At 63.6% G+C, this 57671-nt stretch carries 44 protein-coding genes, 1 pseudogene and 1 riboswitch (2 of these 46 only partly in view); of the genes and pseudogenes, 24 read left to right on the plus strand and 21 right to left on the minus strand.

The window, feature by feature from the left end; genetic code table 11:
* The 5 genes and pseudogenes from JV201_RS11530 to JV201_RS11550 all read left to right on the plus strand — a co-directional run.
* Positions 1–521 (plus strand): annotated as a pseudogene (locus JV201_RS11530) (IS481 family transposase); it begins 606 nt to the left of the window's first position.
* Positions 522–1434: 913 nt separating this feature from the next.
* The gene (locus tag JV201_RS11535) at positions 1435–1944 is read left to right on the plus strand and encodes a sigma-70 family RNA polymerase sigma factor (protein WP_219406930.1); all 510 of its coding nucleotides are present in this window, start codon (positions 1435–1437) and stop codon (positions 1942–1944) included.
* Between the two features lie 8 nt (positions 1945–1952).
* Entirely contained in the window at positions 1953–2912 is a 960-nt protein-coding gene (locus tag JV201_RS11540; protein WP_003220092.1) for a FecR domain-containing protein, read from the plus strand.
* A 91-nt stretch (positions 2913–3003) separates the two neighbouring features.
* Entirely contained in the window at positions 3004–4797 is a 1794-nt protein-coding gene (locus tag JV201_RS11545; RefSeq protein ID WP_102368724.1) for an ABC transporter ATP-binding protein, read from the plus strand.
* Positions 4791–6530: an ABC transporter ATP-binding protein gene (locus JV201_RS11550; protein WP_219406931.1), complete on the plus strand. Its 1740-nt coding sequence runs from the start codon at positions 4791–4793 to the stop codon at positions 6528–6530. The genes JV201_RS11545 and JV201_RS11550 overlap by 7 nt, the downstream gene beginning before the upstream one ends.
* Positions 6531–6564: 34 nt before the next feature.
* On the opposite strand, the gene JV201_RS11555 is transcribed toward JV201_RS11550, so the two are convergent.
* Positions 6565–8304, minus strand: coding sequence for a dipeptidase (locus JV201_RS11555; RefSeq protein WP_219406932.1), 1740 nt, complete (start codon positions 8302–8304; stop codon positions 6565–6567).
* Positions 8305–8633: 329 nt separating this feature from the next.
* Here JV201_RS11555 and JV201_RS11560 point away from each other — a divergent pair, with 329 nt between their 5' ends.
* Positions 8634–9590, plus strand: a complete 957-nt coding sequence (locus JV201_RS11560) for a Dyp-type peroxidase (protein WP_003220100.1) — start codon at positions 8634–8636, stop codon at positions 9588–9590.
* Here JV201_RS11560 and JV201_RS11565 read toward each other — a convergent pair.
* Positions 9587–10459 (minus strand): undecaprenyl-diphosphate phosphatase, encoded by an 873-nt coding sequence (locus tag JV201_RS11565; RefSeq protein ID WP_219406933.1) that lies wholly within the window; start codon positions 10457–10459, stop codon positions 9587–9589. The genes JV201_RS11560 and JV201_RS11565 overlap by 4 nt on opposite strands.
* Positions 10460–10648: 189 nt before the next feature.
* Between JV201_RS11565 and JV201_RS11570 the strand changes: the two genes are divergently transcribed.
* Positions 10649–11155 (plus strand): GNAT family N-acetyltransferase, encoded by a 507-nt coding sequence (locus JV201_RS11570; RefSeq protein WP_032898758.1) that lies wholly within the window; start codon positions 10649–10651, stop codon positions 11153–11155.
* Between the two features lie 4 nt (positions 11156–11159).
* On the opposite strand, the gene JV201_RS11575 is transcribed toward JV201_RS11570, so the two are convergent.
* The gene (locus JV201_RS11575) at positions 11160–12116 is read right to left on the minus strand and encodes a GlxA family transcriptional regulator (protein ID WP_003220105.1); all 957 of its coding nucleotides are present in this window, start codon (positions 12114–12116) and stop codon (positions 11160–11162) included.
* Positions 12117–12283: 167 nt separating this feature from the next.
* Here JV201_RS11575 and JV201_RS11580 point away from each other — a divergent pair, with 167 nt between their 5' ends.
* Together JV201_RS11580 and JV201_RS11585 are read left to right on the plus strand one after the other, a co-directional pair.
* A complete protein-coding gene (locus JV201_RS11580) occupies positions 12284–12961 on the plus strand; it encodes a type 1 glutamine amidotransferase domain-containing protein (RefSeq protein WP_008431436.1) in 678 nt (225 codons plus the stop codon).
* Positions 12962–13059: 98 nt separating this feature from the next.
* On the plus strand, positions 13060–14184 hold the full coding sequence (locus JV201_RS11585) for an alkene reductase (RefSeq protein ID WP_102368728.1): 1125 nt from the start codon (positions 13060–13062) through the stop codon (positions 14182–14184).
* 7 nt (positions 14185–14191) lie between these two features.
* Here the strand turns inward: JV201_RS11585 and JV201_RS11590 are convergent, their stop codons facing one another.
* Together JV201_RS11590 and JV201_RS11595 are read right to left on the minus strand one after the other, a co-directional pair.
* A complete protein-coding gene (locus JV201_RS11590) occupies positions 14192–14797 on the minus strand; it encodes a glutathione S-transferase (RefSeq protein ID WP_008431431.1) in 606 nt (201 codons plus the stop codon).
* 64 nt (positions 14798–14861) lie between these two features.
* Positions 14862–15860 (minus strand): NAD(P)H-quinone oxidoreductase, encoded by a 999-nt coding sequence (locus JV201_RS11595; RefSeq protein WP_102606093.1) that lies wholly within the window; start codon positions 15858–15860, stop codon positions 14862–14864.
* Positions 15861–16036: 176 nt separating this feature from the next.
* Between JV201_RS11595 and JV201_RS11600 the strand changes: the two genes are divergently transcribed.
* The gene (locus JV201_RS11600) at positions 16037–16912 is read left to right on the plus strand and encodes a LysR family transcriptional regulator (protein WP_008431428.1); all 876 of its coding nucleotides are present in this window, start codon (positions 16037–16039) and stop codon (positions 16910–16912) included.
* Positions 16913–16981: 69 nt separating this feature from the next.
* Here JV201_RS11600 and JV201_RS11605 read toward each other — a convergent pair whose 3' ends face one another.
* On the minus strand, positions 16982–17800 hold the full coding sequence (locus JV201_RS11605) for an alpha/beta fold hydrolase (RefSeq protein ID WP_003220116.1): 819 nt from the start codon (positions 17798–17800) through the stop codon (positions 16982–16984).
* A gap of 142 nt (positions 17801–17942) precedes the next feature.
* Between JV201_RS11605 and JV201_RS11610 the strand changes: the two genes are divergently transcribed.
* Positions 17943–19010 carry an NAD(P)-dependent alcohol dehydrogenase gene (locus tag JV201_RS11610; protein ID WP_003220118.1) on the plus strand — a complete coding sequence of 356 codons (1068 nt, stop codon included), beginning with the start codon at positions 17943–17945 and terminating at the stop codon, positions 19008–19010.
* Between the two features lie 159 nt (positions 19011–19169).
* On the opposite strand, the gene mntP is transcribed toward JV201_RS11610, so the two are convergent.
* From mntP to JV201_RS11655, 9 genes are all read right to left on the minus strand, one after another.
* A complete protein-coding gene (mntP, locus tag JV201_RS11615; RefSeq protein ID WP_003220119.1) occupies positions 19170–19733 on the minus strand; it encodes a manganese efflux pump MntP in 564 nt (187 codons plus the stop codon).
* A gap of 10 nt (positions 19734–19743) precedes the next feature.
* A riboswitch (yybP-ykoY riboswitch) is annotated at positions 19744–19910 on the minus strand.
* 41 nt (positions 19911–19951) lie between these two features.
* Positions 19952–20902 carry an oligopeptide/dipeptide ABC transporter ATP-binding protein gene (locus JV201_RS11620; protein WP_003220120.1) on the minus strand — a complete coding sequence of 317 codons (951 nt, stop codon included), beginning with the start codon at positions 20900–20902 and terminating at the stop codon, positions 19952–19954.
* On the minus strand, positions 20899–21894 hold the full coding sequence (locus JV201_RS11625; protein ID WP_032898749.1) for an ABC transporter ATP-binding protein: 996 nt from the start codon (positions 21892–21894) through the stop codon (positions 20899–20901). The genes JV201_RS11620 and JV201_RS11625 overlap by 4 nt, the downstream gene beginning before the upstream one ends.
* Positions 21891–22772, minus strand: a complete 882-nt coding sequence (ddpC, locus tag JV201_RS11630) for a D,D-dipeptide ABC transporter permease (RefSeq protein WP_032868129.1) — start codon at positions 22770–22772, stop codon at positions 21891–21893. Before ddpC ends, JV201_RS11625 begins: the two co-directional genes overlap by 4 nt.
* Positions 22773–22791: 19 nt before the next feature.
* Positions 22792–23808, minus strand: coding sequence for an ABC transporter permease (locus JV201_RS11635; RefSeq protein WP_219406934.1), 1017 nt, complete (start codon positions 23806–23808; stop codon positions 22792–22794).
* Between the two features lie 166 nt (positions 23809–23974).
* Positions 23975–25525 (minus strand): ABC transporter substrate-binding protein, encoded by a 1551-nt coding sequence (locus JV201_RS11640; protein ID WP_008431417.1) that lies wholly within the window; start codon positions 25523–25525, stop codon positions 23975–23977.
* A gap of 118 nt (positions 25526–25643) precedes the next feature.
* Positions 25644–26186: a D-alanyl-D-alanine dipeptidase gene (ddpX, locus tag JV201_RS11645; RefSeq protein ID WP_087694901.1), complete on the minus strand. Its 543-nt coding sequence runs from the start codon at positions 26184–26186 to the stop codon at positions 25644–25646.
* Between the two features lie 21 nt (positions 26187–26207).
* Positions 26208–27062: a MurR/RpiR family transcriptional regulator gene (locus JV201_RS11650; protein WP_032898755.1), complete on the minus strand. Its 855-nt coding sequence runs from the start codon at positions 27060–27062 to the stop codon at positions 26208–26210.
* Between the two features lie 136 nt (positions 27063–27198).
* The gene (locus JV201_RS11655; protein WP_003220133.1) at positions 27199–27510 is read right to left on the minus strand and encodes a hypothetical protein; all 312 of its coding nucleotides are present in this window, start codon (positions 27508–27510) and stop codon (positions 27199–27201) included.
* 162 nt (positions 27511–27672) lie between these two features.
* On the opposite strand from JV201_RS11655, the gene JV201_RS11660 reads away from it, so the two are divergent.
* Genes JV201_RS11660 through JV201_RS11670 form a run of 3 tightly spaced genes read left to right on the plus strand, consistent with a single transcriptional unit; the run spans position 27673 to position 29854 of the window.
* Positions 27673–28347 carry a secretin and TonB N-terminal domain-containing protein gene (locus tag JV201_RS11660; RefSeq protein ID WP_087694899.1) on the plus strand — a complete coding sequence of 225 codons (675 nt, stop codon included), beginning with the start codon at positions 27673–27675 and terminating at the stop codon, positions 28345–28347.
* Positions 28344–28889 (plus strand): RNA polymerase sigma factor, encoded by a 546-nt coding sequence (locus JV201_RS11665; RefSeq protein ID WP_008431413.1) that lies wholly within the window; start codon positions 28344–28346, stop codon positions 28887–28889. Before JV201_RS11660 ends, JV201_RS11665 begins: the two co-directional genes overlap by 4 nt.
* A gap of 38 nt (positions 28890–28927) precedes the next feature.
* Positions 28928–29854: a DUF4880 domain-containing protein gene (locus tag JV201_RS11670; protein WP_219406935.1), complete on the plus strand. Its 927-nt coding sequence runs from the start codon at positions 28928–28930 to the stop codon at positions 29852–29854.
* Between the two features lie 411 nt (positions 29855–30265).
* On the opposite strand, the gene JV201_RS11675 is transcribed toward JV201_RS11670, so the two are convergent.
* Together JV201_RS11675 and gspH are read right to left on the minus strand one after the other, a co-directional pair.
* A complete protein-coding gene (locus JV201_RS11675; protein ID WP_219406936.1) occupies positions 30266–30862 on the minus strand; it encodes a type II secretion system protein GspJ in 597 nt (198 codons plus the stop codon).
* The gene (gene gspH, locus JV201_RS11680) at positions 30855–31307 is read right to left on the minus strand and encodes a type II secretion system minor pseudopilin GspH (protein WP_219406937.1); all 453 of its coding nucleotides are present in this window, start codon (positions 31305–31307) and stop codon (positions 30855–30857) included. Before gspH ends, JV201_RS11675 begins: the two co-directional genes overlap by 8 nt.
* Positions 31308–31392: 85 nt before the next feature.
* Here gspH and JV201_RS11685 point away from each other — a divergent pair, with 85 nt between their 5' ends.
* Entirely contained in the window at positions 31393–31824 is a 432-nt protein-coding gene (locus JV201_RS11685) for a type II secretion system protein N (RefSeq protein WP_219406938.1), read from the plus strand.
* On the opposite strand, the gene gspI is transcribed toward JV201_RS11685, so the two are convergent.
* Positions 31811–32209, minus strand: a complete 399-nt coding sequence (gene gspI / locus JV201_RS11690) for a type II secretion system minor pseudopilin GspI (RefSeq protein ID WP_003218663.1) — start codon at positions 32207–32209, stop codon at positions 31811–31813. The two genes, JV201_RS11685 and gspI, sit on opposite strands and share 14 nt — an antisense overlap.
* Before the next feature lie 148 nt (positions 32210–32357).
* Here gspI and gspG point away from each other — a divergent pair, with 148 nt between their 5' ends.
* From gspG to JV201_RS11735, 9 genes are all read left to right on the plus strand, one after another.
* Entirely contained in the window at positions 32358–32795 is a 438-nt protein-coding gene (gene gspG, locus JV201_RS11695; protein ID WP_003218660.1) for a type II secretion system major pseudopilin GspG, read from the plus strand.
* A gap of 8 nt (positions 32796–32803) precedes the next feature.
* A complete protein-coding gene (gene gspK, locus JV201_RS11700) occupies positions 32804–33751 on the plus strand; it encodes a type II secretion system minor pseudopilin GspK (protein WP_219406939.1) in 948 nt (315 codons plus the stop codon).
* A complete protein-coding gene (gene gspL, locus JV201_RS11705; RefSeq protein ID WP_177068212.1) occupies positions 33748–34860 on the plus strand; it encodes a type II secretion system protein GspL in 1113 nt (370 codons plus the stop codon). Before gspK ends, gspL begins: the two co-directional genes overlap by 4 nt.
* Entirely contained in the window at positions 34853–35377 is a 525-nt protein-coding gene (gspM, locus tag JV201_RS11710) for a type II secretion system protein GspM (protein WP_003218654.1), read from the plus strand. The genes gspL and gspM overlap by 8 nt, the downstream gene beginning before the upstream one ends.
* The gene (gene gspD / locus JV201_RS11715; protein ID WP_219406940.1) at positions 35374–37683 is read left to right on the plus strand and encodes a type II secretion system secretin GspD; all 2310 of its coding nucleotides are present in this window, start codon (positions 35374–35376) and stop codon (positions 37681–37683) included. Before gspM ends, gspD begins: the two co-directional genes overlap by 4 nt.
* An 834-nt stretch (positions 37684–38517) precedes the next feature.
* The gene (gene gspE, locus JV201_RS11720) at positions 38518–39936 is read left to right on the plus strand and encodes a type II secretion system ATPase GspE (RefSeq protein ID WP_219406941.1); all 1419 of its coding nucleotides are present in this window, start codon (positions 38518–38520) and stop codon (positions 39934–39936) included.
* The gene (gene gspF / locus JV201_RS11725) at positions 39936–41147 is read left to right on the plus strand and encodes a type II secretion system inner membrane protein GspF (RefSeq protein ID WP_219406942.1); all 1212 of its coding nucleotides are present in this window, start codon (positions 39936–39938) and stop codon (positions 41145–41147) included. The genes gspE and gspF overlap by 1 nt, the downstream gene beginning before the upstream one ends.
* Positions 41148–41630: 483 nt before the next feature.
* Positions 41631–42794: a substrate-binding domain-containing protein gene (locus JV201_RS11730; protein ID WP_003210472.1), complete on the plus strand. Its 1164-nt coding sequence runs from the start codon at positions 41631–41633 to the stop codon at positions 42792–42794.
* A gap of 200 nt (positions 42795–42994) precedes the next feature.
* Positions 42995–55558: a filamentous hemagglutinin family protein gene (locus JV201_RS11735; RefSeq protein ID WP_219406943.1), complete on the plus strand. Its 12564-nt coding sequence runs from the start codon at positions 42995–42997 to the stop codon at positions 55556–55558.
* Between the two features lie 292 nt (positions 55559–55850).
* Here JV201_RS11735 and JV201_RS11740 read toward each other — a convergent pair whose 3' ends face one another.
* The 3 genes in view from JV201_RS11740 to JV201_RS11750 are tightly spaced (at most 11 nt apart) and all read right to left on the minus strand, a layout consistent with a single transcriptional unit that may run on beyond the window.
* A complete protein-coding gene (locus JV201_RS11740; RefSeq protein WP_219406944.1) occupies positions 55851–56771 on the minus strand; it encodes an ABC transporter substrate-binding protein in 921 nt (306 codons plus the stop codon).
* Positions 56768–57100: a ferredoxin gene (locus JV201_RS11745; protein WP_219406945.1), complete on the minus strand. Its 333-nt coding sequence runs from the start codon at positions 57098–57100 to the stop codon at positions 56768–56770. The genes JV201_RS11740 and JV201_RS11745 overlap by 4 nt, the downstream gene beginning before the upstream one ends.
* 11 nt (positions 57101–57111) lie before the next feature.
* Positions 57112–57671 carry the 3' end of a TonB-dependent siderophore receptor gene (locus JV201_RS11750; protein ID WP_219406946.1) on the minus strand. It continues 1375 nt past the right edge of the window, so the window shows 560 of its 1935 coding nt (coding positions 1376–1935); its start codon lies beyond the right edge, outside the window; its stop codon occupies positions 57112–57114.

A 57671-nucleotide genomic window follows, 5' to 3' on the forward strand; every position in this document is an offset into this window, starting at 1 on the left:
CCCCATGGGGCTCTCCGCGTAATCCGGGGGAGATCACGGAACTGAGTATCTGGCTCGTTCGCCTAGGTATCAGAGTAAGTTTCAGTCGGCCTTTCCACCCTCAAACCAATGGGAAAATCGAACGATTTCATCGGTCACTCAAGGCTGAAGTGCTCAACGGCCGCCATTTTCGGACGCTTGCAGAAGCGCAAACAAATCTTGATCAATGGCGAGAGGTTTATAACCATCAACGCCCTCATCAAGCCCTGGATTACAAGGTTCCAATGGACCGATACCGAGAAAGCCCCTGGGCTTATCCGGAGACGCTTTTGGCGTTTGAGTACGGGCCGGACGATTTAAAGGCCAAGGTTTATCACAGCCGATTTAAGTTTCAGAAGCGCTATTTCAGGATCGCCAAAGGCCTGGCCGGACATCACATCGCACTACGTCCCAACACTGAAAGTGACGGGCTATTTGACGTCTATTTCTGCCATCATTTTTTGCGAACGATCGACGTGAAACAGCCTGATTACGGTTCATAATGTGTCAACCATGTCCCCGCACATGTGTCCACCATGTGTCCGGTCCGTACAAAAAGCGGCAAAGTAACCAAAGCGCTCTGCCCCGCCTGTCGGCGCCTCGCCTAGGCTCGGCGTTCCCTCACTCCGGCATTGCTCCGCGGGCCGCCGCGACGGACCATCCATGGCCCGGCGCGGCTAAACCGGCGTCCTGCCGGTTTACCCGCTGCGCAATACCTGCGTTCGGCCTCGGGCTTATTGGGGCAGTCAGAGCAAGATCAAAAGCAAGAGCACGGCGGCCTACCGGCCGACCTGAGTGTTAAAAGCCAGATCAAAAACCAGAGCGAAAGCAGAGCCGCTTTTCTGTAGGAGCTGGCTTGCCGGCGATGCAGACACCTCGGTRCATCAGRYACACCSAGKYGATGCCATCGCMGGCAAGCCAGCTCCYACATTTGAACCGTGCCCGCTKTAGCTTTTGATTTGGCTTTTAAACACTCAAGCCGGCCGGTAGGCCGCTGTGCTCTTGATCTGCTTTTGATTTTGATCTTAGGCGCCCCGTTAAACCACGCTGGCCGAACGCAGGCTTTGGAGCGTGGGTAACCCGGCAGGACGCCGGGTTAGCCGTCCTGGGCCAAGGATGGCCCATGACGGCGGCCCACGGTCCAAAGCCGGAGTGAGGGCACACCGAGCCTAAGCGAGGTGCCGAGTGGTGGGGCAAGAGCGTTTTGCTTACTTTTGCGCTGTTCAAAAGTGAGCCGCTGTAAGAGCGGAACCAATAGCAGCCGTKACCGCAGCAACGGATATGTACCCATAACCCCGCCATCCCCCCCGCTAGCCCCCCGCATTGCACCCGCAGCCCAGAGCCGATAGTCTTGCAAATCATTACCAGCCCAATCGCCCCAGCACCCCCGGGCCCATTGGGTAAAAGGAGAGGTTTGTGAACATCGGACAGTTCGCCTTTCAACGCCAGGTTGAAAATCTATACGTCGACCACAACGCCTGGCTACGTACCCTGTTGCGCCGCAAGCTGGGCAACGCATTAGACGCCGCCGACCTGGCCCACGACGTCTACCTGCAACTCATGCGCAAGGGCCAACTCCCGCCCACCGGCGAATCCCGGCGGCACCTGACCCAAATCGCCAACGGCCTGGTCATCGACCTCTACCGCCGCCGCCAGATCGAATCCGCCTACCTGCAAGCCCTGGCCCTGTTGCCCGAACCCTGTGCCCCCGATGAAGAAACCCGCGCCCTGGCCATCGAGGCCCTGATCCAAATCGACGCCTCCCTGCACAGCCTGCCACCCAAGGCGCGCCAGGCCCTGTTGCTGTGCAAGCTCGATGGCCTGAGCTACCGCGAGATCGCCGCCGAGCTCCAGGTCTCCGTCTCCTCGGTGGAAAAGTACATCGCCGCGGGCCTGCTGGCCTGCTACCAGACCCTGTACGGCTGACCCTCGCAATGTCGACCGAGCAGCCAATCTCCCCGGATATCATCGAGCGCGCCGCCGCCTGGATGGCCCGCCTGTGGGCCGATGACGCCAGCGCCGAAGACCACGCCAACTGCCTGCACTGGCGCGCCGAACACCCCCATCACGAACTGGCCTGGACGCGCCTGCTGGGCTTCGAGCAAAAACTCCACAGCATCCCCGCGCCGGTGGCCAGGCACAGCCTGGCCGAACCCGACGCTCCCGACTCCCCCGACCGCCGGAGCACCCTGCGCCTGCTGGGCCTGTTGGTCGCAGCCGGTGGCCTCACCTACGGCGTGCGCCACACCGACGCCTGGCAACTGGCGAGTGCCGGCCATAGCACCCGCACCGGCGAAGTTCGCGAAGTGGTATTGCCCGACGGTACCCGCCTGGTATTGGGCCCGGCTTCAGCAATTGACGTGCAGTTCGATGACGACCAGCGCCTGGTGCTGCTGCGGGCCGGCGAGGTCTTCATCACGACCGCGCCGTCAGCCCGGCCGTTTCGGGTGCAGAGTCGCCAGGGCGTGTTTCATGCCCTGGGCACGCGTTTCAGCCTGCGCCAATGCGACGACGGCAACTGCCAGTTGGCCGTGCTTGAGGGCGCCGTGCAGGTGCAGCCCGACCATGGCGCAGGTGCGCGGGTGGAGGCAGGTCAAGGCGCCACGGTTTCCAGGGACACCGTGCAGCCGACTGCGGCGGTGACTGACCGCAGCATCGCCTGGGTCAGGGGCGTGTTGGTGGCCGATGGCACCCGGCTCGACGAACTGATCGCCGAGCTGGGACGCTACCGCCGCGGTGTACTGCGCTGTGCGCCTGAGGTGGCGATGCTGCGGGTCAGCGGTGTATTGCACCTGGACAATACCGACCTGGCGCTGGACAACCTGGCCGCCGCGTTGCCGATCCAGGTGGTGCGGCGCACCCGCTATTGGGTGACGGTCCGCGCCCCTGCCTGAAAATTCCTTGAGGTTTCGATTGAGGGTTTTGGCCGCTCGTTCGGAAGATAAGGTAAGGGCGAGCAAAGGCTCATTCAGTCAGGGAGACTTCATGAGTAACAAGGATGTGGCTGCGGCCAAACCCAGGGGGCGCGGCGCGGTCTCGCAAGTGTTGCGGCCGGTGCGCGGGCGACTGATCGCTGCGGCACTGCTGGCCGGTGTGGGCAGTATGCTGACGCTGGTGCCGCTGGGGGGCATTGTGCATATCGCCAGGGTCGCCCTCGGCGCGCCGTCGATGGCCCAGGCATCGGGCGAGGTCTGGTTGACCATCAGCCTCAGCCTGGCGAGCCTGTTCGCGGGCCTGCTGTTGATGACAGTTGCGGAGACGGTCGCGCACCTGGCCGACAACCACATCACTCGCCACTTGCGCCTGGCCATCGCCCAGCGCCTGAGCCAGGTGCCGCTGGGCTGGTTCACCGAGCGGGCGTCGGGCGAGGTCAAGCAGGCGATGCAGGATGACATCGGCACCCTGCACAGCCTGACTGCGCATTTCTACACCACCGTGGGCCGTTGTGCCGGGGCCGTGCTGCTGTCGGCGGCTTATCTGTTCATGGTGGACTGGCGCATGGCGCTGGTCTCGCTGTTGCCGTTTCCGGGGTTTTTGCTGTTTTTTACCCGGGCGATGAAAGCCAGCGGCAGCCACATGCAGTCCTTTGTCGAGCGCATGACCCGGGTCAATAACGCGGTGGTCGAGTTCGTCAACGGCATTCCGGTGGTCAAGGCCTTCGGTGCCACCGGCAAGGCCCACGCCAGTTACCGCAAGGCGGTAGATGAGTTCAGCGAAGCCTTCGTTGAGTTCACCCGGCCACTGGTGGGGACGATGGCCAATGCCAACGCGATGATCGCCCCGGTGACGGTGCTCGCCATGGTGCTGACGTTTGGCCTGGTGTTTGTCAGCCTGGGCTGGATCAGCGCGGTGGAGGTGCTGCCGTTCGCCATTGTCGCACCGGGCATTTGCGCGCCACTGCTGCTGCTGAGTTACATCGTGCATGATCTGGACAACGCCACCGGCGCGGCCCAGCGCGTGCAGGCACTGCTGGCGACGCCGGTGCTGGCCCAGGTGGAGCCGGGGTGCGAACGCTTGCCCAAGGACGCCGAAGTACGCGTCGAAAACCTCGGGTACGCCTATGACCCGCAGCACCCGGTACTGTCGAACATCAGCTTTACCCTCAAGCCTGGCACCGTAACCGCCATCGTCGGGGCCTCGGGTTCGGGCAAGTCGACCCTGGCGCGCCTGCTGCTGCGGTTTTTTGACCCGACCGAGGGGCGTATCACCCTGGGCGGCGTCGACCTGCGGCAGATCGAGACCTCGCAGCTCTACAACCTGATCGGCTTTGTGCTGCAAGAGGTGCGCCTGGTCCACGCCAGCGTTGCCGAAAACATCGCCCTGGGCCGGCCCAGCGCCAGCCGCAAGGAAATCGAGGCGGCGGCACGGGCCGCGAATATTCATGAGTGCATCATCGGCTTGCCACGGGGCTATGCCTCGGTGATTGGCGAGGACGCGCAGTTGTCCGGTGGCGAGCAGCAGCGTATCAGCATCGCCCGCGCAGTGTTGCTGGCGCCGCCGGTGCTGGTGCTGGATGAACCCACGGCCGCCGCCGATGCTGCAAACGAGGTGGCAATCCAGGAGGCGCTGTCGCGCTTCGCCCAAGGGCGCACGCTGTTGGTGATTGCCCATCGCCTCGATACCGTGATGCACGCCGACCACATCATCGTGCTGGAAAACGGCCGTATTGTTGAACAGGGCACCCATCCTCGACTGATCGCGCAAGAGGGCCGTTATGCGCGCCTGTGGGCGTCGGGCGGTTACAAACAGACCCGCGAACAGGCGCTGCCGACATGCTGAAAACCTTTATCGAACTGTTGGGCGATGACGGGCCGGTCTTCCGTCGCTATGTCGGGAAAGTGATGTTCTACGGTGCGCTGTGCGGGCTGACCCTCGCCGCCCTGGTGCCGGTACTCACCGACATGCTCAACGGTGATCTGGCCGAAGCGGCGTTGTGGCTGGTGGTGTTCCTGGCGGCGGTGGCGACGTGTTGGGCCACGCGACGCGAGGTTGAAAAGGCTGGCGTCGCGGTGGGTGTGGCGGTGCTGCAAGGCGGGCGCCAGCGCATCGGCGACCATGTGGCCGAACTGCCTGTCGGCTGGTTCACGCCTGATAACACGGCGCGGCTCAACCAGGTGGTGACCCAGGGCATGATGGCCGTGGCTCAGCTGCCGGCCCATGTATTTACTCCGGTGCTCAGCGGCGTGGTGACGCCATTGGTGCTGGTACTGGCGTTGTTTGTGCTGCACTGGAAAATGGGCCTGATCGCCTTGCTGGCGTTGCCGATTCTCGGCGGCGCGTTCTGGCTCAGCGCCCGCCTTGGGCGGCGCGCCGACCGGGCGTTCCAGCGCAGCTCGGCCGACACCAGCCAGCGCATGCTGGAGTTCGCCCAGTCGCAGTCGGTGTTGCGTGCGTTCAGTGGCGGCGGCAGCTCGGTGTTCCTGCAACGGGCGATCGAGCAGCAGCACGTGACCGGGGCGCGCCTGATCCTGCTGTCCGCCACCTCGATTCTGCTGAACATGTGGCTGGTGCAGGTGGTGTTCGCGGCCTTGTTGATCGCCGCCGCGCTCTGGCTTGACGCTTACCTGGGAAATGCCTTGCACGTGGGCTCGGTGATTGCGGTGATGGTGTCGCTGTTGCTGGTCAGCCGCTTCATTGACCCGTTGCTGGAGGTGGCCGGCTATGGCGAAACGTTGCGCGGTGCCGGGGTGCAGCTTGAGGCGGTGCGCGAGATATTGGCCGCGTCGCCCCTGAAGGTGCCGAGCGCGCCGCAACCTCCACGGGATGCCTCGGTGGAACTGTTCGATGTGAGCTTTCGCCACGCGGCCGGTTCAAGGGACGTGCTGCGCGGGGTGAACCTGCGTATCGAGCCCGGCAGCATGACCGCGCTGGTGGGGGCTTCCGGTTCGGGCAAGACCACGCTATTGCGATTGGTCGCGCGGTTTTTCGAGGTCAGCCAGGGCCAGGTGTGTATCGGTGGCGTGGACGTACGACAGATGTCCGGCGAGCAGCTCAACGCGCAGATCAGCCAGATCTTCCAGGACACGTACCTGTTCCAGGGCAGCGTCGCCGACAACATTCGCCTCGGCAAACCCGACGCCAGCGACGCACAAGTGTTGGAGGCCGCGCGGCAGGCCGGTGTGCAGGCGATTATCGAGCGCCTGCCCATGGGCCTGTCGACCACGGTGGGTGAGGGCGGGGCACGCCTGTCCGGTGGCGAGCGTCAGCGTGTCGCGATCGCCCGGGCGTTGATCAAGGGCGCGCCGATCCTGCTGGTGGACGAAGCCACGGCAGCACTGGACGCCGAGAACCAGGCGGTCATCGCCGAAACCCTGGCACGCTTGCGCGGCACATGCACGCTGATCGTGATCGCGCATCAGTTGTCGACGGTGGTGATGGCCGACCAGATCGTGGTGCTCGATGAAGGCCGGATCGTGGAGCAGGGCACGCCTGAGCAATTGACCGCAAGGCAAGGGCGCTATGCCCGGTTCCTCGCGCAGCGGCGAGCATCGAAAGGCTGGCGTATCGCTTAGTGGACCCGCCAGGACGGCGGGTCCGAAGGGCAGGTCAGAGCTTCGGCAGTTGCCCGATGCGGCCCATCATTTCGGTGACGATCTGCAGGTCCAGCAGGAACTGGTCGACGGTCTTGAACTCGTTGTCGGTATGGCCGGTGTACTTGACCTCCGGCCGTGCCAGGCCGAATTGCACGCCGTTGGGCAGCTCATGCACCGAGGTAGCGCCGGCAGACGTGCCGTACTTGTGCTCCATGCCCAGGTTCTCGCTGGCCACCGCCAACAGCGCCTTGACCCACTCGCCCTCAGGGTTGCGGTACATCGGCTCGGCGATCGAGTAATCGAAGGTCACAGCCACGTGGTTTTTCTTGGTCCAGGCGCTGAGCTTGTCAGCGATTTCGGCCTTGAGCGCTTCCGGTGACTTGCCCTTTGGCACCCGCAGGTTGACCGCCAGCTTGAAGGTAGTGTCATCTTCGCCCACATAGGTCAGCGAGGTGGTCAGCGGGCCCATGAACGCATCGGAGAAGCCCACGCCCAGCTTGGCGCCCAGGTAATCCAGGCCCCAGTTGTTGGCGGCGTAGTGCGCGGCGTCGGTGAACTGGTTGTGCTTGAGCGCGACCTTGCCGTCGAGGCTGTTGAGGAAGTCGAGGGCCCTGGCTACCGGGTTCACCCCGGATTCCGGTTCGGAGGAGTGGGCGGACACGCCAGTGACGGTCAACTGAACGTCCTTGCCGACGACCTTGGCCGCCACTTCAAAGTCGCCGCCATTGCGCTTGGCGTACTCGCTGCCGGCCTTTTGCAGGCTGGCGGCCAGTTCGGCAGGCTTGTCGCTGAGCAATGTCACCACCGACGCCGACGGAATCTGGTTGGTGGCCTTGCCGCCGGTCATCGAGATGATTTCTGCGCCTTGGCCTTCAGCCTTGCGCTTGGGGAACTTGGCCATGACCGTGCCGTAGCCTTTCTCGGCGATCACCACCGGGTAGCCGCCGTCCAGCGCCAGGTTGTAGTTGGGCGTTGGGTTGTGCTCGAAGTAGTACGGGATCGCGTCGCCGGAGGTTTCCTCGGTGGTGTCCACCAGCAGCTTGAAATTGCGCGCCAGCGGCAGCTTCTCTTCCTTGATCACCTTCATCGCGTACATCGCCACCACGATGCCGTTCTTGTCATCCTCGGTGCCGCGACCATACATCCGGTCGCCGATCAGCGTGACCTTGAATGGGTCGAGCTTGGTGCCGTCCTTGAGCACCCAGTTTTCCGGGGTTACCGGTACCACGTCCGCGTGAGCGTGGATGCCGACCACTTCATCGCCGCTGCCTTCCAGGGAAATCTCGTAGACGCGGTTGTCGATGTTGCGGAAGTTCAGGTTGAACGACTCGGCCAGGCTCTTGATCTTGGCGGCGATCTTGATGAACTCGGGATTGTCGTGCTGGGCCACGCCGGCGACCTGGAAGGTCGGGATCTCCACCAGCTCACGCAGGGTTTCAGTGGCGGCGGCGCCGTACTTAACCCGCGCATACAGGCCCAGCAGGCGATGGATTTCATTCTGCTGGTCGGCGGTCAGGTCCTTGTTGTCGAGAAAGGCACTGATGGCCGGGCCGAGGTTGTCGCTCTTGGCCACGTCATTCTTGGCCAGGCTGGCGAGGAACTGCCGGAAATCCTTGACCGAGGCATCGCTGAAGGTCTTCAGGATGACGGCGTTCTGTTGTGGGGTGAGGTTGGCTTGAGCTTGGGTGGTGAACACCGAAAGGCTGGCGGCCATCAGGGTGGCTACGGCCAGTTGCTTGAGGGAAAAATCCATTGCTGGGGGCATTCCTTTGCAGGGAGTGAGTGAGAAATGTCTGATCGAAAGGTCAGAAACAATTTCACACACTACCATCGGGAGGGCGCAGGAGGGGAGCCCCCGTTGTGGGATTTGTCCGGAGGAAATGCACAAGTGGCGCATAAACGAAAATCCAGTGTGGGAGCTGTCGAGCTTTAGCGAGGCTGCGATAGCGGTGGGTCAGGCAGCATCAATGTTGACACTGCTGCCGCCTTCGCAGCCTCGCTAAAGCTCGACAGCTCCCACAGGGTTAGGTGGTCTGCTAATCTGCGCTCGTTGAATCTCGACCGCCACCCGTGGACCTCTCAATGACATCGCCCTCCGATCAAAACCTTGAACCCCAATCCGTCTGCAGCCCGATCACCAGCAGCGCCATTTTCATGGTCGCGACCCTGGCGCCTGGCAGTGACTCGGCTGAGGCGGTGCGCAGCTGGTGCGCCGATATCGCCGGCCTGGTGCGCTCGGTCGGCAAGCGGGTGCCAGCCGGCAACCTGACGTGTGTCGCAGGGTTTGGCTCCAAGGCGTGGGACGCGTTGTTCGGGGGGCCGCGGCCAGCAGCGTTGCACCCGTTCAAGGAAGTGGGCGTGGCCGGGCGCCTGGCGCCGGCCACGCCGGGGGATATCCTGCTGCACATTCGTGCCGAGCAGATGGACCTGTGTTTCGAATTGGCCACCCAGTTGATGGCGGCGCTGGGGGATGCGGTGACGGTGGTGGACGAGGTCCAGGGTTTCCGCTATTTCGACATGCGCAGCATCATCGGTTTTGTCGACGGCACCGAGAACCCGGTCGGGCGCAAGGCGGTGGGTTTCACCATCGTCGGTGATGAGGATCCGGCGTTCAGCGGCGGCAGCTATGTAATGGTGCAGAAGTACCTGCACAACATGCAGGCCTGGAATGAATTGTCGGTGGAGGCGCAGGAGCGGGTAATCGGGCGCACCAAGTTGTCGGACATCGAGCTCGACGATGCGACCAAGCCGAGCAATTCCCACAGTGCATTGACCACCATCACCAAGGACGGCGAAGAAGTGAAGATCCTGCGGGACAACATGCCCTTTGGCCGGCCGGGCGCGGGGGAATTCGGGACGTACTTTATCGGCTACGCGCGCTCGCCAGAGCCTTTGGAGTTGATGCTGGAGAACATGTTTGTCGGCCGACCGGTCGGCAACTATGACCGCCTGCTGGACTTCAGCACGGCGGTCACCGGCGGCCTGTTCTTCATACCGTCAGCGGATTTGCTCGAAGAACTGGCCGACCGCGCGCCTTAGGCCAACAACCCGGTGCTCACCGCCACAATCAGGAATATCCCGAGCACCGCGCGGTAGATCACGAACGGCCAGGTGGAGAATCGCTCCAGGAACTTCATCAGGCCCCAGATCGCGAAGAACGCCGACACACTGGCGACCACCAGCCCGAAGATCAGGTGCGGCCAGGCGTGGGCGGGCAGGTCGGCGTGGAACAATACCCACAGCTCTTTCAGCCCCGCGAGGGCGATCGCCGGCAAGCCCAGCAGGAACGAAAACCGCGCCGCTTCTTCACGCTTGAAGTTGAGGAACAGTGCGGCGGTCAGGGTCGAGCCCGAGCGGGAAACCCCTGGAATCAGCGCGCCGATCTGCGCAATGCCGACAATCAGCGCATCCCGCAGGCGCATTTCGCCCACCGTGCGCTTATGCCTCGCGCTGAGTTCAGCCGCCGCTAGCAGCACCGCCATCACCAGGCAGGAAATCCCGATCACCATCAGCCCGCGCAGCGGCGAGTTGCAGGAGTTGAGGGTCGACGACAAGGCTATCCCGGCAATCCCGATCGGAATCGTCGCCAGCACAATGGCCACCGCCAGCTTGAACCACTGGTTGTTGTAGTCACCCTGGCGCATCGCAGTGATGCTGCCGACCGTGACCTGGCGTACATCCTTCCAGAAGTAACTGACCACTGCTGCCAGTGCGGCCAACTGCATGGCTGCGGAAAACGCCGAGCCGGGATCCGGCCAGCCGAGCAGGGCGGGCACGATGCGCATGTGGGCGGTGGAAGACACGGGCAACAATTCGGTGATGCCCTGAATGATGCCCAGGATGCCTATTTGCAGGTAATCCAGGGACGCAAAGCCGACATCGAGGCCGCTGGTGCAGACGTTTGTCAAAGTACTTATCCTGAAAGCAAGGGGAGGGAAGTGACGCGGAGTTTAGTCTAACTTTGTAACGATTTTGTCGTTGACACGAGAAAAGCGCGATCGGTTCAGCAAGCAGAAAGCTTGGCCGGTGTATTGGCATTGCAGGTGGCTTTGTTGACAATGGCAGCCTGTTTTTTTGCCGAGATGCCCATGCCTGCAATCCCCGATACCACCGTCGAACTGATCGAGACCGGCCCGGAACACGCCACGTTGATCGCCAACCTTTACCAGTTCTACGCCTACGAGTCCTCGGACTGGGAACAGGAAGATGTCGAGGTGGACGGTCGCTTCTACATCCATGAGGAGCACCTGGCCCGCTACTGGGAAGACCCGCAGTGGAGTGCCAACCTGCTGCTGGTCGACGGCTTCATCGCCGGCTTCCTGCTGATCGAAGGCAGCGAACTGCCGGGGATCGATGCGCTGGAACTGGCGGACCTGTTCATCCTCAAACGCTACCGCCGCAAGGGCATTGGCCGCGCCATCGCCACTCAGGTGTTGAGCAGCGGCGAGGCGAACTGGCTGGTGCGTTTCTATGATCAGGATGAAGTGAGCCAGGCGTTCTGGCGCACGGTGTTGGATAACCTGCCGCGTCCGGTGCAGGCCATCGAGCTGGACGATGAGCCAAACCTGCTGAGCTTCCTGGTGACGCGCGCAGCGTTGCACTGAACCATCAACTGAAAGCGGCGCCAGCCCCTGCACTGAACAATGCCGCCTGCATCGCCTGTGGCGGCTGGCCGAACGCCCGCAGGAACGCCTGGCGCATGCGCTCGCGATCACCGAACCCGGTCTCGCGGGCGACCACTTCCACCGGATGCCGACTGGTTTCCATCATTGCCCGGGCGGCTTCCACCCGCAGGGATTCGATGGCCTTGGCCGGGGTTTGCCCGGTCTCCTCGCGAAACACCCGGCTGAACTGGCGTGGGCTGAGCCGCGCCACGGCCGCCAGGGCCTCGACCGAAAGGTCGTGGGTCAGGTTCTCCCGGGCGTAGGCCAGGGCCAACTGCACACGGTCGGACTTGGGGTCGAGTTCCAGCAACGCCGATAGCTGCGACTGTTCGCTGCCACGGCGCTGGGCAATCACCAGCTTGCGCGCGATGCGGCGGGCGAGGTCGCTGCCCAGGTCGTTCTCCACCATCGCCAGCGCCAGGTCCACCCCGGCGCTCATGCCGGCACCGGTCCAGATCTGGCCGTCGACCACGAACAGCTTGTCTTCCTCCAGGCGAATCTGCGGGTAGCGCTTGGCAAAGGCCGGTGCGTGCAGCCAGTGGGTGGTGGCGCGCTTGCCTTCGAGCAATCCCGCCTCGGCCAGCACGAAGATGCCCATGCACAACGAAGCAATCCGCCGCGACTGTTTGGACGCCGCCTGGACCAGCCTCGGCAGGCTGGCGTCAGGCAGTTGGAACTCCAGGTAACCGCTGACGATCAATGTGTCATAGCCCTCGGGCCGGATCGGCGTGCTGTTCACCGAGAAGCCCTGGGACGTCATGATCGGGCCGCCACTTTCCGACACCAGGTGAAATTCATACGCCTGCTCGCCACGCAGCAGATTCGCGCACTCGAACACCGAGCCCAGGCTGAGGCTCAAGGATTGAAAGTTCGGGTACACCATCAGCGCAATGCTGTGCATCTCATCTCTCCAGGGGGCGCGGAGCGGTGATTGTCGGCGTGTGCCAGGGAAACGGCAACCGACTTGGCGCAATGTCCGGAATCCTTGCGGACATGACATTGTGCGGTTTTGGCCCGGCTCCTAAGCTTGATTCCATTCCAACCCACATCACCCCGAGGCACTGGCACATGAAAGTATTGATGGTTTTGACTTCTCACGACCAGCTTGGCAACACCGGCCGCAAGACCGGGTTCTGGCTCGAAGAATTTGCTGCTCCCTACTACGCGTTCAAGGACGCCGGGGCCGACGTGACCCTGGCTTCGCCGGCCGGTGGGCAGCCGCCCCTGGACCCGGTCAGCGACCTGCCGGATTCGCAAACCGACCAGACCCGCCGCTTCGCCAGCGACCCGGCGGCGCAACAGGCCCTGGCCACCACCGTGAAGCTGGAGTCGGTCAACGCCGGCGACTTCGACACCGTGTTCTACCCAGGCGGCCACGGCCCGCTGTGGGACCTGGCAGAGTCGAAAACCTCCATCGCCCTGATCGAAGCCTTCGAGCGTGCGGGCAAGCCGATTGGCTTTGTGTGCCACGCCCCGGGCGCCTTGCGGCACGTCAAGGCAGTCAACGGCGAGCCGCTGGTCAAGGGCCGACGCGTCACCGGCTTCTCCAACTCCGAAGAAGCGGCGGTTGGCCTGACCGACGTGGTGCCTTTCCTGATCGAGGATGATTTCAAGGCGCTGGGCGGCACGTATGAGAAGGGTGCCGATTGGCAGTCCTTTGTGATTGAAGATGGCCTGCTGGTCACCGGGCAGAATCCTGCCAGTTCCAGTGACGTTGCCAAAGCGCTGTTGAAGCTGACCGCGTAACCCGCCAAATCCCCCCCAAAAGTACGTTGTTGGCGGCTCCCCTGACCGGGAGCCGGCAGCTTCTGCTTGTCTGAAATTTGAATCCGGAACTTTCCCCCATGAGCAACAGCGCTTTAGGTACCCCGATCACACTGGGGCACCACACCCTGAAAAACCGCATCGTCCTGCCGCCGCTTACCCGCCAGCGAAGTGCCCAGCCCGGTGATATCGCCACGGACTTGATGGCGCTTTATTACCGCCAGCGTGCTACCGCCGGCTTCATGGTCAGCGAGGGCACGCAGATCGAGCCTCGCGGCCAGGGTTACGCCTGGACCCCGGGCATCTACACACCGGAGCAGATTGACGGCTGGCGTACCGTGACCGATGCCGTGCATGCCGAAGGCGGCGTGATCTTCGCCCAGCTTTGGCATGTGGGCCGCGTGTCCCATCACGAACTGCAGCCCGACGGCGCAGCACCCGTTGCGCCGTCGGCGATCCAGCCGCAGCAAGCCAAGGCATTCGTTGCAACCGGGCCCGGCACCGGTAAGTTGGTGCAGCCACCCGAGCCGCGCGCCCTGGCTACCGCCGAGGTCAAGGAGTTGGTGGGGCTTTACGCCCAGGCTGCAAAAAATGCATTGGCCGCAGGCTTCGATGGCGTGGAAATTCATTCGGCCAACGGCTACCTGGTCAACCAGTTCATCTCGGCGCATTCCAACCAGCGCGACGATGAATACGGTGGCTCACTGCACAATCGCCTGCGGTTCCTGCGGGAAATCGTCGAGGCGGTGGCCGAAGTAGTCGGCCCGCAGCGCCTGGGTGTGCGCTTTGCGCCGTTGTTCAGCGGCACTGACCAGGACCGGGTCTACATCGGCCTCGTCGAGGAAGACCCGCATCACACCTACATCGAGGCGATCAAGGTGCTTGAGGCGGCCGGCATCGCCTACGTGTCGATTGCCGAAGCCGACTGGGACAATGCCCCCGAGTTGCCCGAGTCGTTCCGCCAGGCGGTGCGTGACACCTTCAGCGGCCGGATCATCTACGCAGGCCGCTACACCGCAGAGCGCGGCGTGCGGTTGGTAGAGGCGGGGCTGGCAGACCTGATCGCGTTTGGCCGGCCGTACATTGCCAATCCCGACTTGCCCCAACGCCTGCTCAACGGTTGGCCGCTGAACCCGTTGAACGCGGACGGCCTGTATGGCGGCACCGAGGTGGGCTTCACCGATTACCCGGTGTATGCCGGGTAGGCACGGGCTACTCGATCGGGTATTTGCCGAATGCCGGGTGCTGCTCGGCGAGGGCCGCGTGGCGTTGCAAGTGGGGAAACGCATCGGCCTTCACGACGTCGGCTATCTTCAGCTGGGTGAAGGACCAGGCGACCGCCACCGTCAGGCTCGCCTGGGTCAGCGGCAAGTCGCTGTCGCGCTCGGCCACCCGCGCCTCCAATAATGCATAGGCCGCCAGCAGTTGCCCGGTCACGCGGTCGATCCATGGCTGATGCAGTTTTTCGGCGGGCCGCAGGTGATGTTCGTAGACGATCTGCACGGTCTTTTCGCACGCTGCCAGCGCCAGGCCGATCACTTGCAGATCCCGGGCAAGCGCTGGGGCTGACGGGGGCAGCAATCGGCTGCCGGCCGGCGCCAGGGCTTCCAGGTACTCGAGGATCAGGCCGGAATCCATCAGCACCGTGCCGTCGTCGAGCACCAGCGTCGGGGCCTTGACCACCGGGTTGATCCCGGAAAACTCATCGAAGGTGCTGAACACCGACAATGCCTGGTGTTCGAACGCGACGCCGTACAGTTCCAGGGAAATGGCCACGCGGCGCACGTAGGGCGAGTCCAGCATGCCGACCAGTTTCATGAAGCCTCCATTAACCGCAGTGTTTTGTTCTGATGACGTTATAAACCGTTTTTCCGCATGTTTATCAATCCACCCGCAACACAATCTTGCCGATATGGTCGCCACCTTCCATGCGCGCATGGGCCTTCGCGGCGTCGGTGTAGGCATACACCTCATCGATCATCGGCAGGCAACGCCCGGCCGACAGCACCGGCCACACGTGTTCGCGCAGTTGTGCGGCAATCGCGGCTTTTTCTTCCCTGGTGCGTGAGCGCAACAACGAGCCGGTAACGATCGCGCGTTTGCCGAGGATCGCCAGCAGGTCGATGTCTTTGGCGCGTGCGCCGCCGAGGAAGCCCAGCATCACCAGGCGACCTTCCATGGCCAGGGCGCTGATGTTGTCGTTCAGGTAGGAGCCACCCATGATGTCGAGGACCACATTGACACCCTTGCCCGCGGTCTTGTCAGCGATGACCTCGGCGAAATTCTGTTCCCGGTAGTTGATCGACTCGGCTCCCAGCTCGCGGATGGCGGCGCATTTTTCCACGCTGCCGGCGGTGGCGAACGCTTCGATACCGAACTCGCGGCAGAGCATCAGCGCGGTGGTGCCGATGCCGCTGGTGCCGCCATGGATCAACACGCGCTGGCCTTTATGCGCACCGCCGATGCCGAACAGGTTGGCCCATACGGTGAAGAAGGTTTCCGGGATCGCTGCCGCCTGAATCCAGTCCAGGCCATCGGGAACCGGCAAGGTCTGGCTGGCGGGCACTGCGCAGTACTGCGCATAACCGCCGCCATTGGTCAGGGCGCACACCTTGTCGCCCAGCGCGTACTCGCTGACGCCTTCGCCCAGCGCGACCACCACACCGGCCACTTCCAGCCCGGGAATCGGGCTCATGCCGGGTTTCATCGGATACGTGCCGGCGCGTTGCAGGGCGTCCGGGCGATTGACGCCGGCGGCGTGCACGCGGATCAGCACTTCGCCGGGGCCGGCGACAGGTACCGGCTCCTGGCGTGGCTGCAGGACTTCGGGGCCGCCGGGGCTGGTGATTTCGATCAGGGTCATTTCGTGGGGCAGATTCATTTGAGCGCACCTGTAGCAATGAACGTGTGGGTTGGGACCGCGCCCGTCACCGAGCGGTTCAGCCTGCTGGCGATCCTGGGTATTTTCTCTGGTGCCCAGCATAGCTGTGATGAGTGATGCAATAATGCTGCGATTACACGTCACGATGATGCAAAAATGCATCGAAGGGGAAAGCCATGAATTGGGACGATGCGCGGGTGTTCCTCGCGGTGTGCCGCGAGTCCACATTACGCGGAGCCGCGCGGGTGCTGGGGGTGGATCAGGCCACCGTGGGGCGACGGGTCAATGCCCTGGAAAAGTCCCTGAACGCAACATTGTTCCTGCGCACCTCCGAAGGCTATGCGCTGACCGCCGTGGGTGAAGCCGCGTTGCAATCGGTGGAGAACATGGAGCGCTCGGCCCTTGACCTGGAGCGTCAGGTCCTGGGCCTGGACGACCGCCTGACCGGCACCGTACGGGTGACCACCACCGATTCCCTGGCCATCGACTTCCTGATCCCGGCCATTGCCCGGCTGCACGATGCGCACCCTGACGTGCGCGTGCAGATGGACGCTTCGACCCAGTTGCTTAACCTGGCCAAACGCGAAGCCGATATCGCGGTGCGCAATACCCGCCCGGACAACCCCGACCTGATCGCCCGGCGCATCGCCCGCTGGCCGGTGGGGCTGTTTGCCTCGCAAGCGTATATCGATCGGCACGGCGCACCCGAGCCGGGCAGCCTGTTCGAAGGACACGACCTGGTGGTGTACCAGCCGCACCTGCAAAGCCAGAAGGACCTGACCCTGGTCAGCGAGCCGCTGGGACGCGGACGTATTGTTGCGGCCTTGAGTTCAAGCCTGTTGGTTCGCCGCTCCATCGCCGCAGGGATCGGTATCGGTGAGGTTCCGATAGTTTCCGGCGAACGCGACGGCCTGGTGCGGCTGTGGCCGGACCGTACGCGGCCGTTGCCCTACGATGTGTGGCTGGTGACCCATGCCGACCTGCGGCACACCGCCCGGGTGCGGGTGGTGATCGACGAGATCGTCGCGGGGTTTGCCGGCACCGGGGAATAGTACGACTGCCTGAAAAGGCCGGGTGTCAGCCCGGCCAGAAATAAGTCGTCGCAGGAGAACGCAATCGGCTCAGCGTTGCAGGAAGGCCAGCAGATCTTCGTTCAAGGCTTGCTGGTGGGTCACCGCAAAACCATGGGGGGCATCCTTGTACACCTTCAACTGCGCGCCTTTGATCATCTGCGCGGCGACCTTGCCGGTAGTTTCGAACGGCACTATCTGGTCACCATCACCGTGGATAACCAGGGTCGGCACGTCGATCCTGGCCATGTCCGGGCGGAAGTCGGTTTCCGAGAACGCGGTGACGCAATCCACCGTCGCCTTGAGCGAGGCGAGCAGGGCGATGTTCAGTGTTTGAGTCAATACACCGCTGGAGACCTGTTGGCCCTTGTTGATGCCATAGAACGGCGTATTGAAGTCTGCCAGGAACTGCGCGCGATCCTTCAGCAACGCGGCCTTGAACCCGTCAAACGCTGCCATCTCGACACCTTGCGGGTAATCCGGCTTTTGCCCGAACAGCGGCGTCACCGCCCCCAGCAACACCAGCCCGGCCACGCGCGCGCTGCCATGGCGGGCGATATAGCGGCTGACATCGCCGCCGCCCATGGAGAAGCCCACCAGGGTCACGTCCTGCAGATCCAGATGGTTGATCAACTGGGCGATATCGTCGGCAAAGGTGTCGTAGTCGTTACCGGTCCAGGGCTGGTCCGAGCGGCCAAAACCACGGCGGTCGAACGCGATGGTGCGGTAGCCGCGGCTGCTCAGGTACTCCATCTGGTATTCCCACATATCGGCATCCAGCGGCCAGCCGTGGCTGAACAGCACCGGTTTGCCGGTGCCCCAGTCCTTGTAGTAGAGCTCGGTACCGTCTTGTGTGCGTAAGGTGCTCATGGCAAAACTCCTTGGGTGAGAGGGCAGCCAATACTATAGGCGCAGAATCTGACGAGGGACTTGTATGCCTGTGCTCGGTTGAACGGTTCAGCGTCTATGCTGGTCAACTGCTTTCTACCGTCTGAACAAACAGGTGAACGAAATGGCCAAGACTTACAGCTACGCCGCTCGTGACTCCAAGGATTCGCTCAAACCCTTCACGTTCGAACGTCGCGCCCCCGGGGCCGATGATGTGCAGATCGACATCCTCTATTGCGGCGTCTGCCACTCGGACCTGCACACCGTACGCAACGAATGGAAAAACACCCTGTACCCGTCGGTACCGGGCCATGAAATCGTTGGCCGAGTGACCGCCGTGGGCGCCAATGTCAGCAAGTTCAAGGTGGGCGATTTGGCCGGTGTCGGCTGCATGGTCGACAGCTGCCAGCACTGCGAATCCTGCGCCGAGGGCGAGGAGCAGTATTGCGAAAACGGCTTCACCGGCACCTACAACGGTCCGGCTTTTGGCGGCGAAAACACCTTCGGCGGCTACTCGGACAATATCGTGGTCAAGGAGAAGTTCGTCCTGCGCATCTCTCACGACGAGAGCAACCTGGCGGCGGTCGCGCCGCTGCTGTGTGCAGGCATCACCACCTACTCACCGCTGCACCACTGGAACGTCGGGCCGGGCAAGCGCGTCGGCGTTGTCGGCCTCGGTGGCCTGGGCCATATGGCGGTGAAAATCGCTCATGCCATGGGCGCCTACGTGGTGCTGTTCACCACCTCGCCGAACAAGCGCGAAGACGGCCTGCGCCTGGGGGCCGATGAAGTGGTGGTGTCGAAGAACGCGGACGAAATGGCCAAGGTTGCCAACTCCCTGGACTTCATCCTCAACACCGTGGCCGCGTCCCACAATCTCGACGCCTTCCTCAACCTGCTCAAGCGCGACGGCACCATGACCCTGGTGGGCGCCCCGGATAGCCCGCACCCGTCACCGACCGTGTTCAACCTGATCTTCAAGCGTCGCAGCCTGGCCGGGTCGTTGATCGGTGGCATCCAGGAAACTCAGGACATGCTGGATTTCTGCGCCAGGCACGGGATTGTCTCGGACATCGAGATGATCGACATCCAGGGCATCAATGACGCCTACGAGCGCATGCTCAAGGGCGATGTGAAGTATCGGTTCGTGATCGACATCGAGAGCCTGAAGAAAGAAAAACACGCGGCCTGATTGATCGCTGCAGATCCCTGTAGGAGCGGGCTTGTGTGGGAGCGGGCTTGCTCGCGAAGGCGGTGTGTCAGTCGCTCAATAGGCTGGCTGAACCACCGCTTTCGCGAGCAAGCCCGCTCCCACCCAAGCCCGCTCCCACATTTTGATCTTCGCCGGTTTCTAGGCCGACAGGTGCTCATACAAAATCGTCGCACCCACCAGCATCAACACCACGCCGCCAACCATCTCGGCGCGCTTGCCGACCACAGTCCCCAACACCCGGCCAAGCATCATGCCGATGGTTACCATGGTCATCGTCGCCAAGCCGATCGCCGCAGCGGCCACCAGGATATTCACGTCGACAAACGCCAGGCCTACGCCCACCGCCAGGGCATCAATGCTGGTAGCAAACGCGGTCACGGCAAGAATCATGAACGAGTGCTGGCTCGGTTTCTCTTCCTCTGGATCATCGGCCTTCAAGCCGTTGTAGATCATGTGCAGGCCCAGGGCTACCAGCAGGGTAAAGGCGATCCAGTGGTCCCACTGTTCCACCCAGCGAGTGGCGGCCTGGCCGATGGCCCAGCCGATAATCGGCGTGATCGCTTCGATCACACCAAAGATCAGCCCGGCCCGCAGGGCTTCGGTCAAGCGTGGTTTGTGCAGGCTGGAACCTTTGCCAATGGCCGCCGCAAAGGCGTCCGTGGACATGGCAAGGGCGAGAAGAATCAGGGAAATGGGGTTCACGGTAAGGCTTCCAGTCGGGCTGTATGAGTCAACGACACAACCACACGCCCGACTTTAGGCATGGATGTGTCGCTGGTCTCACCAACCAAAATGGTGTTCGCACCACGGCATGTTGCCGAGAATGTTGATACGAACGCTTCGAGAATCCGAAGCAGGCTACTCCCCAACGAGGTGGCGGATCATAGCCGCGCAATCATGAAAATTTCGTTAAGGACGCCTCACGGATGTTCCAGGTGACACCGCACCTGCTGACTCATCCCACCCGTCAACCGCTGCGGCCGCTCACAGCCTTGTGTACGCCTCGGGCAGCGGTCGAGAAAGAAACACCCACCCGGCAACACCCGGTTCCCCGGCAGCTCTGTCGGTGCACTGACATACGCGTCGTCCAGCGCCACCCCCAGCTTGGGCACCGCCTCCAGCAACAGCTGGGTGTACGGATGCTTCGGCTGCTCCAGCACTTGCTCGGCACACCCCAGTTCCACGATCTGCCCCAGGTACATCACCGCCACCCGGTCGGCCATGTGCCGCACCACCGAAACGTTGTGGGAGATCAGGATGTACGTCAGCCCCAGCCGCCGTTGCAGCTCGGCCAGCAGGTTGAGGATTTGCGCCTGCACCGAGATATCCAGGGCCGAGGTCGGCTCGTCCAGCACCAGGATGCTCGGGTTGGACGCCAGCGCGCGGGCGATGGCGATGCGTTGGCGCTGGCCACCGGAAAACTGGTGCGGGTAACGGTCCAGGTATTCAGCGCGAATGCCTACCTGCGCGGCGACCTTGGCGGCGATGGTGCGCATTTCACTCTTGGGCGTGTCGCCTAGGGCGAACAGCGGCTCGGTAATGATTTTCCAGATGGGCAGGCGCGGGTCGAGGGACGATTGCGGGTCCTGGAATACGATCTGCACATGCCGGTGGCGCTCCCGGGCACTTTCGTAGACCCAGTCCACTTCACCGTCGCTGGGCTTGACCAGGCCCATCAGCAACTGGGCGAGGGTGCTTTTACCGCAGCCGGACTCGCCGACAATCCCCAGGGTTTCCCCACGGCGCACCTGCAAGTCGATGCCGTTGAGGGCGTGGGCATAACCGCGCGGGCGGCCCAGCCAGTCGGTTTTTACCGGGAACTTGACCCGTACATCCCGCAAAGCCAGCAGTGAATCTTGAGACACGGTCATTGCACCGACTCCCCGGCAGTCAGCCAGCACGCACTTTTGCGGGTGCCGGCAGGGTTGATCAGGTCCAGGCGCGGGCGCTCGATGCATTGGCTCATGGCCTGGGGGCAGCGTTCGCGAAAGGTGCAGCCTGAGGGCAGGGCGGCAAGGTTGGGCACCTGGCCGGGGATGGTCAGCAGGTCGTCGCCGGGTTTCACCTGCTCCGGCAAGCCGCTGAGTAACCCTTGGGTGTAGGGGTGGCGCGGGTCGCTCATCACCTGGGCGGTGGGGCCTTCTTCCACCACGGCGCCGGTGTACATCACATACACCCGGTCGCAGAACTGCGAGACCACAGCCATGTCGTGGGTGATCAGCAGGATCGCGGTGCCGCGTTCCCGGGCTTTTTCCCGCAGCAGCAACAGCACCTGGCGTTGCACGGTGACGTCGAGGGCAGTGGTGGGTTCATCGGCGATCAGCAACTGAGGGTCGCAGGAAAACGCCAAGGCGATCATCACCCGCTGGCGCATGCCGCCGGAGAGTTCGAAGGGGTAGCTGTCGAGCACTTGCTCGGGGTCGGCGATGTGCATGTCCCGCAGCAGGGCGATGGCCTTGGCACGGGCGGCGGCCTTGCTCAGGCGCTGGTGGTGGATGATCACATCGAGCATCTGCCGGCCAATGCGCCGGGTCGGGTTCAGCGCGGTCATCGGCTCCTGGAAGATCATCGCCGCGTCACGCCCGCGGATCTGCAGCAGCTCCTTCTCGCTGGCACCGAGCATGTCGCGGCCGAGCATCTGCAAGCTGCCGGCGGTGATCCGGTAACTGCGCTCCGGCAGCAGGCGCAGGCTGAGCATCGCGGTCACGGATTTGCCGGAGCCGGATTCTCCCACTACGCCGACGACTTCGCCGGGGTTGACGTGCAACGACACGCCGTTGAGTGCCTGGACGTTGTTGCGGTAAGCCGGGAATTCCAGGCTCAGGTTGTCGATGGCAAGCACTGCCGGACTGGACATGGTCATTTCCCCTGTTGCCGTGGGTCGAGCAGGTCACGAACACCGTCACCCAGCAGGTTGAAGCCGGTCGCGGTGACCAGGATCGCCAGCCCCGGAAAGGTCGAGTACCACCAGTTGTCGAGAATGAAATTGCGCCCGGTGGCAACCATCGCACCCCATTCGGCGGTGGGCTGCTGTGCCCCCAGGCCGATGAAACCCAGGGCCGAGGCCATCAGGATCGCGCTGCCGATGTCCAGGCTCAGTTGCACCAGCAACGGCGGCATCGCATTGCGGCCTACGTGCCACGACACGATGTGCCAGCGCCCGGCGCCGAAGGTCTGGGATGCCTTGACGTAGCCCATCTGCCGAATGCTCAGGGCCTGGCCCCGGGCCAGGCGCACGTAGAACGGGATGCGCACCACGGTGATTGCCAGCATCGCATTGAACAGGCTCGGGCCCAGTGCGGCGGCCAGGGCCATGATCAGCACCAGGGACGGCACCGACAGCATGATGTCCATCAGGCGCATGATCAGGCTGTCGAAACGCCCGCCGATGATCCCCGACAGGCAGCCCAGCAGCCCGCCCACCAGGCAGGACGAAAACGCCACGAACAGGCCCACGCCCACCGACTGGCGGCTGCCGTACAGCACCCGGCTGAACAGGTCGCGGCCGACTTCATCGGTGCCGAACCAATGTTCGGCGGAGGGCTCGGCCAGGCGTTGCGCCAGGTTCAAGGCATTGGGGTCATGGCTCGCCAACCAGGGCGCGAAGGCCATGCAGATCAGCACGATCAAGGTGATGGTCAGGCCGGCGATGGTCAGCGGGCTGCGGCGTATTTGATAGCCCAGGTACTCCATTCGCGCACGCCAGGTGGGGCGCTGTTCCAGGGGCACCGGTACGGGCATGGTCAGGGGAGCGGTCATTTCAATTCACCTCGCCGATGCGCGGGTCGACCACCCGGTAGAGCAGGTCGATCAGCATGTTCAGCAGTACATAAATAAACGACACCAGGATCGCGAAGCCCATCACCGCCGGGAAATCCAGGGACTGGATCGACTTCACCACATAGGCACCCATGCCCGGCCAGGCGAACACGGTTTCGGTCAGCACCGCGCCGTACAGCAGGTCGCCGAGGGTCAGGCCGAGCACGGTGATCGACGGGATCAGCGCGTTGGGCAAGGCGTGGCGCAGGATCACCGCCCAGCGCGACAGGCCGTAGGCGCGGGCGGTACGGATGTAGTCCTCGCCCAACTGGTCGAGCATCGCCGAACGAATCTGCCGGGCGACTACGCCGAGGTTGACGAAACCCAGGGTGACGGCGGGCAGGATCAGGTGTTCCAGGGCATTAAGGAACAGTGGGATATCGCCGGCCAGCAGCGAGTCGATCAGGTAGAACCCGGTGATGGTGCGCGGTGGTTCGAGGCCTTCATCCAGCCGCCCGCTGCCGGGCAGCCAGCCGAGCTGGCCGTAGAACAACACGATCAGGCCCAGGCCGAGCCAGAAGGCCGGCGTGGAAATGCCGGTAACCGCCAGCGTTCGGGCGATCTGGTCGATGGCGCGGTTGTGATACACCGCTGACAGCACCCCCAGCGGTACGCCCACCAGTACCGAGAGCAGCAGGGCGGTGACCGCCAGTTCGAGGGTCGCGGGGAAGAACGCTTTCAGGTCTTCCAGCACCGGGCGGCTGGTGCGGATCGAGGTGCCGAGGTCGCCGTGCAGCAGGTCGCTCATGTAGCGGCCGTATTGCTGGTACAGCGGCAGGTCGAGGCCCAGTTGATGGCGGATGTTCTCGACAATGGCGTCGCTGGCCCGGTCGCCGGCAATCAGGCGCGCCGGGTCACCCGGGATCAGGTGGGAGATGCAAAAGGTAATCAGCGAAACGCCGACGACGACCAGGATCAGGCCGAACAGGCGTTTGCGCAACATATTCAGGAAGGCCATGAGGGCTCCTCGGTAACGCGAGACATTTGGATCAGGATACAGCCTGGAAAACACAGCAGGTCCAGTGTGGGAGCGGGCTTGCTCGCGAATACGGTGGGTCAGTCATACATCGGGTAACTGATACACCGCTTTCGCGAGCAAGCCCGCTCCCACATTTGATCGCGTGTTACTTACTGATCTCAGCCACGTTGAACACCTGCTCCAGCATCGGATGGAACACATAACCCTTCACCGAATCACGCATCGGCAGGGTGTAGTTCTTCTGATAGAGGTAGGCGTATACGCTGTCCTTGAGCACGATCTTCTGGGCTTCCTGATACAGCTCGGTGCGCTTGGCCGTGTCGTTGTTGGCCGCCGCATCACGAATCAGCTTGTCCACCACCGGGTTGCTGTAGAACGAACGATTGCCCGGCAGGCCTTGCAGGGAGGAGTCGAACCAGAAGTTCATGTACATGTAGGGGTCGGAGAAGTCCGGTGCCCACGAGCCGATGGACACGTCGAAGTCACCCTTGCCCAGGCGCTCGCGCATGGTGGCGTTGGCCAGTTTTTCCATCTTCAGGTTGATCCCCAGCGGCGCCAGGCTGGCTTGCAGGGTCAGGCCGATGGATTCCCAGTCCGGGTCCTTGTCGGAGTACATGTAGTTCAGGTTGGTGATTTTTTCCGGGAGTTTCTTCAGGTTCGCGCCCGCGCTGTCCAGGTCCTGTTTCATCAAGGGCAGGCTCGGGTCATTGGCCCACATGCCGGCGGGAATCGGCCCGTTCATCAACTTGGCCTGGCCCTTGAGGATGCCGTCGACAATGCCTTTGTAGTCCACCGCATCAACGATCGCCTGGCGCGCATTCTGGTTGTTCAGCGGGGCTTTCTGGTTGTTCAGGTACAGGTAGGTCACCCGCAGCGACGGGAACTCCTTGATCACCACGTCTTTCTTTTTGGCCAGGTTGGTGAGCTGGTCCTGGGGCATGTCTTCGGCGATGTCCAGGTCGCCGCGTTCCAGTTGCAGGCGGCGTACCGAGGCTTCGCTGATGATCTTGATCACCACCTTGTTCAGCGCGGGCTTGGTGCCGGCGTAGTAGGTGTTGGGTTCCAGGGTCAGGCTCTGGCCTTTCTGCCAGTTGCTCAGGCGAAAGGCGCCGGAGCCGGCGGTGTGGGTGGAGAGGTAGGCGTTGACGTCGCCCTGTTTCACCACGTCCGGGTTGATGATGCCGGCGCCGTTGTGGGCGAGGGTGTAGAGGAAGGGCGCGTAGGGCTTGGCCAGGGTGAAGCGCACGGTGAGCGGGTCGACCACGGTGACTTTCATGTCATCCGGGAACGCACCCGACGGGCCTTGCTTGAGCTGCATCACGCGGTCGAAGGAGAACTTCACCGCATTGGCGTCGACCTCGGCGCCGTCATCGAACTTGTTGCCGGGCTTGAGTTTGAAGTCCCACACCAGACCGTCGGCCGAGGTGGTCCAGCTGTCGGCCAGGTCGCCCTTGACCTCGGTGCTGCCCTTGCCGTTTTCGACTTTGTAGGCCACCAGCTTCTGGTACGCCGGGTACGTCACCGCCCAATCGTTGTTGTCGATGGTCACGGCCGGGTCGAGGGTTTGCGGGTCGGCGGCCTTGCCGATCATCAGGGTGTCTTTGGGCGCCGCGGCACTTGCCGATTGCCACGCGCCCAGGCTCAGGGCGGCGCACAGCAGGGAGAGTGCGAGGGTCTTGCGGTTGCTTGGGGTCATGCCGGTTTCCTTGATTATTTAGAGGAAAAAGCGGGTTGGTTTATTTTTATGAAATCTATAACCGGGCAGTTGGAGCTAAAGGGTGCTGCTCATTATTGTGATGGTACGGTCCTTGTGATCAGTGTGACTCCTCAATTAGTGGGAAAAGTTCGGCATCCGGCAATTCGTAATGCCACCACTCGGTGGCAATCGCCTTGAAGCCGGCGCCAAGCATGATGCCCAGCAACAGCAGGCGGTTGCGCTGCACCTGCGGCGGCAGGTCGGGGTAGAACTGGTGGGACTTGGGCTCCATGGCATCAAACGCCGTGCCCATGTCCAGGGGTGTGCCGTGTTCATCAATCAGTGTCAGGTCGACGGCCACGCCGCGGGTGTGGTGCGAGCCCAGGCGTGGGTCGCGCACGTAGTCCGGGTTGGGCAGGGCCTGCCACAACAGTTGCTGGGCGTAGGCAGGGCGATAGGCGTCGTAGATCAGCAACGTCATGCCGGCCTGGCGTGCCAACAGGCTCGCCTTGCGCAGGCAGGCCGCCGCTTCGGCGTGCAGCAGGCAGCGGGCATTGCGGTAGATCACGGTGCCTGCCAGGTTGTCGGCACTGGCGTAGATCAGGTCGACCTGTACCGGGTATTCCGGTGGGGCGATTTCTACCAATGGGCTGGTTTTCACTCAAAGATTTCCTTTCCAGGGTCAGGATTCGAACTGGCCGAAGGCCTGTTGCAGGGCGCGGTTTTTTGCCAGGCGTGCATCCAGTCGCTCGCCGTAGCGGTCAGCGACGGCAGACACCATCAGGTTGAACAGGCACGTCAGGGGCGCCATGGAGTCCCAGAACTGGCCGACATCGGTTTTCAGTTGCAGCAGGTCCAGGTCGTAGTCCCGGGCCCAGGGGCATTGCAAGTCAGTGATCAGCGCCAAGGGTAGACCCTGGGCGTTCGCGGTCTCGCAGAACGTGGGCGTGATGCTGGAATAGGCGCGGAAATCCGCTGTGATGGCGTAGGGTTTTTCAAAGCCGGAGTTCAGGGTCTCGGCGTAGATCCCCGACAGGCCATCGACGTAATAGACCTTGGGACGGATGTATTCCAGGTGGCTGTGGAACGCATTGAGGATGCCCCGGGTGGACTGGATACCGAGGATGAACACGGCGTCTGCATCCACGATGTGCTGCACGATGTCGGCGAAACCCTGGCTGCGGGCCAGGCCGTACACATGCTGGATGGCTTCGATCTCGCGGTTGAGGGAACGGTCGAGGGCGTCTTCCTGATCGTTCTCCTGGCGAAACGCACCCAGGCGGTCGGTGATCAGCCAGGAGGCTTGCGGGTCGCCGCGCAGGCCTTGCTTGACGTCATCGAGGTTGCGATAACCCAGGGTTCGCAAGAAACGCCCCACTGAAATCCCTGTGGTGCCGGCTTGCTGGGCGATGCTGTCGGCGGTTTCGAACGGCAGCTGTTGCAGGTTGCCCAGCAGGTAGGTCGCGATGCGCTTGCCGGTGGGCGTCAGCGTCGGGAACTGCTGTTCCAGCGTGCGCTGGAAGCTGTTTTTATCCATGACGTTTTCGCGCAGGCCGGTCATTGATGTTACTCATGTTTCATGATTTTGATGTCTGTTAGAAACATAACATCGGCAATCGCGATAACACAATGGCTTTTTTTGCACTGGGCGGGCAGGGGGGGACAAGCGGCGATCAAGGCCGCTGGGGTTTCACCGAAGTACCGAACGTATTGCCCATGCGCACACTGGTCGCTGCGGGTGTAGAGAGCCCGATCTGGTTCGGCTTGCGTTTGTCGATGGGCACCTGTTGCGCTTGCTGGTTCTTTTGCGTGGCCTTGGCGGCGTCCGGGTTGTTGCCCATCTGCTGGCTCAGGCAGCCATAGTCCGGTGCCTTGTAGCCATCCACGTTGACCTCGGTGCAGCCATTCGGCGTTCCTTCGGCGTGGGCCATCAGTGGCAGGGCAGCACACAGCAACAGGCTGGCGAGGGTCGGGAACAGGTTCATCGGTGCCTCCTGGCGAGCCCTGGGAAATGGGCCGGTATGGCTCAAAAGTGTAGTGCAGCGGGCTGCCCGTCACCGTGATGTTTTTTTTGCTGGCACCGTAACATCAGGTTCATAAACTGGCCTCAGGATGACGGTTTTGTAGGCTATGTCGGACGTGTTGCGATGCTGAGCAGGGGGGCTTGGAGGCGCGCGGGCTGCTGCCTGGCTCTGCTGTTGGGGCTGGCGCAGACCGTGCGCGCCGAAGTGACCCTGGACCTGCCCGCGCAGAACCTGGATAGCGCCCTGCAGGCGTTCAGCCATGCCACCGGCATGGCGGTGCTGGTGGACCGCGAGTTGACCCGGGGCCGGCGCTCCATCGGCGTGCATGGCCGCTACAGTGCGCAGCAAGCCCTGGGCCTGCTGCTGACAGGGAGTGGCCTGATGGCGCGTTATGCCCGCAGCGATGCGTTCACCCTGCAAGTCCCCGAGGTCAGCCAGCCGGCCACGACGCGGGGGCTGAAGGCAGGGCATGCAGCACGGATCAACAACAGCTATGCCGCGGCCTTGCAGCAGGCGATCGAACGCAGTTTGTGCCGTTCGCCGCTGACCCGCCCCGGCAGTTTCCGGGCGCTGGTGCAGGTGTGGGTCAACGGTGACGGGGTGATCGAACACAGCCGGCTGGTCAGCTCCACCGGTGACCTGCAGCGTGACGAAGCGCTGGTACGCGGCCTGGGCGCCACCCGGGTCGAACGCCCTGCGCCCAGTTCGCTGCGCTTGCCGGTGACCTTACTTTTGATGCCCGATTCAACAGGAACACGCATGGAATGCACAGCAGGGGAAGGAGTTTCCGGGGCATGAAAGACACCGGCCACAGCATGATGGTCAGCCTGTTCCTGGCGTCCTACGAGGACTTCAAGGTACGCCTGCGCAAGCGCCTCGGGTCCGAGGACCTGGCCAACGACGTGCTGCACGAAACCTACCTGCGGGTCGACCGCATGGACATGCCGCCGAACCTGGCGCAACCCAATGCCTACCTGTATCGAATGGCGCTGAACATCGCCGCTGACCGACGCCAGGCGGATGCGCGACTGTTGACCGGCAGCGAAGTCGAAGAGCTGCTGCAAACCGTCGATGAAGCCCAGGACCCGTCGCGGGTGGTGGGTGGCCAGCGGGAAATCCAGTCTTTGCTCAAGGCCCTCTACGAACTGCCGGCGCGGCGGCGCCAGATCCTTATCGCTGCACGTCTGGAAGAGGCGCCACACCTGGAAATCTCCAGGCGTTTCGGGATTTCCACGCGCATGGTCGAAAAGGAAATCAAGGCGGGGCTGGGCCACTGTGCGCAGCGCCTTGAAAGAAAAGTGATCCAGCGGTTCGGTCCCGGGGCCGGAAAACCGTCTTAGTGATTGAGTCCCTGATAATCCGTTGAGTACCTGCGCGCTTGAACATTTTTAACCTTTCCGCTGCCCGTGCTGCGCCCGATAGCCCCCTGCACGATGAAGCGCGTGACTGGCTGGTGCTGCTGACTTCGGGCCGGGCCACCGTTGCCGATGCCAAGGCGTTGCGCCAGTGGTGCGCCCAGAGCCCGGAGCATGCCCGGGCGTTCGAGCAGGCCAAGGTGTTGTGGCAGCAATTGGCTCCCGCCGCCGAGCAGTTTTCCCGGCCGCGGCATTTTGGGCGGCGGGCGTTTTTGGGCGGGGCGATTGCGGCGTCGGCGGCGGTGTGGATGGTGCGGGTGACGGTGCCGGGTGGGTTTGCCGGGTTGACGGCGGATTACCGCACCGAGGTCGGGGAGCAGCGGCGGGTGGAGTTGGGTGATGGGGTTCGGCTGGAGCTCAATACGCAGACGCGGATCAGCCGGCGTGAGGGTGGGATTGAGTTGTTGGAGGGGGAGGTCGAGGTGCTGGCCGATGCTGCGATGCCGCTTCAGGTTCAGGCGGGTGGAGGGTGGTTGAGTGCGGCTCGGGCGCGGTTCAATGTGCGCAATACGGATCACAGTGTGTGTGTGACGTGTATTGATGGGGCGCTGTTGGTGGGTGTGGGGGGGCGTACGGTTCGGCTTGAGGGTGGGCGGCAGCTGACTTATGACGCCAGCGGTGTGGGTGAGCCGGTGGCGGTGGACGTGCAGGCTGTGGTGGCTTGGCGGGAGCAGGTGCTGGTGTTTGATAATGCGACGCTGGCGACGGTGGTGGATGAGATCAATCGCTATCGGCCGGGGATGTTGCTGCTGATGAATGCGCAGTTGGGCAAGCGGCGGGTGCAGGCGCGGTTTAGTCTGCATCAGTTGGCGGGGGTGGCGCTTTTGATTCGCGATGCGTATGGGGCCAAGTGTACGGAGTTGCCTGGCGGTGTTGTTTTGTTGAGTTAGATCGGTGTGCATATCCGTTATTTAGGTAACGGCTGCTTCAAAATCAAAAGCACAGCGGCCTCCCGGCCGGCTTGAGTGTTAAAAGCAAAGGCAAAGACCAGAGCGAAAACAGATCTGCTTTTCTGTGGGAGCGGGCTTGCTCGCGAAAAACCTGAGAGCGCCGCGTTCATCCAGAATGCCCGCGTCATCGTTAACGACCTTCGCGAGCAAGCCCGCTCCCACATTTGGACCGTGCCCGCTTTAGCTTTTGATTTTGCTCTTCAACACTCAAGCCTAGGCGAGGAGCCGAGTGGTGGGGCAAGAGCGTTTTGCTTACTTTTGACTGGGCCGGCATTCCGGCTTTTCGAAAGTGAGCGGAGCCCATATCAGCCATAACAAAAATAACGGATATGTACACCACCCCAAAAAGCCCTACCGCAAGGGCCCCAAAACCTGCCGATACCGCTCCACCCACTGGCCCGTCTCCCGCACCAGAACCACCTCGATCCCCAGCGGTTCATCCTGCCGATTCCCACTCAACTGCCGCCACCCCTTGTCCCAAACCCGCACCTGCAAATCCCTGACCTGCCCAAGCACCGCCACCGCATCCCGGGGCGCCGGCAGCGGATACCGATCCCGCGCCGGTGCAGCTGCCCGGTACAGCGTGTCGCCCTTGAGCCACCACCGCACCCGCTGCAACCCATCCCCTGGAATCGGAGCCGTACGGATCACCTCCAGCCGAAACCCCTTGCTGTCCGAACTCCTCACCGACACCGCCGCCAACCCGCCAGGCTTCGGCGCGTCTTCGCCAATCGGCGGCCCCAACTCAACCCCCGCGCGCAAGCTCACATCCAGCTGCATCTGGTTCAGCGCCCGCAACAACACCTCAGTCTGCTCACTGCTGGCCTGCAAATGCTGATCAGCCCGGGTCACACTGTCCAACCCGCGCCAGGCAATCACACTGACCACCGCCATCAACATGATCGCCACCATCACCTCGATCAGCGTAAAACCCTTCTGGTCACTCATGACTCGCCACCCGCAACAACCCCGCCGCATCCCGTTGCAGGCTCAGGCTGTATTGCCCATCCGACAGCACCACCCGCACCGGCGGGTTCACCCATTCAGCATCCAGCACCAATGTTTTCCCAGGCTCGATGCGCACCTGCATCGGCGCACTGTCCCAGGCCCGCGGACGCAGTTGCTGATCGCCGCTGAAGTTCTCCACTCCCAGCCCATCATCGGTAACGCGGCTGAAGCGAAATCCCTTGGCATCGGCTTTCCAGGTAATCGCCCGGCCATCGGCACGCGCCTCGGCCTGGGCCACCTGCAGCAATTGGCTCAAGCGTTCCGCGTCCTTGCGCAGCAGGTGCAGCGGATCAGGCTTGATGCTCAGGCTGATGGCCGCACTGGCGATGCCGATGATCACCAGCACCACCATCAACTCGATCAACGTGAAGCCCTGCTGTTTCATTTTTTGCTCCCTGATCAACCGCTGAAATAAAAAGGTGTGAATTGCCCTGTAGCCTGAGGCGACGGACAAACAGGAGGTCCCGCCCATGGCATTCATCCATCGTTTTTCACCCGCCCATGGCGCCCAGGCCTTGGCGTTGCTGGCGGCGCTGGCAGGGGTTGCGACCTGGACGCCACTGTTGCTCACGTCGGCCGAGTCCCACACCCCGCAGGACGCGCCCCAGGCGTTGGCGGCCCGCAGCGACAACCCCGCCGCGCAATGGTTTTCCAATATCCCGGCGGTGATGCAGATCAAGGTCTCCGGGGTGCTTGCCGGGGCGCGTGGGGCGGTGGCGATCCTCAGTCTCAACGACGGCCCGCCCCGCAGCTTTTTGTTGGGTGAACGCCTGAGCCCCGGCGTGCGGCTGACGGCCATTGAAGGCGATAGCGTGGAGATCGAGCGCGGCGCGGAAAAAATCCGCGTGCCCCTCGACAAGTTGCCCGACGGGCCAGCCTTGCCAAGCCTCATTCGGCAGTAACCGGGCGCTTCACCGGCGGGCGCCCCAGCAGTGTCTCCAGGCGTGCCAGGGGGGGCGCTTCCCGGGTGGCGTCCAGCACCTGCACGCTGACCTGGAACAGGCGCCCATCCGGCCCGTTGCTGATGGTCTGTTCGCAACGCAGTTTCAGCCGGCCCTGGTCGCAGTCGAACGTCTTGCGCCCGGTGCTCACCCGACCTTCCAGGCGCAGTTCCGCCATCCGCCCCTGGGCTGCCAGCAGCGCCATCGACTTGTCCCGCAGCAGGCCGTTGCTGGTGGTCATCAGCCCGGCCACGCGTACCGTCGCCGCCATGGCCACGGCGATGATCGCCAGTGCCACCAACACTTCAATCAGGGTGAAACCTTGCTCGTTGCGGGGCCCGCCCATGGCGTACTCAAAACCGGGAAACAGGCCCGCAGACTAGCCCCGGGAGTTGACCGATTGGCGACCAAAGCTCCCGAGGATTTTCAACATGACTGACATGTGTTCTTGCAACACTGCGCCACGAAATGCACTCAAGCCAAGGAATGTCGACATGGATATCGCACACTTCACGTCAGCGCGCAGGCAGCGCGGTTTCACCCTGATCGAGATCATGGTGGTCGTGGTGATCCTGGGGATTCTGGCGGCGCTGGTGGTGCCCAAGGTGCTCGACCGCCCCGACCAGGCGCGGGCCACAGCGGCCCGGCAGGACATTGGCGGGCTGATGCAGGCCCTGAAACTCTACCGCCTCGACCACGGCTCGTATCCCAGCATGAACCAGGGCTTGAAGGTGCTGGTGGAACGCCCGGCCGATGCGAAAAACAGCAACTGGCGCGCCTACCTCGAACGCTTGCCCAACGACCCGTGGGGCAACCCGTATCACTACCTCAACCCAGGGGCCAACGGTGAAGTGGATGTGTTCTCCCTCGGCGCCGACGGGAAACCTGATGGTGACGGCGTGAACGCCGATATCGGCTCCTGGCAGTTGTAAGGCCGGCGATGAACAGCCATTCGCCCCCAGCGGCGAAGCAGCGCGGCATGGCGATTATCAGTGCCTTGCTGATCGCGGCCGTGGTCGCGGTGCTTGCCGGCGCCATGCTCACCCGGCAAACCGTGTTCACCCGCAGCCTGGAAGCTGAACAACTGCGTATCCAGGGCCAATGGTTGTTGAATGGCGGCCTGGAAACCAGTCGCCAGCTCCTGTGGGACGCGCGCCGCCAGGACGTGTTGACCCGGCTCGATCAACCGTGGGCACGGCCCCTCGGCGGTGCTTTCGAGGGGCGGATTGAGGATGAGCAAGGCAAGTTCAACCTGCGCAACCTGGTGACCCAACAACACCCGGACGCTGGGCAATTGCAGAGCTTCGAACGCCTGTGCCAGTTGATCGGCATCGAGCCGGCCGTGAGTCGCCGCATCAGCCGGCGAGTGATCGACTCATACGACCAGCGCGAGCTCGGCGTCTCACTTACCGGCGGCTTCAACAACAGCCGGGATACCTCGCCCGGTGCCGCCGCGCCATTGATCCCGGCCAAGTACCCGATGTTGCGCAGCCTCACCGACCTCAGCGGTATCGAAGGCCTCGACCCGCGCCAACTGCGGCGCATGGCGAGCTATGTCAGCGTGCTGCCCGGCAATACCTGGGTCAACGGCAATACCGCCAGCGCCGAGGTGCTCAGCAGCGTGGTACCGGGGCTCAGCCTGTCCCAGGCCCAGGCACTGGTGGCCGAGCGCGACGGCGGGCGCTGGTTTGTCAATCGCGGGGATTTCGTCAACCGGTTGCGCATGCCACAAGTCGCGGTGGACACGGTGCAGGTGGGGATCACCAGCGAGTGGTTTCGCGTGCACGGCCAGGCGCGCCGCGAGCAGCGTCGGGTCACGCTGGAGGCGTTGCTGTATCGCCCCGAAGACCGTCAGCCCCAGGTGATCTGGTCGCGGGTGGGCGTATGAAGCGTTTGCGCATCGGCTTGCCGCCGCTGGATGAACTCACCACCGAGAGCCAGGTGCAGTTCGCCTGGCTGGACCGCGCCGGGCAGGTCAGCCAGCAGGGCGAGGGCCGCCTGGCGCAATGGGCGAATACCCAGGCGGAGTGTTTTCTGCATCCACGGGACAGCTTGCTGACCAGCCTGGAGCTGCCGCAATTGCCCTCCGCCAAGGTCGACGATGCAGTGACCTGTGCGGCCCAGGCATTGATCCTCGGCCCGCTGGAATTGATGCATGTGGCCCACGGTCCACGGGACAGCAGCGGCCTGGTGCAGGTCGGCTGGCTGCCCAAAAGCAGCCTTGAGCACCTGGGCCGGATAACGACCCAGCTGCAAATCAAAGTGCGTGGGCTGTACCCGGCGCCGTATGCGTTGCCAGTCAGCGGGCAACCGAGCGCGGCATTCAGCGACGGGCATTTGCTGCTGCGCCTCAGTGTCCAGCAGGGTGCGGTGCATCCGTTGGGACAGCCCGCGCTGGATGATCTGCTCGCCACCGGTGTCGATGTGCTCCATGTGGCCGACGATGCCCGTTGGAGCGGTACCGCGCCGGGCTGGGGTTTGCACGGTCGGCTCCAGCAGGCGGCAACCGGTGGCTGGGGCAGGGCGGCGGCCTGCACGGCGCTGGCGGTCGCCATCTGGGCCCTGGGCCTGAACCTCTACGCCGCCCGCCAGGTCGACGAAGGCCAACGCCTCAAGGCGCAGATGAGCCAGCAAGTACGCCAGGCCTTCCCCGAACTGCCGGTGATTCTCAACCCGCTGCAACAAGCCCGTCAGCAACTGGCCGCACGCCAGAGCGGCGCGGCGGCCGAACCTGGGCAGCGCTTTACCGGCTTGCTGGCGCTGGCGGGCAGCAGCCTGCCGTCCATGGCGGGCAGCGTCGAGAGCTTGAGCTACGAGCAAGGCCGCCTGCAGCTGAGCCTGCTGCCTGACGCCCGGACCCCGGCGCTGGCCGCTGACGCGCAGGCGCTGCTGGCCCAGGCCGGGTTCAGCGCCAGTCGCGACGACCAGGGCTGGACAGTCGGCCCGCTTACCGAGCGCGTTGAAGCCGATGCAGACGATGAGGCCGAAGATGAATAAGCGTTGGCAGCTTCTGCGCAGCCAGGCCCAGGTGTTCTGGAACGGCCTGGCCATGCGTGAAAAACGTCTGTTGGTGGGTGCCGGCCTGGTGCTGGCGGGCCTGCTGACCTGGTTGCTGTTGATCCAGCCACCGCTGAAGAAGATCGACTACTGGCAAGCCGAAACCCCGAAACTGCGCAGCCAGGCCGAGGCCTTGCAGGTGCTGCTGCAAGGCGTCGCCCCTGCCCCGCGCAGCAGTGACCTGGAAACCGCCTTGCACCAGTCCCTCGACAACGCCGGGTTGCAGGGCCGCTATCAATTGCAGCCGCAGGACACCGGCAGCTGGCGCCTGACCTTCGACGACGCCCCGGCGGACGCGGTGATCGACTGGCTGCTGGCCAACCCCCGGCCGTTCTCCCTGGAAGTCTCTGCGGCCCGCCTGCAACGCGCAGGCGAGGCCACCCCTTCAAACTCGGCCGGCACCTTGTCCGGGACCGTTCGCATGGATCAGGCGCCTGGCGCTAAGGAAGCTTCATGAAGTGGTCATTGCCCAACGCTGCGCCTTATCGCAAGGTCGCCCCTTTGCTCTTGTTGGCGCTGGGAGCGTGCAGCAACCCCCAATCCTCCGCGCCGTTGCTGGTGGACAGCGAGCTTGGCCAACCCCTGGCCGACACCCGGCGCAGCGGCGACACACCACTGGACCGCCAGCGCGAAACCGTGCCGCCACCCCGGGTGCAACACCCGGTGACCAACAGCGCCCGCAGCCATGGCGCCGCACCGGCCAGGGCGCGCAACCCGCTGGGTGATCAACCGGTACAACTGAACTTCGTCGACGCCGATATCCAGGCGGTGGTGCGCGCGTTGTCCCGCGCCACCGGCCAGCAATTCCTGGTGGACCCGCGTGTCAAAGGCAACCTGACCCTGGTCAGCGAAGGCCAGGTACCGGCGCACCAGGCCTACGACATGCTGCTGGCGGCGCTGCGTATGCAGGGCTTCAGCGTGGTCGACGTAGGCGGCGTGGCCCAGGTGGTGCCGGAGGCGGACGCCAAGCTGCTGGGCGGGCCGATCTACAGCGGCGCCAACCCGGGCGGGCAGGGCATGCAAACCCGCACCTTCCGCCTGCAATACGAAAACGCGGTAAACCTGATCCCGGTGCTGCGCCCGATCGTGTCGCCGAACAACCCGATCAACGCCTACCCCGGCAACAACAGCATCGTGATCACCGACTACGCGGAAAACCTGGCGCGGGTGGCACAGATCATCGACGGCATCGACACCCCGAGCGCCATCGACACCGACGTGGTGAAGGTGCAGAACGGCATCGCCGTGGACATCGCCGCCATGGTCTCGGAACTCCTCGAAACCCAGGGCGCCGACCAGACCCAGAAGATCAACGTGATCGGCGACCCGCGCTCCAACTCCATCATCATCCGCGCCGGCAGCCCGGAGCGCACGGAACTGGCGCGCAACCTGATCTACAAGCTCGACAACGCCCAGAGCAACCCGAGCAATATGCACGTGGTGTACCTGCGCAACGCCCAGGCCGGCAAGTTGGCGCAATCGCTGCGGGGCTTGCTGACCGGCGAGAGCGACACCGGTACCAGTTATAATGCCCGTGGCAAGTTGAGCAGCATGGGCGGCAACACCCAGGGTGGCCAGGGCAGTACCCAGAACAGCAGCGGCACTCCCACCGGCAGCGGCACTGTCCAGCCCAGTGGCTACGGGCAGGACACCAGTGCAGCCGGAGCCTCTTCCCCCAACGACCAGAACACCGCGTTCAGCGCCGGTGGCGTGACGATCCAGGCGGACGCCACCACCAACACCTTGCTGATCTCGGCGCCGGACCCGCTGTATCGCAACCTGCGGGAGGTGATCGACATGCTCGACCAGCGTCGCGCCCAGGTGGTGATCGAGAGCCTGATCGTCGAAGTGGGCGAGGACGATGCCAGCGAGTTCGGGGTGCAGTGGCAGGCGGGCAACCTGGGCGGGAAGGGTGGCTTTGGTGGGGTGAACCTGGGGGGCAGCGGCTTGAATGGAACCCCCACCAGCAAGACCAGCATTGATGTGTTGCCCAAGGGTTTGAACATCGGGCTGGTGAATGGCTCGGTGGACATTCCGGGGATTGGCAAGGTGCTGGACCTCAAGGTGCTGGCCCGGGCGTTGAAGAGCAAGGGCGGGACTAATGTGTTGTCGACGCCGAACCTGCTGACCCTGGATAACGAGGCGGCGAGTATTTTTGTGGGGCAGACGATTCCGTTTGTCACCGGCAGTTATGTGACGGGCGGCGGCGGCACGAGCAATAACCCGTTCCAGACGGTGCAGCGCGAGGAAGTGGGGCTGAAGCTGAACGTGCGGCCGCAGATTTCCGAGGGGGGGACGGTGAAGCTGGATATTTATCAGGAGGTCAGCAGCGTCGACACGCGGGCTTCGGTGGATGCCGGGACGGTGACGAACAAGCGGGCGATTGATACGAGTATTTTGCTGGATGACGGGCAGATCATGGTACTTGGCGGGCTGTTGCAGGATGGGTATAGCCAGAGCAATGACGCGGTGCCTTGGTTGTCGGATATTCCGGGGTTGGGGGCGCTGTTCAGGAATGAAAAGCGCAGTGTGACGAAGACTAATTTGATGGTGTTTTTGCGGCCCTACATTATTCGTGACGGTGGGGCGGGGCGCAGTATTACGCTGAATCGCTATGAGTTTATGCGCAGGGCCCAGGGTGGGTTGCAGCCGGAGCATAGTTGGGCGATGCCGGATGTGCAGGCGCCGCAGTTGCCTTCGGTGGATAAGGCGATTCCCGGGGGGCAGGGGGTTAGGGCGGTGATTCGGGCGGTGCCGCGGTGATTTGGGGTTTGGATGGGGGGCATATCCGTTGCTGCGGTAACGGCCACCTATGGTTCCGCTCTTACAGCGGGTCACTTTTGGCAAACGCCCCAAAAGTAACCAAAAGGTCTTTGCCCCACCACTCGGTGCCTCGCCTAGGCTCGGCATGCCCGCACTCCGGCCCGGTTCCGCGGGCCGCCGCGACGGGCCATCCATGGCCCGGCGCGGCTAAACCGGCATCCTTGCCGGTTTACCCGCTCCACCGTGCCTGCTTGCGGCCATCGTGGTTGACGGGGCCCGCAGATCAAGATCAAAAGCAAGAGCACGGCGGCCTGAAAGCCGACCTGAGTGTTAAAAGCCAAATCAAAAACCAGAGCGAAAGCAGAGCTGCTTTTTGTAGGAGCTGGCTTGCCGGCGATGCAGACACCTCGGTGCATCAGGTACACCCAGTTGATGCCATCGCCGGCAAGCCAGCTCCTACAGTGGACCGTGCCCGCTTTAGATTTTGATTTTGCTTTTAACACTCAAGCCGGCCGGTAGGCCGCTGTGCTCTTGCTTTTGATCTTGATCTTAGGCGCCCCGTTAAACCACGCTGGCCGAACGCAGGCTTTGGAGCGTGGGTAACCCGGCAGGACGCCGGGTTAGCCGTCCTGGGCCAAGGATGGCCCATGACGGCGGCCCACGGTCCAAAGCCGGAGTGAGGGCACACCGAGCCTAGGCGAGGTGCCGAGTGGTGGGGCAAGAGCGTTTTGCTTACTTTTGCGCTGTTCAAAAGTGAGCCGCTGTAAGAGCGGAACCAATCGAAGCCGTAACCGAAGGAATGGATATGTACTCAACCAAACGAAGCCCAAAAGCATGAGCCTCCTGCCCTACGCCTGGGCCAAATCCCAACGTATCCTCCTTCACCCGGGAACCCAGGGCCCGACGCTGACCATTTGCCCCTCGACCCCCGGCTGGTCCATCAGCGAGGTCTACCGCCAGTTCGGCCAAACCCACCTGATCCAGGTGCGCGACGACGAACTCGACGGCCTCCTGGCCACTGCCTACGCCGACACCGGCAGCGCCGCCGCCGTCGTGGGCGCCGCCGAAAACGAAGTCGATCTCGACCGCCTCATGCAAGACATCCCCGAAATCACCGACCTGCTCGACACCCAGGACGGCGCCCCGGTGATCCGCATGATCAACGCCTTGCTCACCCAGGCCGCCCGCGACGAAGCCAGCGACATCCACATCGAACCCTACGAAACCCACTCCGTGGTGCGCTACCGCGTCGACGGCACCCTGCGTGACGTGGTGTCCCCGCGCAAGGGCCTGCACGGCGCCCTGGTCTCACGCATCAAGATCATGGCCCAACTCGATATCGCCGAAAAACGCCTGCCCCAGGACGGCCGCATCGCCCTGCGCGTGGCCGGTCGCCCCATCGATATCCGCGTCTCCACCGTGCCCACCGGCCATGGCGAGCGCGTAGTGATGCGCCTGCTGGACAAACAAGCCGGCCGCCTGCAACTGGAAACCCTCGGCATGGACCCCGCCGTCCTGGCCAAACTCGACACCCTGATCCGCCAACCCCACGGCATCGTGCTGGTCACCGGCCCCACCGGCAGCGGCAAGACCACCAGCCTCTACGCCGCCCTGGCCCGGCTGGATGCGAGCACCAGCAATATCCTGACCGTCGAAGACCCGGTGGAATACGACCTGCCGGGCATCAGCCAGATCCAGGTCAACGCCAAGATCGACATGACCTTCGCCCTGGCCCTGCGGGCAATCCTGCGCCAGGATCCGGACATCATCATGATCGGCGAAATCCGCGACCTGGAGACCGCACAAATTGCCGTCCAGGCCTCACTCACGGGCCATCTGGTGCTCGCCACCCTGCACACCAACGACGCCGTCTCGGCGGTCAACCGCTTAATCGACATGGGCGTCGAACCGTTCCTGCTGGCCTCGTCACTGCTCGGCGTATTGGCCCAGCGCCTGGTGCGTCGGCTGTGCCCGCACTGCAAGCAGGAAGACCCGGCCGCGCCCGGCACCTGGCGGCCTGTCGGGTGCGCGCAGTGCAACCAGATCGGTTACAGCGGGCGTACCGGTATCCATGAATTGTTCTGCATCGACGACGAGCTGCGCGGGCTGATCCACCAGGGCGCCGGCGAGCAGGCCTTGAAGGCCGCCGCACGCCGCGCCGGCATGTTCAGCATGCGTGAAGATGGCGAACGCTGGGTACGCAGCGGCGCCACCGCCCCCGAAGAAATCCTGCGCGTAACACGGGACACCTGATGAACCGATACCGCTACGAAGCCGCCGACGCCAGCGGCAAGCTGGAGTCCGGGCACCTTGAGGCAGACAGCCAGAGCGGCGCCTTTGCCAACCTGCGCAGCCGTGGCCTGACGGCCTTGCGGGTGCAGGTCGAGAACAACAGCGAGCGTGCCGGCGGTGGCAGCCGGTTCAGCGCCAAGCTCTCGGACAATGACCTGGCCTGGGCCACGCGCCAGCTGGCGAGCCTGCTCGGTGCGAGCTTGCCACTGGAGGCCGCGTTGAGCGCCACGGTGGAGCAAGCCGAGAAAAAACACATTGCCCAGACCTTGAGCGCGGTGCGCGCCGATGTGCGCAGCGGCATGCGCCTGGCCGATGCGTTGGCCGCCCGGCCCCGAGACTTTCCGTCGATCTATCGGGCGCTGATCGCGGCGGGGGAGGAGTCCGGCGACCTGGCCCAGGTCATGGAGCGCCTCGCCGACTACATCGAGGAGCGCAATAACCTGCGGGGCAAGATCCTCACGGCGTTTATCTACCCGGGCGTGGTGGGGCTGGTGTCCATCGGCATTGTGATTTTCCTGCTCAGCTACGTGGTGCCGCAGGTGGTCAGTGCGTTTTCCCAGGCTCGCCAGGACCTGCCGGGCCTGACGTTGGCGATGCTCAATGCGAGTGACTTTATCCGCGCCTGGGGCTGGCTGTGTTTTGCCGGGATCGTGGGTGGTTTCTGGAGCTGGCGCCTGTACCTGCGCAACCCCGTGGCACGGTTGAGCTGGCACAGCCGGGTGTTGCGCCTGCCGTTGATCGGGCGTTTTGTACTGGGCCTCAACACCGCGCGGTTTGCCTCGACCCTGGCGATTCTCGGCGGGGCGGGCGTGCCGTTGTTGCGCGCCCTGGAAGCGGCGCGCCAGACCTTGTCCAACGACCGCCTGAGCCAGTGTGTCAGCGACGCGACGGCCAAGGTGCGCGAGGGCGTCAACCTGGCTCCTGCGCTGGCGGTGGAAAAGGTCTTTCCGCCCGTGCTGATCCACCTGATCGCCAGCGGCGAAAAAACCGGCTCGCTGCCGCCAATGCTCGAGCGCGCGGCGCAAACCCTGTCGCGGGATATCGAGCGTCGGGCGATGGGCATGACGGCGTTGCTTGAGCCACTGATGATCGTGGTGATGGGGGCCGTGGTGTTGGTCATCGTCATGGCCGTGCTGCTGCCGATCATCGAAATCAATCAACTGGTGACCTGACTGCTGACGAAACGCGGTCAAAAAGGTGGGAGCGGGCTTGCTCGCGAAAGCGGTGKRTCAGGCGCGACATGTGTTGACTGACACACCGCTTTCGCGAGCAAGCCCGCTCCCACATTTGAACTGCGTTTCTTCAAGACTATTTTCGCGCGCCCGACACGCGGGTCCCAACCTCGGGTTCCTCATTCTGTCATCTGCCCAACCCCACCACACGGCCCGTAACGCCTCCAGCCCGGTCCTCGAAATCCGCGCTGAAACCTCGCTGTCACCTCACCCCCAAACCGCTCAAAAGTGTGACCAAAACACCCGAGAATCTTTTTAAAAATCAAGCCGTTCCTCCCGAGGTTTTTTCCTTTAGCTGTCATCGGATGCTGCGAAATTTCATACCCATGGCCTCACCCCTGGGTACCCCCCGGAACACAGCCCGGGACCGAAGCCATAGCGTCATCTACCCCAACGTACAAACACGACGAAAGGAGCTTCTTCATGTTTAAGCGCAACGTTCTCGCGGTATCCATGACCCTCGCTGCACTGTGCTCGGCCCAGGCTGCCATGGCAGACATCAACGGCGGCGGCGCCACCCTGCCACAACCGCTGTACCAGACCTCCGGCGTATTGACCGCCGGTTTCGCCCCGTACATCGGCGTGGGCAGCGGCAAGGGCAAACTGGCGTTCCTGAACAACGACTACAGCCAGTTCGGCACCGGCACCAAGAACGTTCACTGGGCGGGCAGCGACTCGAAGCTGACCTCGACTGAACTGTCCACCTACGCCTCCACCAAACAAGCGACCTGGGGCAAGCTGATTCAAGTGCCTTCGGTCGCCACTTCGGTTGCCATTCCATTCAACAAGGCCGGTACCAACGCGGTTGACCTGAGCGTTGATCAACTGTGCGGCGTGTTCTCGGGCCGCATCACCACCTGGAACCAACTCCCGGCTACCGGTCGCACCGGTAATATCGTGGTGGTTTACCGTAACGAAGCCAGTGGCACCACCGAGCTGTTCACCCGTTTCCTGGCGGCCAAGTGCGTCAATGAGTCCAAGAAATTTGTGGTCACCACCAACTTCGCGGACAGCTTCGGCGTGCCACCAGGCGCCGTGCCTGCCGTGACCAGCCAAGGCGTGATGACCGCACTGAACGCCGGTGATGGTCGCATCACCTACATGAGCCCGGACTATGCCGCGCCTACCTTGGCTGGCCTGGATGACGCCACCAAAGTGGCCAAGGTCGCCGGTGTTTCTCCAGCCCCTGATAACGTTTCCGCCGCCATCGCTGCTGTGCCCGTACCGGCTGCTGCCAACGTCGCCAACCAGAACGCCTGGGTACCGGTGTTTGCTGCCGCCGCCGATGCCAACGATCCAAGCGTCGTGCCTTACCCAAGCAGCGGTTATCCGATCCTGGGCTTCACCAACCTGATCTTCAGCCAGTGCTACGCCGACGCCACCCAGACCTCGCAAGTGCGTGCATTCTTCACCCGTCACTTCGGTGCCAGCGCCTTGAACAGCAACGACAACGCGATCAAGGCCAACCGCTTCGTGCCACTGCCAGCTGCCTGGAAAGCCGCGATCACCAGCAACTTCGTTACCGCAACCAGCGCGCTGAGCATCGGCAAGTCTGATGTCTGCAACGCCATCGGTCGTCCGCTGTAACCCACGCTTTTACCGACCGGCAACACCCGATCAGCAACGGCCTGTGCCGTTGCTGATTTTTGCGTTTGCGGCTCGGCTATCAGCCTTACATGAACTTTCCATGACAGAAGTTCAGTCCCGCCCCTCGCCAACCGCCTAACTCCCATACGTGACGCACGTCGCCAGTTCCCCATGGGCAAAAAAAAGAAGGAAGCTTCCTGATGGTCCGCTGCAAACCACCGGTCAACCTGAATGCCCAAGGCCCTGGCGGCCAGACGATCCTGCGCCTCAAACCCCTGGCCCAGGCGATTGCCTTGTTCATGGTGGCAGGCAGCGCCCACGCGGCGACAGCGTTCAGCTCCGGCTGGTTTGCCGACAAGGGTGCCTCCCAGGCGGCGACAGCGGCCCGCCTCAACGGGGCGCAGGTGCCGGGGATTCCGTCGTTGAATCAGCAGGCGCGGGCGAACCAGCAGTTGTCACGTTCCATCAGCACGCTCAACAACAGTGTCGCGGCGATTGCGGCCCAGCAGGCCGCCCAGGCCGCTGGCCGGCAAGCGGCGCTCGGCCAGGTCTCGACGATTCCCGACGGCCTCGGCAAGGGCGGCTTGCAGGTGGACAACAGCCTGACCCAGGGCTGGACCAACGCCAAGGGCCCGACCCAGAGCCAGTCCGGTGGCAAGACCGCGGTGACCATCGAGCAGACCGCCGACAAGGCGATCCTCAACTGGGAAACCTTCAACGTCGGACGCAACACCACGGTCGATTTCCAGCAGCAATCGAATTGGGCCGTGCTCAACCGTGTCAACGACCCCAACGCGCGCCCCAGCGAAATCCAGGGCCAGATCAACGCCCCTGGCACAGTGATGATCATGAACCGCAACGGGGTGATCTTCAGCGGCAGCAGCCAGGTCAATGTGCGCAACCTGGTGGCGGCCGCCGCCACCATCACCGATGACCAATTCACCCAACGCGGGATCTATGTGGATGCCAACGGCACCCAGCCGACTTTCACCGACGCGGCGGGCAAGGTCGAGGTGCAGCGCGGCGCGTTGATCCAGACTCACAACCCGGCCACCTCTACCGACGCCGGTGGCTACGCCTTGCTGCTCGGCTCGGAGGTCGAGAACGCCGGCAGCATCATCACCGCCAGGGGCCAGGCCACCCTGGCCGCCGGCGACAGTTTTTATATCCGCAAGGGCGTCGGCACCACGGGCAACGACCGCTCCACCACCCGTGGCAATGAAGTGGCCACCAGCCTCAAGGCCGGCAGCACGTCGGGCAAGGTCAGCAACAGCGGCCTGATCATGGCGTCGACCGGCGACATCACCCTCACCGGGCACCAGGTGCAGCAGAACGGCGTGGCCCTGGCCAGCACCTCGGTGGATTCCCGCGGCACGATTCACTTGCTCAACGCCGCCAGCGACATCAGCGCCAGCGTGACCCTGGGCGAGGGCAGCACCACGGCGATCCTGCTGGACGCCAGCGGCAGCACCGCCCTCAACAGCCAGAAGGACAACGGCCTGATCAAGCTCGACGGCTTGCCTGCCAACCTGATCACCGGCCAGTTCAACAACCTCAGCGCGGTGGCCGATCGCACCGACCAGTCGCGGATCGAGATCGTCAGCGGCGGCACTGTGGATTTCCGCAAAGGCTCGATCACCCTGGCCACCGGCGGCCAGGTGGCGGTCAGTGCCGGCCAGCGCAGCCTGGTGCGTGACGGCGCGATGATCGACGTGGCCGGCGCGATTGGCGTCAAGGTGGCGATGGAAGCCAACAACATCAAGATCAACGTGCAGGGCAACGAACAGCGCGACGCGCCCGCCAACCGTGACGGCGGGCAATTGATCAACAACGATGTATGGGTCGACCTGCGGGACCTGGTGTTCGTCCCGGCCGGCACCAACGGCTATGCGACGGACCGCTGGTACACCGCCGGCGGGCTGCTGGAAGTCGGCGGTTACTTGGGCACCCAGGGCCACTCGGTCGGCGAGTGGATGGCCCAGGGCGGCACTGTGACGTTCACCGGCAAGGACGTGGTGACCCAGCAGGGTGCCCAGGTCAATCTGTCGGGCGGCACCGTCGATGTGCAGGCCGGCTACATCCGCCAGACCTGGCTCAAGCGGCCTGACGGCCAGCTCTATGAGCTGTCGAAAGCCCCCGGGGACATTCTATACGCGGGTATCTACAAGGGCTTTGAAGACACCAGCGTCCGCTGGGGCCGCAGCGATTTCTACTACAACCCGCTGGTGGCCCAGCAAAGCCGCTACGAGGCGGGCTACACCGTGGGCCGCGACGCCGGCAAGCTGGTGGTGGGCACCACCAACGCGGTGCTGGAAGGCCAGTTGATCAGCGATGTATTCCAGGGCGATCGCCAGACCCAGGCACCGAATATCAACCTTGATGGTTATCAGCAGTCACAGCAGGCCATGGCCCAGCGGGCGCAGTTGATCATTGGCCAGTACACGCCGGTGTACAACAAGGCCACCGGCACCTTGCGCTACGCCTTGACCCCGACCATCGACCAGGTGCTGATCGAGAGCAGCACGCAAAAAATCGCCGACGGCCTGGACCTGGCCACTGCGCTGCCGACCGAACGCCAGGGCAAACTGGTGCTCGACAGTGACCAGCTCAATGGCTACCGATTGGGCGCGATCAAGGTCGGCGCAAAGCAGCAGATTGACGTCAATGGCGCACTCAAGGTGGCTGACGGCGGCGACATCACCCTGTTCGGCCCCGTGGTTTCAGTCAATGCCAACCTCACGGCCCACGGCGGCAGCATCAACGCGGGCAACCTGCTGAATCAGGTCGACCTCAATCGCTCCAATGTTGTTGGCGATGTGATTCTGCCGGGTATCGGCCGGCTCGATGTGGCCGCCGGAGTCAAGCTGGACAGTTCCGGGCGCTGGAATAATCTGGCGCTCGACCCCTCGGCCACTGACGGGGTGGCGTATATCAACGGTGGCAAGGTGTCGTTGCGCAGCTCCGGCGACGTGAACCTCGCGGCGGGCAGCCTGGTGGAAACGTCGTCCGGGGCGACCATCGGCCTGGATGGCAAAGTCCGGGGCGGAAAGGGCGGCGACGTGACCGTGGGCGCACTGGGGGCTTTGGGCCTGGGCGCCGAGATTCGCGGCTATGGCGTCAGCGCAGGCGGCACCCTGACCTTGCAGGCCAACAAGGTGCAGATCGGCCAGAGCCCGCAGGCGCCGGATGCCAGGACCTTGCAGTTGGCCGGGGATTTTTTCAACAAGGGTTTTTCGGCCTATGACATTACCGGCAACGAAGGATTGCTGGTCGCCGATGGTACTCAGGTGGATGTGAACGTGCCGGCCTACCGGCTCTCGGAGCAGGCCGCCACGACGCCGGGTGGCGGCGATGCGGCCAGCGTGATGGAGCGCTGGACCCCGCCGCTTTACCAGGAAGACGCGAGCAAGGGCGTACTCGGCCAACGCCGTGGCGCCAGCCTGACCCTTTCCGCCGGCCACCTGGAGTCGCCTGCCGAGCAACTGCCGACAACCGCGCTGGTGGTCGGCAAGGGCGCGGTGATCAGCGTCGACCCGGGCCAGTCGATCAACCTGCGCAGCATCGGCCAACTGACGGTCGACGGCACGCTCAATGCCTGGGGTGGCAGCGTCAACCTGAACGGCCTGACCACGCGCGCGTTCGAGCCGGCCAACGCGGTTGGCCACGGCCGCTCCATCTGGCTGGGTGAAAACGCACTGATCGATGTCGCCGCCCGGGCCGCGACTGCCGTGGACAATCGTGGAAGCCAATACGGGTTGGTCCGTGACGGCGGCAAGATCAGCATCGGCGGCGAGATCAACCTGAGCACCGGCACGGTCACTGCCAGCGACCTGTTTGTGGTGGTACGCGAGGGCGCCCGGCTGGACGCGTCGGGCACGCAAGCGGTGTTGGATGTGCCGGGGCAGGGCGCAACCCGGGTGGCCAGCAATGGCGGCAGCATCAGCCTGGCGTCCAACAATGGCTTGTACCTGGACGGCAGTCTGGTGGCCCGGGCCGGCGGTGCCGGCGCAGCGGGCGGCAGCCTGAACGTAGCGCTGGACAGCCCGTATTACACCAAGAGCAGTGTCACGGATCGCGTGCTGAAGGTGCGTGAACTGGTGCTCGGCCAGACCCATCAGGCTCACCCGCTCGCCGGCACCGCCGCCGACGCGGCCGACAGCCTGGAATACGGCCACGCTCGCCTGGGCGTCGACCAGGTCAGTGCGGGCGGCTTCGACAACCTGGCATTGATGAGCAACGGCCTATTGAGTTTCGACGGCGATGTGTCCTTGAACATGGGCCAGAGCCTGCGCCTGTATAGCGGTGCCTTCAACCTCAGTGAGGGCGCGGCAGCCAATGCCCGGGTGAATCTGTCGGCACCGTCTCTGCTGCTGTCCGGCATGGATTCGCCGGCCCGGGAGTTCTACGTGAACCCGGTGTCGGTGTTGCCGTTACCCTCGCTGCGCGCCACCGAGGCGCAGTTCAATGCCAGCGGCAGCTTGATCGATGTGCGCGGCAGCGTGTTGTTTGGCAGCAAGGGCAAACTGCGCCAGGCCGACGATAGCCTGGTCGGCCTTGAGCGTCGCGGCTTTGATCAGGTCAACCTGACCAGCCAGGGCGATCTGCGCTTCCTGGCGGGTGCGAACCCGGACGGCGTGGCCTTGAGGGTCAGCACCCAGTTATTGACCCAGGGCGACATGACCTTGCGGGCGGCGCAGTTGTATCCGGCCACGGAGGTCGGTGCGCGGGTCATTGCCGGCTACCTGAGCGAATTCAACAGCCTCAACATCACGTTCGACCCGCTGCGCACCCTGACCATTGGCCGTACCGGCAACACGGATGCCGCGGTGCCTTACTCGGCATTCGGGCGCCTGCAACTGGGCGCCGCGACGGTGCGGCAGGGCGGTGTGGTGCGGGCGCCCCTGGGGTTGATCGATATCGGCAGCATGGGCAGCAGCCAGGTGCAATTGCTGCCGGGCAGCGTGACGTCGGTGAGCGGCAGGGGCCTGGTGCTGCCGTATGGCGGCACCCTGGACGGGCAGGTCTATAAGTACAACGGCAAGACCGTGACGTTTGTCGGCCAGGGCGGGCTGGTCAACCAGGACGCGGAACTCAGCGTCGGGGTGATTCTCGGCGGCCAGTCGGTGCAGGTGCAGCCTGAGGCTACCCTGGACCTGTCGGGCGGCGGCGAATTGCTGGGGGCCGGTTTCGTTTCCGGGCGCGGAGGCTCTACGGATGCGCGCTACAGCCCACTGGTGCAGTTTGGTGCCAATGGCGGTTTTGTGTTGCCGGGCCTGGGCACCAACCCGATTTACGCCATCGTGCCCGGGGTGCAGCCTGGCGCGGCGCCGGTGGCACCGGAGAAAGGCGCAGTCGATCCGTTGGTGGGCCAGCAGGTCACCATCGGCGCCGGAGTGCCGGGGCTGCCGGCGGGCACTTATACCCTGATGCCGTCCACCTACGCCTTGATGCCCGGCGCTTTCCGCGTCGAGATCAACGGCCTGGCCGGGCTCGGCAGTGATGCCGCCACCCAGCGCATGCGCAATGGCTCCTGGTCCACCGCCGGGCGCTTGTCCATCGCCAACACCGGGATCGGCAACAGCGTTGCCAGCCAGTTGATTCTGACCTCGGCCGATACCTTGCGTCGCTATTCCCAATACAACGAAACCAGCTACGCCCAGTTCGCCATGGCCGACGCTGCGAAACAGGGTGTGCCACGCCCGATGCTCGCCGTCGACGCCAAGACCCTGAAACTGGCCTTGCGGCCAGGGGGCGGCGCTGATGCGTTTTCGTTCCAGGGCATAGGCCGTTTTGAGGCCGCGGCGGGTGGCTATGGCGGCGCGGTGGCGGTGATTGATCCAGGCAAGCTTGGTATTGAAGTCGTCGCGGCGGGCAGTTCCGCAACCAGCGGTTTTTCCGGCATTACCTTCAACGATGACAGCCTCAACGCCTTGGGAGCCTCGCGTTTGATGGTGGGGGGGATGACGGCAGTTACGTATGGCCAGTCCGGGAATTACATCGTCCTGGCGGGCGGTACGAGTCGGGCCAACAGCACCGTCACGCTTCGGGAAGGTGTGACGCTCGCAGCGCCGGAAGTCTTTTTGTTGAGTGACACCAACGCGATCGTCCTGGAGCAGGGCGCATCCATCAACACCATCGGCCGTGGCAAAGCCAGCTACGACGCTCGTGACGGTTTTATCTACAAAGTCACCAATATGCTGGCGGCGTCCAACGGCTTGCTCAATGTCATTGCATTCAATACGACGGTGCCCAGCGGCGGGATCAGCATCGGTGTGTGTGACACGGGCCTGTGCAGCGGGCAAACCGGGCTGTACTCCGAAGGCAGCATCGTGGCATTGACCAACAATACCTTCCAGTTGGGCGACCAGGTGCGCTACGGCACCCGTCACCTCAACCTGGGGGTCAACACCATTAACCTCGGCAGCGCCCAAGCCCTGGCCGCTGCCGCTGCGGCCAATCAGTTGCCGGCCGGCCTGACACTCACCCAGGCGCTTCTTGATCGCCTGCTCAAAGGTGATTCACAGTTCGGTGCGCCGGCCCTGGAAACCCTGCAGCTCTCGGCGCGGGACAGTTTCAACTTCTACGGCAGTACCTCCCTGGACACCTATGACCCACTGACGGGTAAGTCGCGGCTGAGCAACCTGATGCTCTCCACTCCGGCGATCTACGGTGCCGGTGCCGCTGGCGACGTGGCCAACATTCATACCGCCAACCTGATCTGGCAGGGCGCGACCACCCCACCGGGCTCGGTGATCGCCGGCGGGGCGGGCACTGGCAGCGGGCGCCTGGATATCAACGCCGAGCGTATTGAGTTCGGCTACGGCGCCTTTGCCCAGACCAACACCGTGAGCAGTTTCGATCGCCTGGCTTTGGGCTTTGCCAGCGTGAACCTCAATGCCAGCGAGCGCATTACCGCCAACCACAAGGGCAGCCTCTCGGTGTATCAGAGCCAGGGCGCCTATGACCCGGTGAAGGGCTTCCAGTACAGCGGCGGCGACCTGAATATCCTCACCCCGCTGATGACCGGCGAAGCCGGTTCGGTGAACCGCATCACCGCAGGTGGGGCGATTGATATTGCAGCGTCCGTGGGGGCGCGTGGCAAGGCCGACGGCCAGGGCGCCGAACTGTCCCTGCAAGGCGACAGCATTCGCCTGGCCACGGCGGTAGTGCTGCCCAGCGGTAAAATCAGCCTGGGCGCCCGGGGTGATGTGGTGCTGACGGATGCGGCGTTGATCGACGTGGCCGGTGGCGCCACTGTGTTCAACGATGTGACCCAATACGGCGCGGGCGGCACTGTGCTGCTGGACAGCCGCAGCGGCAACATACTGCAGGCTGCCGGCTCGACCATCGACCTCTCGGCCAAAAACAACCAGGCCGGCAAACTGCGGGCGGTTGCGGTGGACGCGGCGGGCGGTATCGTCGACCTGCAAGGCACGATCCTCGCCGGCAGCAGTGGCTATTACGATGCGGGCGGGACCACGATGCCTTATGAGGCCGGTACCGTGGAAATCCAGGCCCAGCGCCTGGGCAGCAGCGGTTCGCTGGACCAGCAGTTCGCCGACCTCAACCAGCGCCTGAATCAAGGCCAGGTGTTCGGCACACGCAGCTTCCAACTCAAGCAGGGCGACTTGACCATCGGTAATGGCCTCAAGGCCGGCACCGTCAACGTCTCCGTGGACAACGGCAGCCTGCGGGTCACCGGCCTGGTGGACGCCAGTGGCGAGCGCGTCGGCAGCATCAACCTGGCCGGCAAGCACGGCCTGACGCTGGACGGCGGCGCGGTACTCGACGCCCATGGCAGCAAGCTGCGGGTGGACAGCTACGGCAAGATCATCGACTCGCCCAACCGGGCCATGGTGGTGCTCGGCTCCGGCACCGGTCAACTGACCCTGGCCGATGGCGCACGCATCGACCTGCGCCACGGCACCGAGGCGGTCCAGGGCAATGACGGGCGCAACCGCGGCACCCTGGAGCTGAATGCACCACGGCTGATCAACGTCGATGGCACCAGCAACGACATCAACATCGATGCCCATGGCCGCCTGACGATCCAGGGCGCGCGCTCGATCACCCTCAACGGCATGATCAGCTACGACGATGCGCCACTCGTCACCGACCCGACGGCCAGCGGCCGGCCTTACCAACAGATCGACCAGGCCTACCTGGATGGCAAGCATGTGCTGAGCACGGCCTTTATCAACGGTGCATTGCTCAACCAGAACCTGCTGCAAAACAAACTCGCCGGGCTTAACAATGCAACCTACGCCGATGCGTTCCACCTGCGCCCGGGCGTGGAAATCGTCAGCAAGACCGCGGACGGTGACCTGGTGGTGCAGGGCGATCTGGACCTGTCCGGCTACCGTTACGCCAGCCTCAACCCCAACAGCCAGAAAACCTCGGTGTATGGCTCCGGTGAGTCGGGCAGCCTGACCCTGCGCGCCGGTGGCGACCTGAATATTTACGGCAGCATCAACGACGGTTTTGCGCCGCCACCACAGACCGTCGATGACAAGGGCTGGGTGTTGTTGCCGGGTATCGACTTTACCGGGGGCACGATCATCGTGCCGGGTAACGGCATCACCCTGGCGGACGGCACGACCTTCCCGGCGGGCACCGTGCTCAACTACGACCTGCCGATCAAGGCCGTGGGCGTGGCCGCCGGTACGCGCTTGCCGACCCGGGCGACGCTGAACCAGGACCTGACGCTGCCTGCCGGTACGGTACTGGCCGCAGCGGTGTTCGACAGCGCGGGCGATGTGCTGTTTGCCGCAGGCACGTTATTGAGCCAGGCACACACCCTGGCGGCCGGCTCACAGCTGGACGCCGGCAGCCTGCTGACCCAGGACACCCGGCTCGGGGCCCTGACCTGGCCCAAAGGGGTGCCGTTGCCGACGAACTACGAGGCGCTTAACCCGACGCAAAACTACGTGACCCTCAATGGCGACATACCGCTGCCGCGCGGCGCGTTGATTCCTTCCGGCACCAACGTCAAGTTGCCGGGCGGGGCTGAGTCGGTGGCGTTGCGCCCGGAAGTGGCGGGGCGCCAGGGCAAGCTGTGGGCCCTCTCGCCGATGCTGGCAGAAGGTTCGCAATCCTGGTCGCTGCGGTTGGTTGCAGGTGCTGACACCGAGGCGGCCGACAGCCGCATCCTGCAAGCCCATCCGCGCAGCGGCGACCTGCGTTTGGCTGACAGCCACTACGGCATGTTTGCCAAGGAGATGCCCGCCAAGGGCAAGTTGACCTGGACCGCCTTCGCGGTGGAGGACTTTGCGGCCAATGGGGTGGTGGTCAAGGAAGGCGACCCGATCGACCAAAAGATCCTCGATGATTTCGGGCTGGGTTCGATTGATGATTTCTGTGGGGGCAATCCGGCGTACTGCGCCGTGAAAGTTGGCTATGTCTGGACCGAATTCGGCGCCAAGGACCTGGCGGACAACGGGATTATCGTCACCGTCGGAACGCCGATCGAGCAAAGCATCCTGGACCAGTTCGGTATCCCGTCCATCGATGAGTTCTGTGCAAGCTCGCCCGCCTACTGCCAGGCCCAAAGCGGCAAAGAGTATGCGGCGACCCCCTCCAGCAGCCGTTTCAGTGTGATTCGCACCGGTACGGGCGACCTCGAACTGCTCAGCGCCGGCGACTTGAGCATGGACTCCCTGTACGGGGTCTACACCGCCGGTACATCGTCCACTGCAACCGGTGCCGGTGACCCCTACAACCAGCCCAAGGCGCTGAACAGCGCGAAGACGGTGCTGAACGATACCAACAGTTATTTTGAACAGTTCGTCAACGGCTCATCTGACAGCCTGTACCGTGCCTGGTACCCGGAGGCAGGGGGGAATTTGAGCGTGAACGTGGGGGGCAACCTGACGGGGAATATCCTGGGAGGCGTCTTCAACCCAAGTCGGCCCAACCCCCTGGATAACGGCATCGACTCCGCCGATGTGGCCAACTGGCTGTGGCGCCAGGGCAGCGGCACGGTGAACACCGGCGGGCAGGCGCAGCCGACGGCCTGGTGGATCAATTTCGGTAGCTATACCGCCAACGCCTCCAAGGCTGATGCGTTCGTCGGGTTTACCGGTTTCGGCACCCTCGGCGGCGGTGACGTGGATGTACAGGTAGGCGGGGATGCCGGTGTGCTTCGGCGCATGGACGGCAACCCAATGTCGGCCTCTGCCAACCCGCGCAGCCAGGGGCTGGTGCTGGCGGTCGGCAGTACCGGGCGGGTTGCCGGTGATGGCAGCCTGCAGTTGACGGGCGGTGGTGATTTACGGGTGCGTATCGGTGGCGCCCTGAACCCTGGCAGCGTGGTTGATGTAAACGATCAGAACGGCCAGTTGGTGAATATCCGGGGCAATGTCCAACTGCAAAGTGCGACCACGGGCCGGATCGACCTGACCTACGGCAGCAACAGCTCTGAGCAGAGCCCGGGCGAAACCCGCGCATTCGATCCGTTCCAGGCGACCCGTGGCCGGGCAGTGGGGGGCATCACCCTGGTGCCGGGGGATGCCACATTCAACCTGACCACATTGGGTGACCTGGTGCTGCAGCAAGTGATTGACCCGGGCCGTGTCGTCCTGCTGAACAACTCATCGTTTACCCGTGGCGGGACGAGTGGGACCGGCGAAAGTTGGTTCTCGTTATGGACCGGGCACACGGCAATCGACCTGTTTTCAGCGGGGGGCAACTTGACGCCATCTGTCTCCGCCGCAGCGTCCGACCTGGCAACCGTCTACCCATCGATCGTTCGAGCGACGGCGGCTGGCGGCAGTATTTATTACGGTAACGCCGTCCTGGGGTACCAAGCCGATACGAGTCCGATAAATGCCTTGGTGCTCGCCCCCGGTGCCAGCAGCCAGTTGCAATTCCTGGCCCATGACTCGATTTATGCGGGCGGTATGTTTGTCACGCCTTCCGGGGCCGACCCCAGCATCATGGCCACACCTTGGCGGCCGGCGTTCGTCGGGACCATTGATGGTCAGGTGGTTGTCGATGGCAACAATCTGTCGGAAAACGGTAGCTCGCCGGGTTCCATTCCGCGGCCTCTGTTTGCCTTTGGCTCCGCCACGGCGTCGGCAGCCGCTTACGCGCCAACGGAACCGGCGCGGTTCTATGCCTTGACCGGCGATCTGGTGGGGGTCAGCAGCGGCCGGACCCTGATGTTCAATTCTTCCCCCACGTTTTTGCATTCGGGGCAGACCTGGTACGAGGGCAACGGGCCGGTTTGGATGATGGCGGGGCGAGACATTGTCAGCAGTGGCAGCCGTTTTAATACGGCCCCCGGTGCGGTCAGCGAGCAGTCGACCGGCAACCTGTTCATCCACAACAACCCCACTGACATCTCCATCGTCTCCGCCGGGCGCGACATTCTGTACAGCAACTTCCAGGTTGCCGGTCCTGGCCTGCTGGAAGTGACGGCGGGCGGCAATATCCTGATGTCCGGGCGTGACCCGGCGAAGGGCGGCGAAGTCAGCATCACCAGCCTGGGCCCGGTGGTCGCGGGCGACAACCGCCCTGGCGCAGGCATCGTCATGCAAGCTGGCGTCGGCCCCAACGGCCCGGATTACCGGCGCTTTGTCGAGGCCTACCTGGACCCGGCCAACCTCGTCCAGCCAGGCGAAGCCCTGTCGATCCAGGGCGGCAAGGTCGCCAAGACCTATGAGAACGAACTGGTCACCTGGCTCGCCGAGCGCTTCGGTTTCGTCGGCACCCGCGAGCAGGCCCGCGCGGTTTACGCCGCACTGCCCGCTGAACAGCAACGGGTGTTCGCCCGTGATGTGTACTTCGCCGAACTCAAGGCCGCCGGCCGTGAGTACAACGCGGTGGGCGGTGTGCGCCAGGGCAGCTATGTACGGGGGCGTGCGGCGATTGCCGCGCTGTTCCCGGACAAGGACGTGGCCGGCAACCCGATCACCTACAAGGGCGATATCACGTTTTTCGGCGGCTCCGGTGTACACACCAATTTCGGTGGCTCGATCCAGATGCTCACCCCGGGCGGTGGGCAGACCTTCGGCATCGAAGGCGCGGCACCGCCGTCCACCGCCGGTGTGATCACCCAGGGCGCCGGCGATATCCAGCTGTATTCCATGGGCAGCATCCTGCTGGGCCAGAGCCGCATCATGACCACCTTCGGCGGCTCGATCATGGGCTGGTCCGGCGAGGGCGACATCAACGCCGGTCGCGGATCCAAGACCACCGTGGTGTACACGCCGCCCAAGCGTGTCTACGACAACTGGGGCAACGTGACCCTGTCGCCGGCGGTGCCGAGCACCGGGGCGGGGATTGCCACCTTGAACCCGATTCCCGAAGTGCCGGCCGGAGACATCGACCTGATCGCCCCGCTGGGCACCATCGATGCGGGTGAAGCGGGGATTCGGGTCTCGGGCAACATCAACATTGCCGCGTTGCGCGTCGTTAATGCCGCCAACATCCAGACCCAGGGCAAGTCGTCCGGGGTGCCGGTGTCGGCGGCGGTAAACACCGGGGCCATGACCTCGGCGAGCGCAGCCGGTGCGGCGGCGTCCCAGGCGGCGGAAGATGCCGCGCGTAGCCAGCAGGCGGCGGCCAAACAGGGCCGGGCGTCGATTGTCACAGTGGAAGTGTTGAGCTTTGGCAGCGAGCCAGTGGAGCGCAAGCCGGAGGACGGGCAGAAGACCTCGGGCTACAACCCCAACAGCCCGGTGCAGGTGCTCGGCGCCGGACCGTTGAGTGACCAGGCGCGGGCGCGGTTGACGGATGAGGAGCGCCAGCAGATCAGCTTGTAGTTTTAGAAAAGGACCTCTCGTTGTATTTGGGGCGATCATTGATCGCCCCTTTTTTTCGTCTTGGGGTCCCGGCTTTCCCCGGTGGATGGTGGCGCGGTCGAGTCGGTAGTCACTGAGGCCGGGATGAGTGATATCTCGGCCACCAAGTGCGAGCTCTATCACCCTGATCTGTCAGGCCAGGAGCTGGAGGCGATTAAAAGTACGAAGCGCTCAGCATTGGAAACCTACAGCGTTTCACAACTTTGGTCGGTGGCATGGACTGAGTAAATTGGTCAGGCGCTTCGCTCGTGAATTATTCAGCCAGTTGTTTGAATTGCCTCGCCAACTCCAACACGACTCGGCCGCTATTCGCGGTGGGCACCAAATGGGTAAAGGGAATATCGATCATCCGGTTCTCCCGCACCGCCCGCAAACGCGACAGCACCGGGTCGGTGGTCAGCAACTGACGTTTGCGGCTGGCCGGTGACCACAGCGCATCCGCCAGCAAAATTACATCCGGATCACTCATCAGCAGGGTTTCGCTGCTCACGGTGACGCGGTATTGGTTGATCCCGGCGAATAAATTGCGCGCACCAGCAGCCGCCACCAACGTGGTGACGAACCCACGCCGGCCTTCGCTGTCCAGCCCGTTGACCTCACTGTCCAGGTAGAACACCGACAGCGGTTTACCTTCGCCCGCCAGTGCCTGGGCACTGGCCAGGTCGGCGTCCATGGCATCGCTCAACGCCCGCGCCCGTTGCTGTTTGTGCACCAGGGCGCCGAGGGTAAACAGGTCGTTGCGAATATGCCCGAAGTAATCCAGCGAGTGCCCGTCGCACGCCGACTCCAGCAAGTACGACCCAACCCCGTTGCCTGCCAACCCTGTGCGGGAAGTAACGCCGGCGCCAAATGCAGTGGCGAATCCACCGACCACCAGATCCGGTTTCTGCGCATAGAGCACTTCGCTGGACGGGTACTTGGGCGCGATCACCGGTACGTCGAAATACTCGCCGTGTGGGTGGGCCACACCGTTGTCATCCAGATACGCCACGCCCACCAAGGCCGGGCCGACATCCAGCGCCAATAACAGGTCGGCCGCATGCTGATTGAGGGCCACGATGCGCGAGGGCGGTGAGTGGGTGGCCGTCCAATCCTGGTTGCAGTTGCGATAACGGTCGGCCAATACCGATGGCGCGCAGAGCAGGGCGCCCAACAGCAACCACGAGGCTTTCATGGGTGCTCCTTGATCAGCAGATCCTCGACGACTTCGCCGCCCACCAGATGCACTTCCACCAGCCGTTGCACATCGTCTTTGTTGTGCACGCCGTACCAGCAAGTGTCCGGGTACACCGTCACGATTGGCCCCAGGTTGCACGGGAACTGGCAGTGGGTGCGTGTCAGCAGCACGCCGCCAGGCTTTTCGATGCAGTCGTGTTGCAGCAGGTGGCGGCGCAGGGTTTTCCACAGTTGCAGCACGCCACGCTGCGTACAGCGTGGGCCAGTGCACAGGAACACGTGACGGGCGTGGTCAGGCACGTGGGACCAGTCCGGATGAGTTTCCACGGGCGTACTCATCAGAAGCGATACGTGTAGCGTACTTCGGAGGTGAACGGCCGCCCGAGGTTGTCGACGTTGCTGGCGCGGCTGGTGACGTAGTCGCGGTCGAACAGGTTTTCTACCAGCAGGCTCACGCGGTGTTGGTGGGCGTTGTCGAGGTAGCGATAGGCGTCGGCATCCACCACGGTGTAGTTGCCGTATTCGACCTTTTTCGAGCTGACGATATCGCCGATGTAACGCACGGCGGTGCCGGCGCCCCACAGGCGGTCCGCCGATTCATAGCCGACCCGCGAGCGGGCGAAGAAGCCCGGGATATCGTTGATGGTGACACCCGCACGGGACTCGGTGAGGTTGCGGGTCATGTCGGCCTGCACGCTCCATTGTTCATTGAGCTGCAGCTTGGCGTCGGCCTCGAAACCACGCATCTGGATCTGCCCCTGGCCGTTGACCCACTGGATATCGTCCAGGGTGATCAGGTCGGTGATCTTGCGTTTGAACAGCGTGACGCTGGCGCTGAAGTCCCGGGCCAGCAGGCTGCCCTTGTAGTCGACGCCCAGTTCGGCGTTGCGGCTCTTCT

Source organism: Pseudomonas sp. Colony2, from assembly GCF_019382755.1.
Lineage (GTDB): Bacteria > Pseudomonadota > Gammaproteobacteria > Pseudomonadales > Pseudomonadaceae > Aquipseudomonas.

What these genes read in the sequence shown, in the direction of transcription:
- JV201_RS11540 (WP_003220092.1), top strand. Translation starts at nt 1,953, where the DNA reads ATGTCGACCGAGCAGCCAATCTCCCCGGATATCATCGAGCGCGCCGCC.
- JV201_RS11545 (WP_102368724.1), top strand. Translation starts at nt 3,004, where the DNA reads ATGAGTAACAAGGATGTGGCTGCGGCCAAACCCAGGGGGCGCGGCGCG.
- JV201_RS11550 (WP_219406931.1), top strand. Translation starts at nt 4,791, where the DNA reads ATGCTGAAAACCTTTATCGAACTGTTGGGCGATGACGGGCCGGTCTTC.
- JV201_RS11555 (WP_219406932.1), bottom strand. Translation starts at nt 8,304, where the DNA reads ATGGATTTTTCCCTCAAGCAACTGGCCGTAGCCACCCTGATGGCCGCC.
- JV201_RS11560 (WP_003220100.1), top strand. Translation starts at nt 8,634, where the DNA reads ATGACATCGCCCTCCGATCAAAACCTTGAACCCCAATCCGTCTGCAGC.
- JV201_RS11575 (WP_003220105.1), bottom strand. Translation starts at nt 12,116, where the DNA reads ATGCACAGCATTGCGCTGATGGTGTACCCGAACTTTCAATCCTTGAGC.
- JV201_RS11580 (WP_008431436.1), top strand. Translation starts at nt 12,284, where the DNA reads ATGAAAGTATTGATGGTTTTGACTTCTCACGACCAGCTTGGCAACACC.
- JV201_RS11585 (WP_102368728.1), top strand. Translation starts at nt 13,060, where the DNA reads ATGAGCAACAGCGCTTTAGGTACCCCGATCACACTGGGGCACCACACC.
- JV201_RS11590 (WP_008431431.1), bottom strand. Translation starts at nt 14,797, where the DNA reads ATGAAACTGGTCGGCATGCTGGACTCGCCCTACGTGCGCCGCGTGGCC.
- JV201_RS11595 (WP_102606093.1), bottom strand. Translation starts at nt 15,860, where the DNA reads ATGAATCTGCCCCACGAAATGACCCTGATCGAAATCACCAGCCCCGGC.
- JV201_RS11600 (WP_008431428.1), top strand. Translation starts at nt 16,037, where the DNA reads ATGAATTGGGACGATGCGCGGGTGTTCCTCGCGGTGTGCCGCGAGTCC.
- JV201_RS11605 (WP_003220116.1), bottom strand. Translation starts at nt 17,800, where the DNA reads ATGAGCACCTTACGCACACAAGACGGTACCGAGCTCTACTACAAGGAC.
- JV201_RS11610 (WP_003220118.1), top strand. Translation starts at nt 17,943, where the DNA reads ATGGCCAAGACTTACAGCTACGCCGCTCGTGACTCCAAGGATTCGCTC.
- JV201_RS11620 (WP_003220120.1), bottom strand. Translation starts at nt 20,902, where the DNA reads ATGACCGTGTCTCAAGATTCACTGCTGGCTTTGCGGGATGTACGGGTC.
- JV201_RS11625 (WP_032898749.1), bottom strand. Translation starts at nt 21,894, where the DNA reads ATGACCATGTCCAGTCCGGCAGTGCTTGCCATCGACAACCTGAGCCTG.
- ddpC (WP_032868129.1), bottom strand. Translation starts at nt 22,772, where the DNA reads ATGCCCGTACCGGTGCCCCTGGAACAGCGCCCCACCTGGCGTGCGCGA.
- JV201_RS11635 (WP_219406934.1), bottom strand. Translation starts at nt 23,808, where the DNA reads ATGGCCTTCCTGAATATGTTGCGCAAACGCCTGTTCGGCCTGATCCTG.
- JV201_RS11640 (WP_008431417.1), bottom strand. Translation starts at nt 25,525, where the DNA reads ATGACCCCAAGCAACCGCAAGACCCTCGCACTCTCCCTGCTGTGCGCC.
- JV201_RS11650 (WP_032898755.1), bottom strand. Translation starts at nt 27,062, where the DNA reads ATGGATAAAAACAGCTTCCAGCGCACGCTGGAACAGCAGTTCCCGACG.
- JV201_RS11655 (WP_003220133.1), bottom strand. Translation starts at nt 27,510, where the DNA reads ATGAACCTGTTCCCGACCCTCGCCAGCCTGTTGCTGTGTGCTGCCCTG.
- JV201_RS11660 (WP_087694899.1), top strand. Translation starts at nt 27,673, where the DNA reads ATGCTGAGCAGGGGGGCTTGGAGGCGCGCGGGCTGCTGCCTGGCTCTG.
- JV201_RS11665 (WP_008431413.1), top strand. Translation starts at nt 28,344, where the DNA reads ATGAAAGACACCGGCCACAGCATGATGGTCAGCCTGTTCCTGGCGTCC.
- JV201_RS11675 (WP_219406936.1), bottom strand. Translation starts at nt 30,862, where the DNA reads ATGAGTGACCAGAAGGGTTTTACGCTGATCGAGGTGATGGTGGCGATC.
- gspH (WP_219406937.1), bottom strand. Translation starts at nt 31,307, where the DNA reads ATGAAACAGCAGGGCTTCACGTTGATCGAGTTGATGGTGGTGCTGGTG.
- JV201_RS11685 (WP_219406938.1), top strand. Translation starts at nt 31,393, where the DNA reads ATGGCATTCATCCATCGTTTTTCACCCGCCCATGGCGCCCAGGCCTTG.
- gspI (WP_003218663.1), bottom strand. Translation starts at nt 32,209, where the DNA reads ATGGGCGGGCCCCGCAACGAGCAAGGTTTCACCCTGATTGAAGTGTTG.
- gspG (WP_003218660.1), top strand. Translation starts at nt 32,358, where the DNA reads ATGGATATCGCACACTTCACGTCAGCGCGCAGGCAGCGCGGTTTCACC.
- gspK (WP_219406939.1), top strand. Translation starts at nt 32,804, where the DNA reads ATGAACAGCCATTCGCCCCCAGCGGCGAAGCAGCGCGGCATGGCGATT.
- gspL (WP_177068212.1), top strand. Translation starts at nt 33,748, where the DNA reads ATGAAGCGTTTGCGCATCGGCTTGCCGCCGCTGGATGAACTCACCACC.
- gspM (WP_003218654.1), top strand. Translation starts at nt 34,853, where the DNA reads ATGAATAAGCGTTGGCAGCTTCTGCGCAGCCAGGCCCAGGTGTTCTGG.
- gspD (WP_219406940.1), top strand. Translation starts at nt 35,374, where the DNA reads ATGAAGTGGTCATTGCCCAACGCTGCGCCTTATCGCAAGGTCGCCCCT.
- gspE (WP_219406941.1), top strand. Translation starts at nt 38,518, where the DNA reads ATGAGCCTCCTGCCCTACGCCTGGGCCAAATCCCAACGTATCCTCCTT.
- gspF (WP_219406942.1), top strand. Translation starts at nt 39,936, where the DNA reads ATGAACCGATACCGCTACGAAGCCGCCGACGCCAGCGGCAAGCTGGAG.
- JV201_RS11730 (WP_003210472.1), top strand. Translation starts at nt 41,631, where the DNA reads ATGTTTAAGCGCAACGTTCTCGCGGTATCCATGACCCTCGCTGCACTG.
- JV201_RS11735 (WP_219406943.1), top strand. Translation starts at nt 42,995, where the DNA reads ATGGTCCGCTGCAAACCACCGGTCAACCTGAATGCCCAAGGCCCTGGC.
- JV201_RS11740 (WP_219406944.1), bottom strand. Translation starts at nt 56,771, where the DNA reads ATGAAAGCCTCGTGGTTGCTGTTGGGCGCCCTGCTCTGCGCGCCATCG.